Origin of the sequence: Streptomyces olivochromogenes (assembly GCF_021538895.1) — a bacterium.
GTDB classification, from domain to species: Bacteria; Actinomycetota; Actinomycetes; order Streptomycetales; family Streptomycetaceae; genus Streptomyces; species Streptomyces olivochromogenes_A.
Window position 1 is genome coordinate 1 of sequence record NZ_JADDRL010000043.1, and the last position, 54,919, is coordinate 54,919.

55 protein-coding genes and 1 pseudogene (1 of these 56 cut by a window edge) are annotated in these 54,919 nt (G+C 72.6%); 24 read left to right on the top strand and 32 right to left on the bottom strand.

Translation table 11 applies throughout. The features are described 5' to 3' along the window. The 8 genes and pseudogenes from IPZ69_RS22170 to IPZ69_RS22205 form a co-directional block, all read right to left on the bottom strand. Positions 1-423: pseudogene (locus IPZ69_RS22170) on the bottom strand (hypothetical protein); the annotation flags it as partial. Positions 424-812: 389 nt separating this feature from the next. Continuing rightward, complete coding sequence (locus tag IPZ69_RS22175; protein ID WP_235455991.1) at positions 813-3,758, bottom strand: DEAD/DEAH box helicase; 2,946 nt, start codon at positions 3,756-3,758, stop codon at positions 813-815. Positions 3,759-3,861: 103 nt separating this feature from the next. Further along, the gene (locus IPZ69_RS22180; RefSeq protein WP_235455993.1) at positions 3,862-4,443 is read right to left on the bottom strand and encodes a sugar kinase; all 582 of its coding nucleotides are present in this window, start codon (positions 4,441-4,443) and stop codon (positions 3,862-3,864) included. Next, complete coding sequence (locus tag IPZ69_RS22185; RefSeq protein WP_235455995.1) at positions 4,440-5,585, bottom strand: ROK family glucokinase; 1,146 nt, start codon at positions 5,583-5,585, stop codon at positions 4,440-4,442. The genes IPZ69_RS22180 and IPZ69_RS22185 overlap by 4 nt, the downstream gene beginning before the upstream one ends. A gap of 249 nt (positions 5,586-5,834) precedes the next feature. Further along, the gene (locus IPZ69_RS22190; protein WP_235455996.1) at positions 5,835-6,626 is read right to left on the bottom strand and encodes an ATP-binding cassette domain-containing protein; all 792 of its coding nucleotides are present in this window, start codon (positions 6,624-6,626) and stop codon (positions 5,835-5,837) included. Further along, complete coding sequence (locus IPZ69_RS22195; RefSeq protein WP_235455997.1) at positions 6,623-7,600, bottom strand: ABC transporter permease; 978 nt, start codon at positions 7,598-7,600, stop codon at positions 6,623-6,625. The genes IPZ69_RS22190 and IPZ69_RS22195 overlap by 4 nt, the downstream gene beginning before the upstream one ends. 104 nt (positions 7,601-7,704) lie before the next feature. Continuing rightward, on the bottom strand, positions 7,705-8,709 hold the full coding sequence (locus tag IPZ69_RS22200; RefSeq protein WP_235455998.1) for a sugar ABC transporter substrate-binding protein: 1,005 nt from the start codon (positions 8,707-8,709) through the stop codon (positions 7,705-7,707). Positions 8,710-8,908: 199 nt separating this feature from the next. Continuing rightward, positions 8,909-9,646 (bottom strand): GntR family transcriptional regulator, encoded by a 738-nt coding sequence (locus IPZ69_RS22205; protein ID WP_235456068.1) that lies wholly within the window; start codon positions 9,644-9,646, stop codon positions 8,909-8,911. A 129-nt stretch (positions 9,647-9,775) separates the two neighbouring features. On the opposite strand from IPZ69_RS22205, the gene IPZ69_RS22210 reads away from it, so the two are divergent. Next, positions 9,776-10,798 (top strand): Gfo/Idh/MocA family protein, encoded by a 1,023-nt coding sequence (locus IPZ69_RS22210; RefSeq protein WP_235455999.1) that lies wholly within the window; start codon positions 9,776-9,778, stop codon positions 10,796-10,798. 13 nt (positions 10,799-10,811) lie between these two features. Here the strand turns inward: IPZ69_RS22210 and IPZ69_RS22215 are convergent, their stop codons facing one another. The 3 genes from IPZ69_RS22215 to IPZ69_RS22225 all read right to left on the bottom strand — a co-directional run bounded on the left by IPZ69_RS22215 (position 10,812) and on the right by IPZ69_RS22225 (position 14,081). Further along, a complete protein-coding gene (locus IPZ69_RS22215) occupies positions 10,812-11,996 on the bottom strand; it encodes a cytochrome P450 family protein (RefSeq protein ID WP_235456000.1) in 1,185 nt (394 codons plus the stop codon). 97 nt (positions 11,997-12,093) lie between these two features. Beyond that, positions 12,094-12,813: a response regulator transcription factor gene (locus tag IPZ69_RS22220; RefSeq protein WP_235456001.1), complete on the bottom strand. Its 720-nt coding sequence runs from the start codon at positions 12,811-12,813 to the stop codon at positions 12,094-12,096. A 41-nt stretch (positions 12,814-12,854) separates the two neighbouring features. Beyond that, positions 12,855-14,081, bottom strand: a complete 1,227-nt coding sequence (locus tag IPZ69_RS22225) for a sensor histidine kinase (protein WP_235456069.1) — start codon at positions 14,079-14,081, stop codon at positions 12,855-12,857. A 212-nt stretch (positions 14,082-14,293) separates the two neighbouring features. Here IPZ69_RS22225 and IPZ69_RS22230 point away from each other — a divergent pair, with 212 nt between their 5' ends. Further along, complete coding sequence (locus IPZ69_RS22230) at positions 14,294-14,494, top strand: hypothetical protein (RefSeq protein ID WP_235456002.1); 201 nt, start codon at positions 14,294-14,296, stop codon at positions 14,492-14,494. 54 nt (positions 14,495-14,548) lie between these two features. On the opposite strand, the gene IPZ69_RS22235 is transcribed toward IPZ69_RS22230, so the two are convergent. The 3 genes from IPZ69_RS22235 to IPZ69_RS22245 all read right to left on the bottom strand — a co-directional run bounded on the left by IPZ69_RS22235 (position 14,549) and on the right by IPZ69_RS22245 (position 16,648). Continuing rightward, entirely contained in the window at positions 14,549-14,944 is a 396-nt protein-coding gene (locus tag IPZ69_RS22235; protein WP_235456003.1) for a ribonuclease domain-containing protein, read from the bottom strand. A 134-nt stretch (positions 14,945-15,078) separates the two neighbouring features. Then, entirely contained in the window at positions 15,079-15,714 is a 636-nt protein-coding gene (locus IPZ69_RS22240; protein ID WP_235456004.1) for a dihydrofolate reductase family protein, read from the bottom strand. Positions 15,715-15,835: 121 nt separating this feature from the next. Further along, the gene (locus IPZ69_RS22245; protein ID WP_235456005.1) at positions 15,836-16,648 is read right to left on the bottom strand and encodes an AIM24 family protein; all 813 of its coding nucleotides are present in this window, start codon (positions 16,646-16,648) and stop codon (positions 15,836-15,838) included. 99 nt (positions 16,649-16,747) lie between these two features. Between IPZ69_RS22245 and IPZ69_RS22250 the strand changes: the two genes are divergently transcribed. Further along, positions 16,748-17,497: an SDR family oxidoreductase gene (locus IPZ69_RS22250; RefSeq protein WP_235456006.1), complete on the top strand. Its 750-nt coding sequence runs from the start codon at positions 16,748-16,750 to the stop codon at positions 17,495-17,497. Positions 17,498-17,609: 112 nt separating this feature from the next. On the opposite strand, the gene alc is transcribed toward IPZ69_RS22250, so the two are convergent. Both alc and allB read right to left on the bottom strand, forming a co-directional pair. Next, entirely contained in the window at positions 17,610-18,734 is a 1,125-nt protein-coding gene (gene alc / locus IPZ69_RS22255) for an allantoicase (RefSeq protein ID WP_235456007.1), read from the bottom strand. 51 nt (positions 18,735-18,785) lie between these two features. Continuing rightward, positions 18,786-20,123, bottom strand: coding sequence for an allantoinase AllB (gene allB, locus IPZ69_RS22260; protein ID WP_235456008.1), 1,338 nt, complete (start codon positions 20,121-20,123; stop codon positions 18,786-18,788). A 273-nt stretch (positions 20,124-20,396) separates the two neighbouring features. Here allB and IPZ69_RS22265 point away from each other — a divergent pair, with 273 nt between their 5' ends. After that, complete coding sequence (locus IPZ69_RS22265) at positions 20,397-21,188, top strand: IclR family transcriptional regulator (RefSeq protein ID WP_235456009.1); 792 nt, start codon at positions 20,397-20,399, stop codon at positions 21,186-21,188. A gap of 530 nt (positions 21,189-21,718) precedes the next feature. Here IPZ69_RS22265 and IPZ69_RS22270 read toward each other — a convergent pair. Beyond that, positions 21,719-22,006, bottom strand: a complete 288-nt coding sequence (locus tag IPZ69_RS22270) for a DUF5955 family protein (RefSeq protein ID WP_235456010.1) — start codon at positions 22,004-22,006, stop codon at positions 21,719-21,721. A gap of 215 nt (positions 22,007-22,221) precedes the next feature. Here IPZ69_RS22270 and IPZ69_RS22275 point away from each other — a divergent pair, with 215 nt between their 5' ends. Both IPZ69_RS22275 and aceB read left to right on the top strand, forming a co-directional pair. After that, positions 22,222-22,818 carry a nucleotidyltransferase family protein gene (locus IPZ69_RS22275; protein WP_235456012.1) on the top strand — a complete coding sequence of 199 codons (597 nt, stop codon included), beginning with the start codon at positions 22,222-22,224 and terminating at the stop codon, positions 22,816-22,818. Positions 22,819-23,002: 184 nt separating this feature from the next. After that, positions 23,003-24,628 carry a malate synthase A gene (gene aceB, locus IPZ69_RS22280; RefSeq protein WP_235456014.1) on the top strand — a complete coding sequence of 542 codons (1,626 nt, stop codon included), beginning with the start codon at positions 23,003-23,005 and terminating at the stop codon, positions 24,626-24,628. Positions 24,629-24,640: 12 nt separating this feature from the next. Here aceB and IPZ69_RS22285 read toward each other — a convergent pair whose 3' ends face one another. Both IPZ69_RS22285 and IPZ69_RS22290 read right to left on the bottom strand, forming a co-directional pair. Further along, the gene (locus IPZ69_RS22285; RefSeq protein WP_235456015.1) at positions 24,641-24,928 is read right to left on the bottom strand and encodes a SelT/SelW/SelH family protein; all 288 of its coding nucleotides are present in this window, start codon (positions 24,926-24,928) and stop codon (positions 24,641-24,643) included. Then, positions 24,925-25,839 (bottom strand): HipA family kinase, encoded by a 915-nt coding sequence (locus tag IPZ69_RS22290; RefSeq protein ID WP_235456016.1) that lies wholly within the window; start codon positions 25,837-25,839, stop codon positions 24,925-24,927. Before IPZ69_RS22290 ends, IPZ69_RS22285 begins: the two co-directional genes overlap by 4 nt. Before the next feature lie 186 nt (positions 25,840-26,025). Here IPZ69_RS22290 and IPZ69_RS22295 point away from each other — a divergent pair, with 186 nt between their 5' ends. Continuing rightward, positions 26,026-26,832, top strand: coding sequence for a thioesterase II family protein (locus IPZ69_RS22295; RefSeq protein WP_235456017.1), 807 nt, complete (start codon positions 26,026-26,028; stop codon positions 26,830-26,832). A gap of 11 nt (positions 26,833-26,843) precedes the next feature. On the opposite strand, the gene IPZ69_RS22300 is transcribed toward IPZ69_RS22295, so the two are convergent. Beyond that, entirely contained in the window at positions 26,844-28,325 is a 1,482-nt protein-coding gene (locus IPZ69_RS22300) for an IucA/IucC family protein (RefSeq protein WP_235456070.1), read from the bottom strand. Between the two features lie 127 nt (positions 28,326-28,452). Here IPZ69_RS22300 and IPZ69_RS22305 point away from each other — a divergent pair, with 127 nt between their 5' ends. From IPZ69_RS22305 to IPZ69_RS22315, 3 genes are read left to right on the top strand one after another with little or no spacing between them, the layout of a single operon-like run. Further along, positions 28,453-29,973 (top strand): IucA/IucC family protein, encoded by a 1,521-nt coding sequence (locus tag IPZ69_RS22305; RefSeq protein ID WP_235456018.1) that lies wholly within the window; start codon positions 28,453-28,455, stop codon positions 29,971-29,973. Between the two features lie 9 nt (positions 29,974-29,982). Further along, positions 29,983-31,245 carry a VWA domain-containing protein gene (locus IPZ69_RS22310; protein WP_235456019.1) on the top strand — a complete coding sequence of 421 codons (1,263 nt, stop codon included), beginning with the start codon at positions 29,983-29,985 and terminating at the stop codon, positions 31,243-31,245. Then, positions 31,245-32,063 (top strand): hypothetical protein, encoded by an 819-nt coding sequence (locus IPZ69_RS22315; RefSeq protein WP_235456020.1) that lies wholly within the window; start codon positions 31,245-31,247, stop codon positions 32,061-32,063. The genes IPZ69_RS22310 and IPZ69_RS22315 overlap by 1 nt, the downstream gene beginning before the upstream one ends. Positions 32,064-32,197: 134 nt before the next feature. Here the strand turns inward: IPZ69_RS22315 and IPZ69_RS22320 are convergent, their stop codons facing one another. After that, entirely contained in the window at positions 32,198-32,824 is a 627-nt protein-coding gene (locus tag IPZ69_RS22320) for a winged helix-turn-helix transcriptional regulator (protein WP_235456021.1), read from the bottom strand. An 87-nt stretch (positions 32,825-32,911) separates the two neighbouring features. Between IPZ69_RS22320 and IPZ69_RS22325 the strand changes: the two genes are divergently transcribed. The 4 genes from IPZ69_RS22325 to IPZ69_RS22340 all read left to right on the top strand — a co-directional run bounded on the left by IPZ69_RS22325 (position 32,912) and on the right by IPZ69_RS22340 (position 35,973). Further along, complete coding sequence (locus IPZ69_RS22325; protein WP_235456022.1) at positions 32,912-34,120, top strand: pyridoxal phosphate-dependent aminotransferase; 1,209 nt, start codon at positions 32,912-32,914, stop codon at positions 34,118-34,120. Between the two features lie 21 nt (positions 34,121-34,141). Beyond that, on the top strand, positions 34,142-34,741 hold the full coding sequence (locus IPZ69_RS22330) for a histidine phosphatase family protein (protein WP_235456024.1): 600 nt from the start codon (positions 34,142-34,144) through the stop codon (positions 34,739-34,741). Positions 34,742-34,839: 98 nt separating this feature from the next. Beyond that, positions 34,840-35,496 (top strand): hypothetical protein, encoded by a 657-nt coding sequence (locus IPZ69_RS22335; RefSeq protein ID WP_235456026.1) that lies wholly within the window; start codon positions 34,840-34,842, stop codon positions 35,494-35,496. 54 nt (positions 35,497-35,550) lie between these two features. Next, entirely contained in the window at positions 35,551-35,973 is a 423-nt protein-coding gene (locus IPZ69_RS22340; protein ID WP_235456027.1) for an acyl-CoA thioesterase, read from the top strand. 82 nt (positions 35,974-36,055) lie between these two features. Here IPZ69_RS22340 and IPZ69_RS22345 read toward each other — a convergent pair whose 3' ends face one another. Beyond that, a complete protein-coding gene (locus tag IPZ69_RS22345) occupies positions 36,056-36,910 on the bottom strand; it encodes an SDR family oxidoreductase (protein ID WP_268834889.1) in 855 nt (284 codons plus the stop codon). A 96-nt stretch (positions 36,911-37,006) separates the two neighbouring features. Here IPZ69_RS22345 and IPZ69_RS22350 point away from each other — a divergent pair, with 96 nt between their 5' ends. Beyond that, entirely contained in the window at positions 37,007-37,804 is a 798-nt protein-coding gene (locus tag IPZ69_RS22350; RefSeq protein WP_235456029.1) for an AraC family transcriptional regulator, read from the top strand. 32 nt (positions 37,805-37,836) lie between these two features. Then, on the top strand, positions 37,837-38,475 hold the full coding sequence (locus tag IPZ69_RS22355) for a 3'-5' exonuclease (RefSeq protein WP_235456030.1): 639 nt from the start codon (positions 37,837-37,839) through the stop codon (positions 38,473-38,475). On the opposite strand, the gene IPZ69_RS22360 is transcribed toward IPZ69_RS22355, so the two are convergent. From IPZ69_RS22360 to IPZ69_RS22395, 8 genes are all read right to left on the bottom strand, one after another. Beyond that, positions 38,429-39,052 carry a TMEM175 family protein gene (locus IPZ69_RS22360; protein ID WP_235456031.1) on the bottom strand — a complete coding sequence of 208 codons (624 nt, stop codon included), beginning with the start codon at positions 39,050-39,052 and terminating at the stop codon, positions 38,429-38,431. The two genes, IPZ69_RS22355 and IPZ69_RS22360, sit on opposite strands and share 47 nt — an antisense overlap. Continuing rightward, on the bottom strand, positions 39,049-40,392 hold the full coding sequence (locus tag IPZ69_RS22365; protein WP_235456071.1) for a nucleobase:cation symporter-2 family protein: 1,344 nt from the start codon (positions 40,390-40,392) through the stop codon (positions 39,049-39,051). The genes IPZ69_RS22360 and IPZ69_RS22365 overlap by 4 nt, the downstream gene beginning before the upstream one ends. 322 nt (positions 40,393-40,714) lie before the next feature. Further along, positions 40,715-42,094 (bottom strand): 8-oxoguanine deaminase, encoded by a 1,380-nt coding sequence (locus tag IPZ69_RS22370; protein WP_235456032.1) that lies wholly within the window; start codon positions 42,092-42,094, stop codon positions 40,715-40,717. A 127-nt stretch (positions 42,095-42,221) separates the two neighbouring features. Further along, positions 42,222-43,178 carry a factor-independent urate hydroxylase gene (gene pucL / locus IPZ69_RS22375; protein ID WP_235456033.1) on the bottom strand — a complete coding sequence of 319 codons (957 nt, stop codon included), beginning with the start codon at positions 43,176-43,178 and terminating at the stop codon, positions 42,222-42,224. Between the two features lie 7 nt (positions 43,179-43,185). Continuing rightward, the gene (gene uraH / locus IPZ69_RS22380; protein ID WP_235456035.1) at positions 43,186-43,587 is read right to left on the bottom strand and encodes a hydroxyisourate hydrolase; all 402 of its coding nucleotides are present in this window, start codon (positions 43,585-43,587) and stop codon (positions 43,186-43,188) included. Positions 43,588-43,591: 4 nt separating this feature from the next. Next, entirely contained in the window at positions 43,592-44,104 is a 513-nt protein-coding gene (gene uraD, locus IPZ69_RS22385; protein WP_235456037.1) for a 2-oxo-4-hydroxy-4-carboxy-5-ureidoimidazoline decarboxylase, read from the bottom strand. 176 nt (positions 44,105-44,280) lie between these two features. After that, positions 44,281-44,649, bottom strand: coding sequence for a helix-turn-helix domain-containing protein (locus IPZ69_RS22390; protein WP_235456038.1), 369 nt, complete (start codon positions 44,647-44,649; stop codon positions 44,281-44,283). Then, the gene (locus IPZ69_RS22395; RefSeq protein WP_235456040.1) at positions 44,646-44,894 is read right to left on the bottom strand and encodes a thiamine-binding protein; all 249 of its coding nucleotides are present in this window, start codon (positions 44,892-44,894) and stop codon (positions 44,646-44,648) included. The genes IPZ69_RS22390 and IPZ69_RS22395 overlap by 4 nt, the downstream gene beginning before the upstream one ends. Before the next feature lie 436 nt (positions 44,895-45,330). Here IPZ69_RS22395 and IPZ69_RS47045 point away from each other — a divergent pair, with 436 nt between their 5' ends. The 6 genes from IPZ69_RS47045 to IPZ69_RS22420 all read left to right on the top strand — a co-directional run bounded on the left by IPZ69_RS47045 (position 45,331) and on the right by IPZ69_RS22420 (position 51,564). Then, entirely contained in the window at positions 45,331-45,462 is a 132-nt protein-coding gene (locus IPZ69_RS47045; RefSeq protein ID WP_268834890.1) for a hypothetical protein, read from the top strand. Between the two features lie 97 nt (positions 45,463-45,559). After that, positions 45,560-46,426, top strand: a complete 867-nt coding sequence (locus IPZ69_RS22400; RefSeq protein WP_235456041.1) for a cupin domain-containing protein — start codon at positions 45,560-45,562, stop codon at positions 46,424-46,426. Positions 46,427-46,431: 5 nt separating this feature from the next. Beyond that, on the top strand, positions 46,432-47,277 hold the full coding sequence (locus tag IPZ69_RS22405) for a cupin domain-containing protein (protein ID WP_235456042.1): 846 nt from the start codon (positions 46,432-46,434) through the stop codon (positions 47,275-47,277). Positions 47,278-47,432: 155 nt separating this feature from the next. Continuing rightward, on the top strand, positions 47,433-49,484 hold the full coding sequence (locus IPZ69_RS22410; RefSeq protein ID WP_235456043.1) for a prolyl oligopeptidase family serine peptidase: 2,052 nt from the start codon (positions 47,433-47,435) through the stop codon (positions 49,482-49,484). Next, the gene (locus IPZ69_RS22415; protein ID WP_235456044.1) at positions 49,481-50,758 is read left to right on the top strand and encodes a YcaO-like family protein; all 1,278 of its coding nucleotides are present in this window, start codon (positions 49,481-49,483) and stop codon (positions 50,756-50,758) included. Before IPZ69_RS22410 ends, IPZ69_RS22415 begins: the two co-directional genes overlap by 4 nt. Continuing rightward, complete coding sequence (locus tag IPZ69_RS22420; RefSeq protein WP_235456045.1) at positions 50,755-51,564, top strand: TfuA-like protein; 810 nt, start codon at positions 50,755-50,757, stop codon at positions 51,562-51,564. Before IPZ69_RS22415 ends, IPZ69_RS22420 begins: the two co-directional genes overlap by 4 nt. On the opposite strand, the gene IPZ69_RS22425 is transcribed toward IPZ69_RS22420, so the two are convergent. Together IPZ69_RS22425 and IPZ69_RS22430 are read right to left on the bottom strand one after the other, a co-directional pair. Next, positions 51,551-52,081: a GNAT family N-acetyltransferase gene (locus IPZ69_RS22425; RefSeq protein ID WP_235456046.1), complete on the bottom strand. Its 531-nt coding sequence runs from the start codon at positions 52,079-52,081 to the stop codon at positions 51,551-51,553. The two genes, IPZ69_RS22420 and IPZ69_RS22425, sit on opposite strands and share 14 nt — an antisense overlap. 57 nt (positions 52,082-52,138) lie before the next feature. Beyond that, positions 52,139-53,131, bottom strand: coding sequence for an aldo/keto reductase family protein (locus IPZ69_RS22430; protein ID WP_235456047.1), 993 nt, complete (start codon positions 53,129-53,131; stop codon positions 52,139-52,141). A gap of 165 nt (positions 53,132-53,296) precedes the next feature. Between IPZ69_RS22430 and IPZ69_RS22435 the strand changes: the two genes are divergently transcribed. Then, a complete protein-coding gene (locus tag IPZ69_RS22435; RefSeq protein ID WP_235456048.1) occupies positions 53,297-54,589 on the top strand; it encodes an MFS transporter in 1,293 nt (430 codons plus the stop codon). Between the two features lie 17 nt (positions 54,590-54,606). Further along, positions 54,607-54,919, top strand: the beginning of a protein-coding gene (locus tag IPZ69_RS22440) for a thiamine pyrophosphate-dependent enzyme (protein ID WP_235456049.1). It continues 398 nt past the right edge of the window; the window shows 313 of its 711 coding nt (coding positions 1-313); its start codon is at positions 54,607-54,609; the stop codon falls past the right edge of the window.

Below are 54,919 nucleotides of genomic sequence, written 5' to 3' on the forward strand. Positions count from 1 at the left end.
TGTGCTTGAGGGGGAAGGGGTTCCTTCGTGCGCCGGGGTGTTGGCGTCGGGCTGCTCGTCCGGGGCGTCGGCTGCGGACGTCGCCGCCGGAGCGTCGGCCTGGGGACTCCGCTCCGAACCGTCGGCGTCAGGTGCCCCTTCCGGGCCGTGGGCCGTGGTGGGCATCCGGAACCCGTTCGCGAGCAACTCCCTTACGTCACGGGCCACCCGCGCGCGGTCCACCTGTCCGGTTCTGCCATCGCCGGGGGTCCGGGAGTCGGCGGGACCAGCGGGCCCGTGCCGACGCGAGGGGCCGGTCACCGACGTCCCGGACGCCTGTGCCTCCTCCCGCGCCTGCGCCGCCTTCTGCCGAGCGGCACGGAGCGCGTCGCGGGCGACGTCACCGGGACGCCCGTCGGCCTCTACCGCCGTACCCTCCGCCACCCCGTCAGGAACGCCGCCGTTCCCGCCGTCGGCCTCGCCCCGCTGAGTACGCTCCTCGCCCCGACGAGCGGACACGGCAGAGCGAAGCGCCGCCCGCGCGACATCACCGGGCCTCGGCGCGACGTCACCGGACGCCGCGGCTCCCCCTTCGCCCGCCCCTACGGGCACCGCGACTCCGGAGTCATCCGCGTCTCCCGGCACCCCGGCCTCGCCCACAGGCACCGTGGCATCACGCTCGTCGGCCGTTCCGGGCCCCGACTGCCGAGCCCCGAGCGCCTCAGGCGTCTCCCCCGCGCCCGGCGCCCCGCCAGGAGGCACCTTCGGATCGTCCGTCGTCCGTTCCCGGGCCGCTCGTAGGGCGCGGCGGGCGGCGTCGGCGGGGCGGTCGGTCATGACGGCCTCCGGAGGGACACCAGATCGGACAGCTCCCGGTCGGTCAGTTCCGTCAGGGCCGCCTCGCCGGAGCCGAGGATGGCGTCGGCGAGCGCGCGCTTGGACTCCAGCATCTCGGCGATGCGGTCCTCGATCGTGCCCTCGGTGACCAGGCGGTGGACCTGGACGGGCTGGGTCTGGCCGATGCGGTAGGCGCGATCGGTGGCCTGCTCCTCGACGGCCGGGTTCCACCAGCGGTCGAAGTGGACGACATGGCCGGCCCGGGTGAGGTTCAGGCCGGTGCCCGCGGCCTTCAGGGACAGGATGAGGACGGGGGTCTGCCCGCTCTGGAAGCGGTCCACCATGCGCTCCCGCTCCGGCACCGGCGTGCCGCCGTGCAGGAGGTCCACCGGGATCGCGCGGGCGGCCAGGTGGGCGGTGATGAGGCGGGCCATCCCGACGTACTGCGTGAAGACGAGCGCCGAGCCGTCCTCGGCGAGCAGGGTGTCCAACAGCTCGTCGAGCAGGGCGAGTTTGCCGGAGCGGGCGGCGAGCCGGTCGCCGCGGGGCTCCTCCTTCAGATAGAGCGCGGGGTGGTCGCAGATCTGCTTGAGGGCACCCAGGAGCTTCAGGACCAGGCCCCGCCGCGCGATCCCGTCGGCGGTCTCGATGGCCAGCAGGGACTCCCGTACCACCGCCTCGTACAGCGCGGCCTGTTCGCGGGTGAGCGGGACCGGGTGGTCGGTCTCCGTCTTGGGCGGGAGCTCCGGGACGATGCCGGGGTCGGACTTCTTGCGGCGCAGGAGGAAGGGGCGTACGAGGCGGGCCAGGCGGGTCACCGCCTCGCTGTTCTCGTCGGCCCCACCGTTCTCCACCGCACGTGCGTGGCGCGCGCGGAAAGCCTTGAGCGGGCCGAGGAGTCCGGGGGTCGTCCAGTCGAGCAGGGCCCAGAGTTCGGAGAGGTTGTTCTCCACCGGGGTGCCGGTCAGGGCCACGCGCGCGGGGGACCCGATGGTGCGCAGGGCCTTCGCGGTCGCCGAGTACGGGTTCTTGACGTGCTGCGCCTCGTCGGCGACGACCATGCCCCACCGCTGCTCGGCCAGCCGCGCGGCCGTGGACCGCATGGTGCCGTACGTGGTGAGGACGAAGCCGCCGGCCAGGTCGTCGAGGCTGCGGTCGGGGCCGTGGAAACGGCGGACGGGCACGCCGGGGGCGAACCGGGCGATCTCCCGCTGCCAGTTGCCCAGCAGGGACGCCGGGCAGACCACCAGGGTGGGCTCGTCGCGCGCCCGCCTCAGGTGCAGGGCGATCACCGTGATGGTCTTGCCGAGCCCCATGTCGTCGGCGAGGCAGCCGCCCAGGCCGAGTGAGGTCATCAGGTCGAGCCAGGCCAGGCCGCGCAGTTGGTAGTCGCGCAGGGTGGCGTGCAGCCCCGGGGGCGGCTCGGCGGGCCGGATGCCGGCCGTCAGCCGGTCACGCAGGACGGCGAGCGCGCCGACCGGCACGGCCTCGACGGTCTCGCCGTCGACCTCCGCGCTGCCGGTGAGCGCGACGGACAGCGCGTCGACCGGGTCGAGCAGGCCCAGTTCGCGCTTGCGTGCCTTGCGGACGAGGGCGGGGTCGACCAGCACCCAGCGGTCCCGCAGCCGTATGACCGGACGGTGGGCCTCGGCCAGCGCGTCCATCTCGCCGTCGGTGAGCGGGTCGCCGCCGAGCGCCAACTGCCAGCGGAACTGGAGCAGTTCCTCGCTCTCGAAGAATCCGGTGCCGTCGGTCGCCGAGCCCGGCGCGGGCCGTACCACCGCGGCGGCCGTCAGGTCCTGCGCCAGGTCCCGGGGCCAGTGCACCGCGACCCCGGCCGCGGCCAGCCGGCCGGCCGCCACGCCGAGCAGGTCCCCGAGCTCCTCCTCGGACAGGGCGAGGACATCGGGCACGTCCTGCTCGGACAGCCGGTCCAGCGGCGGCCACACGCGGGCCGCCCGGCGCACGGCCAGGGCGGCGTCCACGCGCGCGCGGACGCCGAACGCCGCGTCGGCGTCCCCCGCCCACAGGGCGGCGGCGTCGGCCACGAGGGTGGGGTCGGCGAGGCTGTGCACCTGGACGATCGCGGCACCCGCGCGGGCGGCGCCTTCCACGCCGTCGAACAGGTCGTACGCCGACAGGTCCAGGCGCAGCGAGATCCGCACGCCCGCGTCCATGCCGGCGGCGACCTCCGCGGCCCACTCGTGCGCGTCGGGCAGGGACTGCGGCTCGCGGGCGGCGAAGGGCTTCCCGCTGGTGTGGGGCGCGGCCGGGGTGCGGGGCAGGGTGTCCGCGACCGCGTCCAGGAAGGAGCGCACCAGCGCTTCCGGCTCGGGCAGCCGCAGCGGGCCGGGACCGGGCAGCGGCACGGCGTGGCCCTCGACGGGCAGGGCCGCCGCCACGGCGCGCAGATGGGCGATGTCGTCGGGTTCCAGCGGGCCGGCACGCCAGGCGTCGTGGCCGCCGGGGGTGAGGCCGGGCAGCAGCCGGCCGCGGGCGGTGAGCCGGAGCGCGTGCAGGGCGGCGGCGCCCCAGCAGGCCGTGGCCGGGTGGGCGGCCGGGTCGCGGCGGGCCCGCACGAGCAGCGGGAGGGCCGCGCCGAGCGGCAGGGACAGCGCGGGCACCTTGGCGCGCCGCACACCCGGGCCGTGCCGCCGTACGACGGTCAGCTCCTCCCGGCGCACGACCGCCGGGCCGTCCGGTCCCGCGGCCTCCGCGTCAGCCTCCGCACCGGCTGCGGCATCGGCGTCGGCATCTGCGTCGGGGAGAGAAGGCAGGGGACCGCCGTCGGGGTCCCAGAAGGCGATGCGGCCGTCGCGCGGCAGGGGCGCCGGAAGGTAGAGGGCCGCGAGCCGCACCGGGACCGCCTCCCCCGTCTCCCCGGTGTCCCCCGCGTCCCCGGAGCCCCTCGTGCGCCCGGCCACCGCGACCGTGCCGCTCATACGTCCTGCCACCTCCCGCCCGCATCTCGGATCAGACGTCTTCGACTGTACGGGCGGGGTCTGACAATCGGCCCCGGCGACCTTCGCCGCGGGCCCGCGGCGGTCAGGGAATGGTGCGTGAGACGACGTACACCATCGGGAAGTCGGGGTCGGCCAGGTTCACCACGAGGTCCTGGGTCGGCGCCGGGTTCTTCTGTTTGTGGGTCAGTCCGTGCCAGGGACCGGGACCGGTGAAGCGCCAGCCGGTGATCTTCTGGTCGCGGGTGCTGATGGTGATGTCGTCCTTCTTCAGCCGGTCCTTGTCGACGCCCATGCCGTCGAGGAAGCTGTCCAGGCCGGCGCTGTTGGTGCGGAACTGGACGTACAGACGGCTGGTGCGCCAGTTGTTCGTCTCGTAGTAGGCGATCTCGTCGGCCGGGTGCGGGACCGGCACCTGGTAGAGGCGGCGCTGCACCTTGGACGGCCAGCCCGCGGTGAGGCCGGTCGCCGAGTACTTCTGCTCCTTGTCCTTGCCGCTGTTGCGGCTCTGGTTGGCGGAGATCACCAGATAGCCCGCGGGGACGCCGATCAGCAGCACGATGATCAGGAGTGTGAGAGCCCGGCGGCGGGCCTTGTGGCGGGGGTCCTCGGCCGGACGCCGCGGCTCGTCCGGGGGCACGGCCTGGCGCGGCAGCGACGCGGTCATACCGTGTCCCGGCTGCGGCGGGCCTCGGCGAACCGCTCGTAGCGCTCGTACCGCTCCACCCGGCGCCGCTTGGCGCGCCGGAAGCGGCGGGCGACCAGGCGGGCGAGGTCGGCGGCGCCGACCATGCCGGCCTCGGGGCCGAGCTGGGCGCGGGTGATCCGGGCCTCGGGGCGGTAGCCGCGCCCGGTGAGGTGGCGCTTGAAGGCGTCCCGCGCGGGGCCGATGAGCAGGTCGTCGGCGGCCGAGACGCCGCCGCCGATCACGAAGCAGGAGGGGTCGAGCGCGGCCGCCAGGTTGGCGATGCCGACGCCCAGCCACTGGCCGATGTCCTGGAGCAGCTCGATGCACATCGCGTCGCCCTCGCGGGCCAGCTCGGTGATCATCGGGCCGGTGATCTCGGCGACGTTGCCCTTGACGTGCTCGATGATCCCGTAGGCCACGGGCGAGTCGGCGGCGGCCAGCTCCTTGGCCTCGCGGACCAGTGCGTTGCCCGAGCTGTACTGCTCCCAGCAGCCTCGGTTGCCGCACGGGCAGCGGTGGCCGCCGGGCACGACCTGCATATGGCCGAACTCGCCGGCGACGCCGTACTTGCCGCGCTTGACCTGGCCGTCCTCCAGGATCGCGCCGCCGATACCGGTGCCCAGCGTGATCATGACCAGGTGGTCCTCGCCGCGGCCGGCGCCGAAGCGCCACTCGGCCCAGGCGGCGGTGTTGGCGTCGTTGTCCACCAGGACGGGCACGGACAGACGGCCGGAGAGGCGGTCCCGCAGCGGTTCGTTGCGCCAGGACAGGTGGGGTGCGAACAGCACGCGGTTACGGTCCGCGTCGACCCAGCCGGCCGCGCCGATGCCGACCGCGTGCACGTCGTGGCGGTCGGAGAGGTCCAGGACCAGTTCGACGATGGTGTCCTCGACGACCTTGGGGCTCTTCGACTTGTCCGGGGTCTCCGCGCGGAGCTTCTCCAGGATGTTGCCGTCGGCGTCCACGACGCCCGCCATCACCTTCGTGCCGCCGATGTCGATCCCGACGGTGGGCACGCGGGGCGCCGTCAGGTGGGATCGGCGCTCTCGGGTGCCCACCGTGCGCAGCACGGGGGCTCGGCGGGAGCCGATGGGGGCGGTGAGGTCGCGATAGGTGCTCATCGGGGCCGATTCTGCCTCACCGAGGGGTCGGTTGCCGTACGGGGGAGCAAAGGGGTACGCGCGACCTGCGCCGGTCCCGGGGAGCCCGACGGCCGGCCGCGCGCCTCCTCTCGCCTCTAGGTCCTGTCGTCAAACTCACGTCGTCCGCCCGCAGGGCGGGCCTTGCGGCGAGTGGGGGTCCCCCCTGCTCGAAGAGCTTGGGGGAGCGTGCATGGCGTCGCGAGGCAGGCGGGAGTTTGACGACAGGGCCTAGGCGCGCCGCAGTTCGTGGCGCAGGTCGTCCAGGTCGTTCCCGCCCGCCATCTGGCGCGTCAGCTCTTCCAGCGTGATCTCGTCACGTGTGTGGTTGCCCACCATGCCGCCGCGCCTGAGCAGGACGAACCTGTCTCCGACCAGGTACGCGTGGTGCGGGTTGTGGGTGATCAGGACCACACCCAGGCCCGCGTCCCGCGCCGCGGCCACGTACTTCAGGACCACGCCCGACTGCTTGACGCCCAGCGCCGCCGTCGGTTCGTCGAGGACGAGGACCTTGGCGCCGAAGTACACCGCCCGCGCGATCGCCACGCACTGGCGTTCGCCGCCCGACAGGGTGCCGATGGGCTGGTCCACGTCGCGCAGGTCGATGCCCATGCGCAGCAGCTCGGCGTGCGTGGTGCGGCGCATGAGGTCGACGTCCATGCGCTTGAAGGGGCCCACGCCCTTGCGGGGTTCGGAGCCGAGGAAGAAGTTGCGCCACACCGGCATGAGCGGGACGACGGCCAGGTCCTGGTAGACCGTGGCGATGCCGCGGTCCAGGGCCTCGCGCGGGGAGGCGAGGCGGGTCTCCTCGCCCTCGATGCGCAGCGAGCCGCCGTCGTGTCCGTGCAGACCGGCGATGATCTTGATCAGGGTCGACTTGCCGGCGCCGTTGTCGCCCAGGACGCAGGTGATCTCGCCCGGGTGGACCTCCAGGGAGACGCCCTCCAGGGCGCGGACGGTGCCGTAGTGCTTGGTGACGTCGGACAACTCCACGAGTGCCGTACGCGCCTGGGTCTGACTCACTTGCCGGCCTCCGCCCGCTTACGGACCCAGGCGTTGAGCAGGGTCGCGAGGAGCAGCATCGCTCCGAGGAAGAACTTGAACCAGTCGGGGTTCCACTCGGCGAAGACGATGCCCTTGCTGGTCATGCCGAAGATGAACGCGCCGACCGCGGAGCCGACCGCGCTGCCGTACCCGCCGGTGATCAGACAGCCGCCGATGACGGCCGCGATGATGTAGATCAGCTCGTTGCCGACGCCCTCGCCGGACTGGACGACGTCGTACGAGAAGAGCAGGTGCTGGCCGGAGATCCAGGCGCCGAACGCCACGCCCATGTACAGGCCGATCCTGGTCCGGTGCACCGGGACGCCGACCGCGCGGGCCGCGTCCTGGTTGCCGCCGACCGCGAAGATCCAGTTGCCGGCGCGGGTGCGCAGCAGGATCCAGGAGGCGACGGCGACCAGGGCGATCCACCAGACGATGGTGATCTTGAAGTCGACCCCGCCGACGGTCACGGTCGAGGCGAAGACGGCGTGGGCGGCCGGGAAGCCCTCCATGTCGGCGATGGTCTTCGTGGAGACCGTGCTGTCGATCAGCTTGGTGAAACCGAGGTTCATGCCGGTCAGCATCAGGAAGGTGCCCAGCGTGACGATGAAGCTGGGCAGTTTGGTGCGCGTGAGCACGAAGCCGTTGAAGGCGCCGATCGCCAGGGTGGCCAGGAGCGAGACGCCCACGCCCACCCAGACGTTCGCCGTCATCTGGTAGCTGAACATCGACGAGATCAGCGCGGACGAGGTGACCATGACGCCCGCGGACAGGTCGAACTCGCCGCCGATCATCAGCAGCGCCACCGGTACGGCCATGATGCCGATCGTCGAGGAGGCGTACAGGACCGTGCTGAGGCTGGCCGCGCGCAGGAAGCTGTCGGCGGCCAGGGCGAAGAACAGGAAGACGGCGATCGCGCCGACCACCGAGCCCAGCTCGGGGCGGGCGAGCATCCTCCGCAGCGGGGAGCCGTGCAGAATCCTTTCTTCAGAGGCGGTCGCTCCAGAAGCCCTCGTCGTCTCCTCCGAGGGGGCTCGCGTCACATCGGGAGCCGCGCTCATCGGGTGCCCCGCTTCGTGTACTCCTCCAGCGCGGCCGCCTGGTCCTTCGTGACGATCTGCGGGCCGGTCAGCACCGGCTTGCCGCCGCCGAGGACGTCGCCGTTGTACTTGTAGGCCCACAGCAGGTCGACCGCCTCGTACCCCTGGAGGTACGGCTGCTGGTCGACGGCGAAGCCGAGGGTGCCGTCCGTCAGCTCGGCGGCGACCTTGGCGTTGAGGTCGAAGGTGTCCACCTCCGCCTTGCTCACCGCGCCGGCCCTGGCCTGCACCGCGGTGTCGGCGTACGGGGCGCCGAGGGTGACGACGGTGTCGACGGAGCGGTCGGCCTGGAGCTTGGCCTCGATCGCGGACTGCACGTCGGGCATGTTGGTGCCGTTGACGTAGAGGTTCTCCACCGTGCCGGTGAAGGTCTTGGCGACGCCGGCGCAGCGCTGCTCGTGGCCGACGTTGCCCTGCTCGTGCAGGACGCAGACGGCCTTCTTGCGGCCGCGCTCGTTCAGCTCCTCGCCGACCGCCTCGCCGGCGATGGTCTCGTCCTGGCCGATGTGGGCGAGCGCGCCGAAGGCCTTGGACTCGTCGGAACCGGAGTTCACGGTGATCACCGGGATGCCGGCCTTCTCGGCCCGGGCCACGGCCGCCTTCAGGGCGTCGTGCTTGGCGAGGGTGACGATGATGCCGTCGACCTTCTTGTCGACCGCCGCGTCCACGAGCTGCGCCTGCTGCTGGGCCTCGTCGTCGTGCGAGTACAGGAAGTTGATGTTGTCCTTGACCGCGGCCTGCTTGGCGCCGCTCTGCACGATGTCCCAGAAGGTGTCACCGTCCCCCGAGTGGGTGATCATCGCGAAGGTCCAGCGGGGTGTGTTCACCGCCGCCCTCCCCTGGGCCGCGGCGGCCCTGCGGGCGTCCTCGGCCCGCTTTCCCCCAGTACTGCTGCAGGCCGCCAGGGACACGGAGAGTGCCCCTGCCAGCGCGATGCCTACCCAGGTCCGAAACCGTGCCACGAGGCCGTGCCCTTCTTGCTGTGCTCTGACGTACGCAAGGGGCTGGTGATCAGCTCAGCAGCCCCAAACGTCCCATTGTCGGACACAGGTGTCGGGCGTCGCGTGACCGGGGCGGGCCCGGCGGTCGCATTGTCCGGACATTGCGACTAATCAGGCCGCGTGCCGGGGGTTTCGCCGGGGCCGTACGAGTGGTCCGGACTCAGGACCGTACGAGCAGCTGGAACTCGAAGGAGTAGCGCGAGGGGCGATAGGTGTGGTCGCCGAACTCGACCGCGCGGCCCGTGTCGTCGAAGGTCGTGCGTTGCATGGTGAGCAGCGGGGCGCCCTGCTCCTCCATGAGCCGCTCGGCCTCGGCCGCCGTGGCGCCGCGGGCGCCGATGGACTGCCGGGCGCTGTGCAGGGTGATCCCGGCGGCGCGCATGAGGCGGTAGAGGCCGGTGGCCTCCAGCTGCGCGGTGTCCAGGTCGAGCAGGCCGGGCGGCAGATGGTTGATCAGGTACGCCATCGGCTCGCCGTGCGCCAGCCGCAGCCGCTCGACGCGGTGCACGTCGCTGCCCTCGGCGACGCCGAGCGCGGCCGCGACCTCGGGGGAGGCCGGGACGACGGTGTTGACCAGGACCCTGGTGGCGGGGCGCTGGCCGGCCGCCTCCAGGTCGTCGTAGAGGCTACTGAGCTCCAGGGGGCGCTTGACCTGGCTGTGCACGACCTGCGTACCGACGCCGCGCCGGCGGACGAGGAGGCCCTTGTCGACCAGGGACTGGATGGCCTGGCGGACGGTGGGCCGGGACAGGCCGAGCCGCGCGGCGAGCTCGATCTCGTTGCCCAGCAGGCTGCCGGGGGTGAGGGTGCCGCGCTCGATGGCGGCCTCCAGCTGCTGGGAGAGCTGGAAGTACAGGGGAACGGGCGAGCTCCGGTCCACACTCAGGTCGAGCTGCACGGTCGGGTCCACTTCTGGTTTCGGCACGGGCCGAGCGTAGCTCCGCGGCCGGTTGACGGGAAGTTGTGTAGTTCGATTGTCCGGACATACGCATTGACAGGGCCCGCACTCGACCCTCACTTTGTCTTCATGCGCATCGGGGTCATCGGTACGGGCCGCATCGGCACCATTCACGCGAGAACACTCAGTCGCCATCGCGAGGTCGGTTCCCTGATCCTCACGGACGCCGATCCGGCGCGGGCCCAGGCACTTGCGCACCGGCTCGGCGAGACGGCCGCGCCGGGGGTGGACGAGATCTTCAAGTGGGGTGTCGACGCCGTGGTGATCACGACGGCGACCTCGGCCCACGCCGAACTGATCGGCCGGGCGGCCCGCTCCGGGCTCCCCGTCTTCTGCGAGAAGCCCATAGCGCTCGATCTGCCGGGCACGCTGGACGCGCTGGCCGAGGTCGAGACGGCCGGAACGATCCTTCAGATGGGGTTCCAGCGGCGCTTCGACGCGGGCTACACCGGGGCCCGTGAGGCGGTGCGCTCGGGGCGGCTCGGGCGGCTGCACACCGTGCGCGCGATGACCTGCGACCAGTCCCCTCCCCCGGCCGCGTGGCTGCCGCTGTCCGGCGGGCTCTTCCGGGACACGCTGATCCACGACTTCGACGTCCTGCGCTGGGTGACCGGGCGCGAGGTCGTCGACGTGTACGCGACCGGGTCGGACGCCGGGCCCGCGATGTTCCGCGAAGCGGGGGACGTCGACACGGGCGCGGCGCTGCTCACCCTCGACGACGGCACGCTGGCCACGGCGACGGCCACCCGGCAGAACGGGGCGGGCTACGACGTCCGGATGGAACTCGCCGGGGAGCGGGACACGGTCGTGGTGGGCCTGGACGACCGGACGCCGGTGGCGTCGACCGAGCCGAGCGGGCCGCCGGCCGCGGACAAGCCGTGGGCCGGTTTCCTGGAGCGCTTCGGGCCCGCGTACGAGGCCGAGCTGGGCGCCTTCGTGGAGGTCCTGCTCGGCCATCGGGCCAATCCGTGCGACGGCCGCGAGGCCCTCCAGGCGCTGCGCATCGCCGAGGCCTGCGAACGCTCCCGCCGCGAACGCAGACCGGTACGCCTGGCGGAACTCCCGGGGGGCCCGGGGCCGACGCTCGACTGAGTCCCCTCGCCCCCTACCAGCGCACCGGCAGTCTCCGTACCCCCCTCATCAGCATCCCCGGCAGCCAGTCGTCTGCCGGGCCGTCCAGCGCGAGGGCGGGGGCGCGGTCCAGGAGGGAGCGGAGCGCCGTGCGGGCCTCCAGCCGGGCCAGGGGCGCGCCCAGGCAGTAGTGGAGGCCGTGGCCGAAGGCGAGGTGGCCCCGGGTGTCGCGCCGGATGTCGAAGCGGTCGGGGTCGTCGTGGCGGCCCGGGTCGCGCTGGGCCGCGCCGAGGCCGACCAGCACGGCCTCGCCCTCGGCTATGGGGGTGCCGCCGATCTCCAACGGCTCGCTGGCGAACCGGTACGTCGCGTTCTCCACCGGCCCCTCGTACCTCAGCATCTCCTCGACCGCGCCGTCCAGAAGGGTCATGTCGGCGCGCAGGGCGGCGAGTTGGCCGGGGTGATCGAGCAGGGCGCGGACGCCGTTGGTGATCAGGTTGACGGTGGTCTCGTGGCCGGCGACCAACAGGATGAAGGCCATGCCCCGCAGTTCCTGCGCGGAGAGCCGGTCGCCGTCCTCGGCGGTGGTGCGGATCAGGTCGCTCAGCAGGTCACCGCTCGGCCCCGCGCACCGCTTGTCCTCGATCAGCTCGCCGAGGTATTCGGCGAGCCGCACGACGGCGTCGTACTCGCGCTCCGCGCTGGTGGGCGCGACCGCCTCCGACGAGAGCTTGCGGAACTCGGTGCGGTCCATCTCGGGGACGCCGAGCAGCTCGCAGATCACGGTGATCGGCAGGGGGTAGGCGAGGGCCTCCACCAGGTCGGCGCGGCCCTGCGGGAGCATCGCGTCGAGCAGTTCGTCGGTGATCTGCTGGATCCTCGGCCGCAGTTCCTCGACCCGGCGCATGGTGAAGGCGCGGGTGACGAGCCCGCGCAGGCGGGTGTGCTGCGGCGGGTCGGCGGCCAGCAGATGTCTGCCGATCAGCTCCTCTTCGAGGAACTGCATCCCGATCTTGCTGCCGTCCTTGGCCAGCCGAGGGTCGGCGAGCGCCGCGCGCGCCTCCTCGTACCCCACCACGAGCCAGGTCTCGTGGTGCTGCTCGGGTGCCGGCAGCCGCACGCGGTGCACGGGGCCGAGTTCCCGCAGCCGCGCGTACACCGGGTACGGGTCCCTGCGGAACGCGTCCCCGAACTCGCCTAAGTCGATCACCTGCGCCATGTCTCCCCCAACTCGGACACCTCTCGAAGACCACGGACCTGCCCCGGCACACGCACGCCAGGGATCTGTCCCCGCACCCGGACAACGCCCGGCGGCCTCAACTAGTGCCCGACTGGCGCCCGTCCTTCTCGGTGGGCCCGTTCCCGTCCGCGGGCCCGTCCTCCAGCAGGCCCGCGTCGTAGGCCAACAGGGCCACCTGTACGCGGTTGTTGAGGTCCAGCTTGGTCAGGATGCGGGAGACGTGGGTCTTGACGGTCGCGACGCTCATGAAGAGCCCGGTGGCGATCTGGGCGTTGGCGAGCCCGCGGCCCACCGCGACGGCGACCTCGCGTTCGCGGTCGTTGAGCGCGGCGAGCCGCTCCCGCGCGCGGGAGCGGCGGGTGTCGGCCGGACTGCCGGCCACCTGCGCCATCAACTGGCGGGTGACGGTGGGCGACAGGACCGGGTCGCCGGCCGCGACCCTGCGGACCGCCGCGACGATCTCGGCGGGCGGCGTGTCCTTGAGGACGAACCCGGCGGCGCCCGCGCGCAGGGCGCGCAGCACCTGCTCGTCGGCGTGGAAGGTGGTCAGGACGACGACCTGGGGCGCGTCCTCGCGGCGGCGCAGCCGCTGCGTGGCGGTCAGCCCGTCCACGGTCGGCATGCGGATGTCCATCAGGACCACGTCCGGGCGGGTGCGGTCCACGAGGGCCTCGACCTCGGTGCCGTCGGCGGCCTCCCCGACGATCTCGATGTCGTCGGCCCCGCCCATCATGAAGGACAGTCCCGCCCGCACCAGCGGATCGTCGTCGACGAGCAGCAGTCTGATCGCAGTCATGGCCCCTACGTACTCCCTGTCGGTGGCGTCGCGCGACACCCTCACCCCTCGCCCCAGGGCAGCCAGGCCCGGACCTCGAAGCCCCCGTCCACGGTGGCCCCGTGCTCCAGTCGGCCCCCGGCCAGTGTCGCCCGCTCCGTCAGGCCGATCAGGCCCTGGCCCGAACCCGGCACGGGCGGGACGTCGGCGTCCGGCGCGGGGTTGCGCACCGTCACGGCGAGGCCGTCGCCGGGGGCGCCCGTGACGGTCAGGGTGACCTCGGTGCCGGGGGCGTGCTTGCGGGCGTTGGTCAGTGCCTCCTGGGCGATGCGGTAGGCGGTGCGGCCGAGGGAGGCGGGGACGGCGGTGGGGTCGGTGACGCGGGTGTCGAGGGCGACCTTCATGCCCGCCTCGCGGGACTCGGCGACCAGGGCGTCCAACGCGGCGAGCGTCGGCTGGGGCCGGCCCGCGTCGTCGCGCTCGCCCGCCCGGAGCACGCCGATGATCTCGCGGAGGTCCTGGAGGGCCTCGTGCGCGCTCTCCCGGATGACACCGGCGGCCCGCGCGATCTCCTCCTGGGGCGCGTCCGGCCGGAATTCCAGGGCTCCCGCGTGCACGCTGAGCAGGGTGAGCCGGTGGGCGAGGACGTCGTGCATCTCGCGGGCGATGGCCTCCCGGGCCAGGCGCTGCGCCTGCTCGGCGCGCAGCCGTGCCTCCGTCTCGGCGCGGCGGGCGCGGTCGCGCAGGCTGAGCATCAGCTGCCGCTTGGAGCGGACGAACATGCCCCAGCCGATGATGGTCGTGGTGAGCAGGGTGGCGAACAGGACGAGGGCCGCGTACGGCCCGGTGGGGTCGGGGCGCAGCCAGAAGAAGAGCGGGAGCAGTGCCAGGTTGGCGCCGCCGATCCAGGCCACGTACCGGAAGGGCCGGTGCACGGCGACGGTGAACAGGGCGACCATGCACGCGCCGCCCGCGGTGTTGGACAGGAAACCGACCGGGATCGTCGCGACGGCGAGCCCGAGCGGCCACCGGCGGCGCAGCCAGACGGCCGCGCAGGCGAGGGCGCCCAGGAGTTGGTCGAGGAAGGCGAGGACGGGCGGCAGGTGCGACTCGTCGGCCAGGGACTTGGCGCCCAGGAGGCCGACGACGGCGGCCAGCAGGAAGCAGCAGAAGTCGACGACCCAGTCGCGCGCGGTGCGCCGCGGCCGCCGCCGTCCCGAGGTCGCGGCGTCGGGGTCGAGCTCATGGATCACCGCGGACGGGAACAGCCACCGGCGGCCCGTGAACATCTGCGGCGCCAGCGCCGTCTCGTCACCACTCACGGTCGGCAAATCTACGCAGGGTGCGCCGGTGCGGTCTCCCCCGCCGGGGGCATCGCCGACCAAAGTCGTACCGCCGTGTTCTTTGGATGGTCCCGCCCGGCCGGAGCGCAGCCTTCGGTCGCGCGGGACTCGCCCCGCGGCCGATGTGTGGGGGGAAACCGCGGGGCGAGAGTCGTGCCGTGAAAAAGCTGCTGGAGGTACTCGGATTCCTCGCGCTCGTACAGGGCGTGCTGGGCCTGGTGCACGAGTTCACCCACTGGCACGTGGGCCTCGTGCAACGGCTCGGCTTCCTCGACGACTACGGCGTCTATGCGAGCGTCGCCCTGCTGGTGCTGGCGTGCGCGCTGCTCGCCGCCGCGGAGAGCCGGAAGCCCGGTTGAGTGCGCACCGGGCCTCCGGCTGGTCGCGCCGTTCCCTCGGACCCGGACCTCGGTTCAGCAGCCGAAGTCGATCAGGTCGAACGTGGCGTAGTGGTCCCCGGTGTAGTAGTCCTCCTGGTACTCCTCACCGGTGACGATGCGCCGCGCGCCGCGGGTGGAGGAGCCGGGGGTCTTCACCGTGTACTCGTGGTAGTAGCCGGTGGGCTGGCCGGGCAGGACGTGCTCCCGGTTCTGGAAGACGACCCCGTCCTGCGAGTACGGGAACGGACCGCCCTGGTCGATCAGCTTCAGGGTGGTGTACGCCTGCGAGGGCAGGTCGCCGTAGCAGATGCTGCCGACGGACGTGGCCGCCGCGTCCGCCGAGGTGGCGGTGACGGTGCCGCCGACGAGGAGGGCGGACAGGAGGGCGCCCGCGGCGCCGATGCGAGTGATTCGTGGGGGGAATCTCATGGCCTCATGATGACGCGCGTAGACAGTGGCATGTCAATGTCAATCCGGAGGATTTTCCCCTCAAGTCCGATGAGTTTTCGGGGAGTTAACCTCCGGCCCGCAGTCCCCACAAGGTCCCTACAAGCACCGGCGGGCTAGGCGGTCGGGTCGGGCTCGGGGAGGGCGTACGAGCCGTACTCCGGGCGGCCCGCCGTGTCGTACGACTGGATGGAGACGCCGGCTCCGGTGACGCGCCCTCCGGTGTGCCGGAACCTGGTCGGGACGGCGCCCTCCGCGAAGAGGCGGCGGCCGGCGCCCAGCACGACCGGGAAGGTCAGCAGGTGGAGCGTGTCGAGGAGGCCGAGGTCCAGCAGGGAGCGGACGAGGGCGCCGCTGCCGTGGATCTGGAGTTCCCCGTCCGTGCGCTCCTTGAGGGCGGCGACCTCCTTGGCGAGATCGCCCGCGATCACGGTGCTGCCGGACCACGCGGGGTCGGTCAGGGTCGAGGAGGCGACGTACTTCGGGAGGGCGTTGAGTTTGGCCGCGATCGGGTCGGCGGGGTCGGTCACCTTCGGCCAGTGCGAGGCGAAGATCTCGTACGTACGGCGGCCGAGGAGGAAGGCGCCGGCGCGGTCGAAGGCCTCGGTCACGAACGCGCCGAAGTCCTCGTCGCCGAACGGAAAACTCCAGCCGCCCTGGTCGAAGCCGCCGGCGCGGTCCTCCTGGGGGCCGCCCGGGGCCTGGTAGACGCCGTCGAGGGTGACGAACACGGTGGAGACGAGCTTGCCCATGGCGGGTGCCTTCTTCCTGGGGTGGGGTCCGTGGTCATCACCTCAGACCCCACCGGCACCCGCAACTCATCGGTCCGCCGGCACCCGCGTCCCGTCGGTGCGCGCTGTGCGGTCCGCCGTCTCAGCCCGCGTGGGTCGAGAACAGTCCGCCGGTCGGGCCCTGCTTGTCGCCGCCCTGCGCCTTCCTCAGGGCGTTGGCGAGGCTCTCGATGGTGAGCGACTGCAGGATGACCCGGCCGTTGCCCTCCAGGGTCGCCAGCGACAGGCCCTCGCCGCCGAAGACCGCGTTCATGATCCCCTGGCGGTTGAGGCCGCCGACGCGCTGGACGCCGTACTGGATGCCCTCCTCGAAGGCGACGACACAGCCGGTGTCGACCTCGATGCGGCCGCCGAAGTCGGCGGGGTTGAGGTCGATGAAGTTGCCGGCTCCGGCGATGATCACCGTGCCGTGGCCCGTGAACTTCTCCAGGACGAAGCCCTCGCCGCCGCTCATGCCGGTGCGGCCGCCCTGGAAGGCTATGCCGAAGTCGACGGTGGACTCGGCCGCCACGAACGCGTCCTTCTCGGCGAACCACGCGCGCGTGCCGTCGAGTTCCAGGGCGCGCATCTCGCCGGGCAGGACGCCCGCGAAGCCGACGGTGCCCTGGCCGCCCTGGGCGGTGAAGTACTGGAACGCCAGCGACTCACCGGCGAGCATGCGCTGGCCGACCTGCATCGCCGTACCCATGGCCTGGCGCAGCATGCCGCCCATGCCACCGCCGCCGCCCTGCGGCTGACCGTTGCCGTTCGACGGCCCGGACAGGCGCGTCTCCATGGTCACGTTCGTCGTCTTGAACAGGAACTTCCCCGCCTCGCAGTACACGGTCCGGCCGGGGGTGAGATTGACGATCGCCATCTGCATGGCGTTGCCGACGATTTCTTGCTGAAGAGTCACGGGGGGAGAACGCGGATACGGAAGGAAGAGTTCCGGTTGGCCGAGATCGTTGTCCGTTCACCGCCAGCACCGCGTCGGCCGGGCCGCTGGGATGGACGCATGACAGCTCAGGGAACTCTGAACGGCAAGGTGGCACTGGTCACCGGCGGCAGCCGCGGCATCGGCGCGGCGACGGCACTGCGGCTCGCGCGCGAGGGCGCGGACGTGGCCGTCACCTATGTGAACGGCAAGGAGGCGGCCGAGGACGTCGTACGGGCCGTCGAGGCGCTCGGGCGCCGGGCGGTGGCCCTGCGCGCGGACGCGGCGGACGCCGCCGAGGCGGCGGGCGCGGTGGAGCGCGCGGCGCAGGCGCTGGGCGGGCTCGACGTGCTGGTGAACAACGCGGGCGTCGGCGTGCTCGGCCCGCTGGAGACGCTCGGCCCGGAGGAGGTGGACCTGGTCCTCGCCGTGAACGTGCGCGCCGTCTTCCTGGCCTCCCGGGCGGCGGCCGCGCGGATGGGAGCCGGCGGCCGGATCGTCACGATCGGTACCTGCATGACGCAGCGGGTGCCGGGGCCCGGCGGCACGCTCTACACGATGAGCAAGTCGGCGTTGATCGGGCTGACCAAGGCGCTGGCCCGGGAGCTCGGCGGGCGCGGGATCACGGCGAACCTCGTGCATCCGGGACCGACGGACACCGACATGAACCCGGCGGACGGACCGTACGCCGACGGGCAGGTGGCCCTGACCGCGCTGGGCCGGTTCGGTACGGCGGACGAGGTGGCGTCGGCGGTGGCGTACCTCGCCGGTCCGGACGCGGCGTACGTCACCGGGGCGGAGCTCTCGGTGGACGGGGGCCACGCGGCGTAGGCCTGTGGTGGTCGGGCGGTCCTTGTCCACCCGCCCGCCCGACTCGGTGGGTCGAGAAGCCGCGTGACGCGACTTCTCGAGGCACCGGGACGGGCCGGCGGGTGGTGCCGGCTCAGCCGCCCAGTTCCTGGTGGCGCGCCGCCAGGCGGGTCGCGCCCTCCTCCGTCAGGGAGCCGAACAGGCGCAGGCGGGAGATGCCGCCGTCGGGGTAGATGTCCACGCGCGCGTGAGTGCCGACGGCGGGGGCCGGCAGGACGAAGCGGTGATTGGTGTCGGGCTGGAGGCGGGTGCGCGGGAGGATCTCGCGCCACTCAGTGTCCTCGCGGTTCTCGCCGTCCCGTACGGACACCGACGCCCAGCCGGCGCTGTTGCCCTTGAGATAGGCCGTGTCGATCTCGATCGCGCGGATCAGGGACTGGGCCGCCAGCCGGTAGCGGATCCAGTCGTTGCCCCGATCGCGGCGCCGGCGGGTCTCCCAGCCGTCGTCCATCTTGCGGGAGCGGCCCGGCTGGATGGTGTTGGTCGCCGGGGAGTAGAACAGGTTGGACGCGTCCTCGACCCGGCCGCCGTTCTCCAGGGCGACCACGTCGAAGGTGCCGAGGACCTTCAGCCACTCGGGGTCCGGGACGACCTCGCCGTACACGCGCAGGCGCGCGATGCCGCCGTCGGGGTGCTGGTTGACGCGCAGGTGCGTGAAGCGCTGTTCGACCGAGACGGCGAAGCCGTTCGCCGCGTGGCCACCGACCGGGGTGCGCGGGACGAGCGTCGTCCACTTCACGTCGCCGCCGAGCAGTTCCTCGGGGGACGGGGAGCCGGCCACGGTCGCGCCCTCGACCGACACCGCCTGCGGGTAGTTGCCGCGGAAGTGGGCGGTGTCGACGACGATGCCCCGTACGACACCGGGCGCGCCCAGGCGCACCAGCGCCCAGTCGTGGTCCTCGGCCGTGGGCCAGGGGTGCTCGGCACAGGCGCCGCGCCGGCGGCGGGTCTCCCAGCCGTCCATGATCTTGCCCTTGTGCCCGAAGTGCTCGGGGTCGAACTCGGCCCGCTCGGGCACCAGCAGGTTCTCGCGCTGGGCGAAGAACTCGTCGTTGGCGGCGACGACACCGGCGCCGAGCTGCCGGTCGGCGAGGTTGGCGTACTGGGTGAAGGGGAAGTCGGCGGTGCGGTAGTCCGCGTACGGGTCACCGCCTCCGTAGGGGTTCGCGTCGCCGGTGAAACGGGGTGTCGCCGTCACGGTGATCAGGGGTTCCTTTCGGGAGTCGGCCGCTGCGGTCGCGGGAGTGGTTCAGGGGGTGCGGGCCAGCAGCCGGCCCTTCGGCTCGGTGAACTCGCCGTCGGCGACGATGCGTTCGCCGCGCAGCCAGGTGGACTTCACGACGCCGTACAGGGTGCGGCCCGCGTACGCCGTGACGCGGTTGCGGTGCTGGAGGGCGGCCGGGTCCACGGTGAACGTCTCGTCGGGGGCGAGGACGGCGAAGTCGGCGTCGCGGCCGGGCGCGATGGCGCCCTTGTCCGCCAGGCCCACCAGGGCCGCCGTACGCGTCGACATCCAGCGGACCACGTCCTCCAGGCCGTGGCCGCGCCGGCGCGCCTCGGTCCAGACGGCCGCCAGGCTGAGCTGAAGGCCGGAGATGCCTCCCCAGGCGGTGGCGAAGTCGTCCGTCTTCAGGTCGGCCGTGGAGGGCGAGTGGTCGGTGACCACGCAGTCGATGGTGCCGTCCGCCAGCGCCTGCCAGAGCAGGTCCTGGTTGGCGGCCTCGCGGATGGGCGGGCAGCACTTGAACTCGCTGGCGCCGTCCGGGACTTCCTCGGCGGTCAGGGTCAGGTAGTGCGGGCAGGTCTCGACGGTGATGCGGACGCCGTCGGCCTTGGCGGCGGCGATCAGCGGCAGCGCGTCGCTGGAGGACAGGTGCAGGACGTGCACGCGCGCGTGGAGGCGTTTCGCCTGGGCGACGAGGTTCGCGATGGCGGTGTCCTCGGCGTCGCGCGGGCGGGAGGCGAGGAAGTCGGCGTACTTGGGGCCGCCGTGGTGCGGGGCCGCGTCCAGGTGGTGCGGGTCCTCGGCGTGCACGATCAGCAGTCCGTCGAAGTCGGCGATCTCGGCGAGCGACCGGGCGAGTCCGTCCTGGTCGAGGTGTGGGAACTCGTCCACGCCCGAGGGCGACAGGAAGGCCTTGAAGCCGAAGACCCCGGCGTCGTGCAGCGGGCGCAGGTCCTTGACGTTGCCGGGCAGGGCGCCGCCCCAGAAGCCGACGTCGATGTGCGCCTTGTCGGCGGCGACCTGCCGCTTGACGCGGAGGTGGTCGACCGTCGTCGTCGGCGGGAGCGAGTTGAGCGGCATGTCCACGAGGGTGGTGATGCCGCCGGCGGCCGCGGCGCGCGTGGCGGTCCAGAAGCCCTCCCACTCGGTGCGGCCCGGGTCGTTGACGTGCACGTGGGTGTCGACCAGGCCGGGCAGCAGGACGTCGTCGCCGAAGTCCTCCAGGCGGGCGCCGCGCGGTACCTCGGCGTCGTACGGCAGCACCGCCGTGATCCGGCCGGCGAGGACCGCGACCGAAGCGGGACCCGTCCCCTCCGGGGTGATGACGCGCGTCGAGCGCAGCACCAGTTCAGCGTCGGACACCCGGACCCCTCTCTGCCGCCGTTCTGCTTCCAGGAAAGCGGGATGTACAGACACGCAATGGAATTCAACGTTCTGTTGAAGGAGTCTTCACTCCCACTCCCGCGCCGTCAAGGGCACACTTCTTCTCGACGGACCCCGGACGCACACTCTGGACGTTTCCACGAAGCGGAATTACAATTCCAGCAAGCAGAACGTAGCTACGTACCAGCGGGGAGTCAACCGACTGCCGGGTAGGCTTCTGCCCTTCCCGCCAGTCCCGAAAGGAACGCGCCCGTGCCGACGTCCAACGCCAGCACCACCGACTCCGCCAAGTCCAGCAGCGGCGGCGTCCAGTCCCTGGAGCGCGCCTTCGACCTCTTGGAGCGGATGGCGGACGCGGGCGGCGAGGTCGGTCTCAGCGAGCTCTCGGCGAGCAGCGGGCTGCCGCTGCCCACCATCCACCGCCTGATGCGCACCCTGGTGGCCTGCGGATACGTACGCCAGCAGCCCAACCGGCGCTACGCACTGGGCCCGCGTCTGATCCGCCTCGGCGAGTCGGCCTCGCGCCTGCTCGGCACCTGGGCCCGCCCCTACCTCGCCCGCCTCGTCGAGGAGACCGGCGAGACGGCGAACATGGCGCTGCTGGACGGGGACGAGATCGTCTACGTGGCGCAGGTGCCGTCCAAGCACTCGATGCGCATGTTCACCGAGGTCGGCCGGCGCGTGCTGCCGCACTCCACGGGCGTGGGCAAGGCCCTGCTCGCCGGCGTCCCGGAGCACGAGGTACGCGCGCTCCTCTCCCGCACCGGCATGCCCGCCGCGACGGACAAGACGATCACCACCCCCGAGGGTTTCCTGGCCGCACTGGAGGACGTCCGCCGGCTCGGCTACGCGGTCGACGACAACGAACAGGAGATCGGCGTCCGCTGCCTCGCGGTACCGGTACCCGACTCCCCCACCGCCGCGGCCATCTCGATCTCCGGCCCGGCGGGCCGGGTCACCGAGGCAGCAACGGACCGAATCGTCCCGGTACTCCAACAGGTAGCCGAGGAACTCTCCGAGGCACTGGCGAGCTCGGGGGCCTGACGCGGGGCTCGGTGAGTCCGCGCCGGAGTCAGTGAGTCCGAGGCGGAGTCGGTGAGCTGGCCGGGGCCCGGTGAGCCTGAGCCGGAGTCGGCGGCGTGAGCCGGGTTCGGTGGCGTGAGCCGGGTTCGGTGAGCATGAGCCGAGGCCGTTGAGCCCGAGCCGGACTCGATCAGCCTGGGCCGGACTCGGTGAGCCTGACCGGGCTCGGTGACTCCGAGCCAGGGTCGTTGCGCCGCCGGGGTCGGCCAGCCCAAGCCGGAATCAGTGAGTCCGAGCCGCGGCCGGTGAACCCGAGCCAGGCCCGTTGAGCCCGAGCCGGACTCGATCAGCCCGAGCCGGACCCGACGGAACCGGGCCAGTCTCGGGACGCCGAGCCGGGGCCGGTGAACCCAAGCCGGGGGTCGGTCAGCCTGAGCCTGGATCGGTCAGCCTGAGCCGGAGTCCGTCAGCCCCAATCGGACCCAGTGGAACCGAACTGGACCCGATGGAGCCGAGCCGGCCTCGGGGGACCGAGCCGCGCCCCCGATCCCTCAGCGGCGTGGTGGTTCACCGAACAGGTCCACCGCCGCGCGGACGTCCGACAGGCCCCGGGCCAGTGCGCTGACCGAACCGATCGCGCTCGCGATCAGTAGCAGGGAGCGGCGCAGGCGGGGGATCTCGGGCATGCCGCTGACGGCCATCGCGGCGAGGGTGGCGAGTTCGTCCTCGGCGATGCCCCGGTCGGGGAACTCGACCGGGTGCGTGGCGAGTTCGCGGCGCAGCCGGGACACCGCGGTCCGCAGTTCCGCCACCCTCGGGTCCTCGTCGCTGCCGGTCACTGGCCTCTGCCCCAAGCTCCGCAACGCAGCCCTCCCCCAGGCATGTCGTTGTGTGCGCACGCTTCGCCGTCCCGCCCAGAGCCCCCGTGGCGGCGGTCGGGCACCGGGGGACGCGGGTCAGTAAACGCCACCCGGTGCGGGGCGCGCCACACCGCGGACGGAATTTCAGGCCAAGGAGAGGCCGTGCCCCGCCCGGCGTCAGGTATGCAGGACGCATGACCGACAAGCACCACATCACCGGCCTGCTGCTGGCCGCGGGCGGCGGGCGGCGGCTCGGCGGACGGCCCAAGGCACTGCTCGAACATCGCGGACGCCCGCTCGTCGAACACGCGGTCGGCGTACTGCGCGCGGCCGGATGCGACCGGATCCACGTGGTGCTCGGGGCGGCCGCGGACGCCGTGCGCGAGCGCGCGGAGCTGCCCGGCTGCGTCCTCGTGGACAACCCCGACTGGGCACAGGGCATGGGCTCCTCGCTGCGCGCCGGACTGGCCTCCCTCACCGGGACCGGCGCGCGGGCCGCGCTGGTCTCGCTCGTCGACCAGCCCGGCATCGGACCGGTGGCCGTGGCCCGGGTGCTGGCCGCGTACCGGGACGAGTCCTCGCTGGTCTCGGCCGCGTACGAGGGGGTGCGCGGGCATCCCGTGCTGTTCGGCGCCGCCCACTGGACCGGGATCGCCGCGAGCGCGACCGGCGACCGGGGAGCACGCTCGTACCTGAAGGCGCACGAGGACGCGATCACGCTCGTGGAGTGCGCGGACGTGGCCCGGGCGTACGACATCGACACCGAGGCCGACCTGGTCCACCTTGAGTGAGGAGGGTGGCACGCAGAGCCACGTTGCCTCGAACTGGAGAATCTCGATGTCAACAAATCATTGAACTTCCACGATGAGGAAACTAGTATCCACTGCTCAGAAGCGCCCTGCTGCTCCGCAGGCGCACATCGCCGTACCCGGGCCGACTGGCACCCGGTGCCATCGCTGAAGGAAGTGACAGCTCATGTCCGCACCAGCGCCGTCTCCGCTGGCCATCGTCGACGCCGAGCCCCTGCCCCGGCAGGATGAGGTCCTCACCGACGCGGCGCTCGCCTTCGTGGCCGAGCTGCACCGGCGGTTCACGCCGCGCCGCGACGAACTGCTCGCCCGCCGCGCGGACCGCCGCGCCGAGATCGCCCGCACCTCCACGCTCGACTTCCTCCCGGAGACCGCCGCCGTCCGCGCGGACGACTCCTGGAAGGTGGCCCCGGCCCCCGCGGCCCTGAACGACCGCCGCGTCGAGATCACCGGCCCCACCGACCGCAAGATGACCATCAACGCGCTCAACTCGGGCGCCCGGGTGTGGCTCGCGGACTTCGAGGACGCCTCCGCGCCCACCTGGGAGAACGTGGTCCTCGGCCAGCTCAACCTGAGCGACGCCTACACGCGGCGCATCGACTTCACCGACGCGGCCTCCGGCAAGTCGTACGCCCTGCGCCCGAACGAGGAGCTGGCCACCGTCGTCATGCGCCCGCGCGGCTGGCACCTCGACGAGCGCCACCTCGTCGACGCCGACGGCAGGGCCGTCCCGGGCGCGTTCGTCGACTTCGGCCTGTACTTCTTCCACAACGCCCAGCGGCTGCTGGACCTCGGCAAGGGCCCGTACTTCTACCTGCCGAAGACGGAGTCTCACCTGGAGGCCCGCCTGTGGAACGACGTGTTCGTCTTCGCGCAGGACTACGTTGGCATCCCGCAGGGCACCGTCCGGGCCACCGTGCTGATCGAGACGATCACGGCGGCGTACGAGATGGAGGAGATCCTCTACGAACTGCGCGACCACGCCGCCGGGTTGAACGCGGGCCGCTGGGACTACCTCTTCTCGATCGTCAAGAACTTCCGTGACGGCGGCCCCAAGTTCGTCCTGCCGGACCGCAACGCGGTCACCATGACGGCCCCGTTCATGCGCGCGTACACCGAACTCCTCGTCCGTACCTGCCACAAGCGCGGCGCGCACGCCATCGGCGGCATGGCGGCGTTCATCCCGTCCCGCCGCGACGAGGAGGTCAACAAGGTCGCCTTCGAGAAGGTCAAGGCGGACAAGGACCGCGAGGCGAACGACGGTTTCGACGGCTCGTGGGTCGCCCACCCGGACCTGGTGCCGATCGCCATGGCGTCCTTCGACCGGGTGCTCGGTGACCGGCCCCACCAGAAGGACCGGCTGCGCGAGGACGTCGACGTCAAGGCGGCCGACCTGATCGCCGTCGACTCCCTGCACGCCAAGCCGACGTACCCGGGCCTGGTCAACGCCGTGCAGGTCGGCATCCGTTACATCGAGGCCTGGCTGCGCGGCCTCGGCGCCGTCGCCATCTTCAACCTGATGGAGGACGCGGCCACCGCCGAGATCTCCCGCTCGCAGATCTGGCAGTGGATCAACGCGGGCGTCGAGTTCGAGAACGGCGAGAAGGCCACCCCGGAGCTGGCCCGCAAGGTCGCCGCCGAGGAACTGGCCGCCATCCGGGCGGAGATCGGCGAGGAGGCCTTCGCGGCCGGCCACTGGCAGCAGGCCCACGACCTGCTGCTCCAGGTCGCCCTCGACGAGGACTACACGGACTTCCTGACGCTGCCCGCGTACCGGCAGCTCACCGGCTGAGCCTCGCCGGCCTCACCTGTCCGAGTGGCCCAGGGACCTTCCCGGGGCCACTCGGTCGCGTACGGCCCGCTTGACGGCCGTCGGCTCCGGGAAGCCCTGCTCACGGCGGTCCCAGACCACCTCGTCATTGACCCGGACCACGAAGACACCGCCCGTGCCGGGCTTGAGCGCGAGTTCCGTGAGCTCGGCCTCGAAGGTCGTCAGCAGCTCCTGGGCCAGCCAGGCGGCGCGCGGCAGCCAGCGGCACTGGGTGCAGTACTCGATCTCGACCCGCTGCGCGTCCGAAGGGCTGTCCGTCATCCGAGGTGCACCGACCAATCCTGTTCCGCCGCCGGTTTGCCGTGCAGGTCGGGGACCCGCTTGAGCCACTTCGGGCGGCCCTGCTGCGTTCTGGCCGCGCGGGCGGCCTCCTCGGCCGCGAGTTCCTCGCGGCTCGGGAAATCGGTGGGCAGCCACTGCTGCGAGGCCCGCACGCGCGCGGCGAGGTAGCCGACGTAGGCGGTACGGACCTCGTCGGGCGTGCCGAAGCCCGGTTCCTCGGCCAGCCAGGCGTCGGGCACCTCGGCCAGGATGCCCCGCAGGAGTTCCTCGGTGACCCGGGGGGCGAGTTCGGCGTCGGCGGCCCGGACGTCGGGGGTGTAGTGGCCGAGGGCGTGGTGCCGGAAGTCGTACGCCTTCTCGGGCGCCGAGGTGTCCCAGCGGTGGTGGAAGACGAGGGCGGCGCCGTGGTCGATGAGCCACAGGTGCGGGGGCGCGGTGCCGAAGGTCGGCCAGATCATCAGGTTGGAGCTGTGGATCGTACGGTCGACGTTGACGGTGAGCGCGTCGAGCCAGACGATCCTGCCCGCCTCCAGCGGGTCCACCGGGAAGGTCCGGGCGACCTCGGGCGTGAAGTCCTTCGCGCCCGGCAGGTAGTCCATCCCCAGGTTCATGCCCTCGGAGGCGTGGAGCAGCTCCCGTACCTCCTGGTGCGGCTCGTGCGCGGCGATCTCCGGGTCGAAGTGCACCAGGACCAGCTCGGGGAACCGCAGCCCGAGGGCGCGCGCCAGCTCCCCCACGATCACCTCGGCGACCAGCGCCTTGCGTCCCTGCGCGGAGCCGGTGAACTTCACGACGTACGTCCCCAGGTCGTCGGCCTCGACGACGCCGGGCACGGATCCACCCTCGTGCAGGGGCGCCACGTATCGGGTGGCGGTGACTTCACTCAGCATCCTCTCAGGCTATGCACCGCCTTCTCGGGCCGCCCGGCAGGGGGCAAGTTCACTTTCAGGACATCGCCGGACGGTGTTGCGTTCGCCGCCGGAATCGATCATGGTCGGTACGTGAGTCTCGTCGCCGCCCCGGCCGAGGCCCGAGCCGGGTCCACCCCTTCCACCCACCCGAGGCCTGCCCGAACCATGACGACCAGCGTTCCGTCCGCCACCGCGCCCGGCACGAACCCGTGGCTGCGGCCCCTGACCCACAGCCCCCGGCCGCGCATGCGGCTCCTCTGCTTCCACCCGGCGGGCGCGGGCCCGAACTTCTACCGCGCCTGGGCCGCCCGGCTGCCCCAGGACGTGGAGGTCCTCGCCGTCCATCTGCCGGGCCGTGAAGGGCGCTTCGCCGAGCCACGCCTGACGGACTATCACGCGGCCGTCGCGGCGCTGTACGCCGGTGTCCGGCCCGCGCTCGGACCGCTCCCCTACGCGTTCTTCGGCCACAGCATGGGCGCGCTGCTCGCCTACGGCGTCGCCCTGACCGCCGCCCGGCACGGCGACCCGACGCCGGAGCAGCTCCTGCTCAGCGGCTGCGCCGGGCCCGGCGGTCCGCATCCCAAGTCCGGCCGCGCGCAGTGGAGCGACGCCGACATCGTCGAGGATCTGCGCGCGATGGGCGGAACGACCGACGAGGTGCTCGCCAGCCCCGAGCTCATGGACATCCTGCTGCCGGTCCTGCGGGCCGACTACACGCTCTGCGCCGGCTTCCACGCCGCTCCGCCCACCGGGCGGCTCGACTGCCCGCTCACCGTCCTCGGCGGGGCGGACGACCGCCACACCCCGGACGACCTGGCCCGCTGGGCCGCCGTCAGCACCGGCGCCTTCGCCCATCACACCTTCCCGGGCGGGCACTTCTTCCTCACCCGCGAGTCGACCGACCCCGTGCTCTCCACCGTCACCGCCGTCCTGAGCGGGCAGCCCCCTCGACCGGAACACCGGCCGGCCTGAGACCCCTGTCGCTAGGCGCCGAGCAGCGGGTTCGGCAGGGGCAGGTAGCGGGCGGCGGCACCGTCCGCGCCGGTCCAGCGCAGCAGCAGGTTCGTCTTGCCGGGCAGGGTGAGCGAGGCGAGCAGGCCGGTGATCTCGGGCAAGTCGTGGCGGGCGAGTTCGCGGCGGGTGGCCGGCCAGGGGTCGAGGCCCGGGTGGTGCTCCACGAGGGCGGCGGCGATCTCGGTGAGGTGGTTGACGACCAGGCAGTACACCAGCCGCTCCCATCCGGCCGCCCGGGACACGTCCGGCAGCAGCTTGACGCCCTCCGCGTCCCTGAACAGCGCCTGCACGGGGAGGCCGGCGGCGTCCACCGCGACCAGGGTGTTCTGCAGGTGGGCCTCGACGACGACGCCGTGGTCCGCGAAGGCGGCGAGGGCCGGCGGGACGACCTGCCGCAGGTACGCCTCCCACCAGGCCGCCGGATCGGCGGTGGCGGCGAGCGGGCTGCCCTCGAAGCCCTCCGCGAGGCCCGCGGCGAGCAGCGGGGTCGCGCCGGGCAGCAGGTGGCCGCGCAGTCCGTCGCGGACCAGGACCGCGAGTTCCTCGAAGGCGAACCGGGCCGTGCGGTAGCCGCGGTCGCTCAGCCAGGCGGCGGGGCCGTCGATACCGGCGAAGGCGCGGGTCGCGGCCGCGTCCGTGCGGCGCAGTTTCAGCAGGTCGTGGCGCCACAGCCGGCGGATGTCGTTGGTGATGCGCACATCGAGGCTGAACTTGAGGAAGAGGTCGCGCCCGGGCGCGTACAGGGTGCGGACCGCCGCCGTCGGCCAGGCCTCGTCGGCGGTCGCGCCCAGCCGGATCAGGCGGCCGTCCGCGAAGGCGGGCGCCAGGTCCCGGCCGACGAGGTCCAGCTGCCAGGGGTGGGCGGGCAGCAGCCGGTAGCCGGGCGGGGCCGTGCCGAGGGCGTCCAGCGCGGTGGGGTCGCCGTCCTCGACCACCTCGCCCTCGCGCACGCCGAGCAGCACCAGCGGGAAACGGGCGTGCGCCTCCGGGGCGTACGGCAGCCAGCCGGCGACCGGTCCGCCGCCGCGTGCCTTGGGGGCCGGGTGGTAGGGATGGCCGGTGATGAGGGACTGCTCGGACCGCAGGTACGGGTCCTCGGGTGCCGTCGTCCGGGCGCGGGCGGCGAGCAGCGCGGCGACCGCGTCCCGGCTGTCGATCATCTCGGTGGGCAGGTCGTCGTTGGACAGTCCGGTGTGCCGGCGCAGTTCGTCGGCGACCAGTTTGACCAGCTCGGTGTGGCCGAGGGGCTGCCAGCCCCCGTCGGTGTGCAGTTCGGGCGCCACGGGCCGGCGCCCGCCGCGCACGCGCAGCAGCCGGCTGCCGCCCGGCAGCCGGTACACGCGGCGGGGTCCCGGGTCTGGGAGCGGCTCGGCGATCTCCCGCAGCAGGCAGTTGAGCAGCGGCGCGGCCGCGTACGCGTCGGCGCGCCCGGCGTCGTCGCCCGGGGGCATGAGGTCCACGCGTTCCCTTCGTTCTGCGTGTTCACACGGTCCGGTCACCACACGGCCCGTTCTCGATCAAGTATGTCGGCCTTCACCGACAATCGTGACGTCACACCCGTACCCGAGGAGTCCGCCCGTGCACCGTCCCCCCACCGTCGAGGCGCAGGTCGCCGCCGAGCTGGCTGAAACCCGGCCCGGGCTGCTGGCCGGGTACGCGGCCGAGCTGCCGGGTGCCCGGGCGGCCGTGCTGACCCGGCTGTGGCGGGCGCTCGCGCACGAGCCGCTGCCCTGGGTCACCCGGCGGGCGCGCGGGGTGAGCGGCCTCGGCCTGCGGCTGGCCGACGGCCGCACGCTGCACGGGCCGCACGCGGATCCGTACGCCACCGACGCGTACGTCACCCTCGTCCACCTCGACGGTGTGCCGTACGACGATCCCGCACGTCTGATGACGGACCTCGCGGTACCGCACGCGGCGGACTTCGCGGCCGAACTCGGGCACAGCGCGGCGTCGTTGGCACTGTCCCGGGCCGGCCGGCCGGAACACCCGAAGGAGTGGCCGGAACAGGACTGGGAGTGGGAGCAGCGTGTGGTGGACGGGCATCCGTTCCACCCCAACTGCCGTTCCCGCCCCGGTTTCTCGGTGGCCGAGCAGCTCGCGTACGGCCCGGAGCACGGGCCGGTCGTGGAGTTGGCGACGGTCCCGGTGCCGCGGGAGGAGTGCCTGGTGACGGGGGCGTGGCCGGCGGACGGGGGGCGGCTGCTGATCCCGGTGCACCCCTGGCAGGCGGCGCACGTCCTCAAGGTCCGCGGTGCGGGTGTCCGGGCCGCGCACCCGCTGATGTCCCTGCGGACCCTCGCCCTGCCCGACGGACCGCATGTGAAGACCGCGCTCAGCACGCGGCTGACCTCCTCGGTGCGGGACATCTCGGAGTACTCGATCGGGGCGTCCGCGATCCTCTCGTCCTTCGCGGAGGACCTGGCGGCCCGCACCGACGGGCTGCTGCACGTGACGCGCACGCTGGGCGCGGTGACGGCCCATTCCCCGGACCTGGCGGCCGTACTGCGCGAATCACCGGCGCAGTACGCGGCGCCCGGCGAGCACGTCCTGCCGGTGGCCGCCCTGGCCACCACGGACCTGCCGGACTCCCCCGCCTGGCTGGCCGGCTTCACCCGCCTCGCCCTCACGGTGGGCCTGCGCCTGCTCGAACTGGGCGTGGCCCTGGAGGCACACGGCCAGAACCTCCTGGTGGTGCTGTCCGCGACCGGCGACCCGCTGCGCCTGGTCTACCGCGACCTCGCCGACATCCGCATCAGCCCCGCCCGCCTCACCCGCCACGGCATCACCCCGCCGGACCTGACCGGCCGTCTGGTCACGGACGACGAAAACACCCTGCGCCGCAAGCTGTTCGGATCCCTGGTGGCGGGCGCGCTGGCGGGCACGGCGGGCTCGGGCATCGCGCTCCGCGGCGCTCTGGAGGCCGCCGTAGGGGACCTGCCGCGCACCCCCGATCTGACGGCGCTGTGCACGGATCCGCTGCCCGCGAAGGCGCTGACGCTGATGCGGCTGTCCCCCGGGACGCCCGGTGACCAATGGTTCGCCCTGCCTCATCCCCTGCGTTGGGACCCCGTTTTGGAGCACGACACGTCTGATCAATAGGATCCGCCGATGATCAGAACACAACGGCTCGCGGCGGGCGTCTGCGCCCTGCTCGCCGCCCTGGCGGCCGGGATCGCGTCTCCCGCCCCGGCGGCCGCCGACGAGACGGACCAGGCCGCTCCCAAAGTGGAACTCGTGCTCGACGTCAGCGGTTCCATGCGGGCGCGGGACATAGACGGCGGGTCGCGGATGGCCGCGGCGAAGCAGGCGTTCAACGAGGTGCTCGACGCGACGCCCGAGGAGGTCCAGCTCGGCATCCGGACCCTGGGTGCCAACTACCGTGGCAACGACCGGAAGACGGGCTGCAAGGACACCGCGCAGCTGTACCCGGTCGGTCCGCTGGACCGGACCGAGGCCAAGACGGCGGTGGCGACGCTCGCGCCGACCGGCTGGACGCCGATCGGCCCCGCGCTGCAGGCGGCGGCCGGCGATCTCAACGGCGGTGACGGCAGCCGCCGTATCGTCCTGATCAGCGACGGCGAGGACACCTGCCAGCCGCTGGACCCGTGCGAGGTGGCCCGGGAGATCGCCGCCAAGGGGATCGGGCTGACCATCGACACGCTCGGCCTGGTGCCGGACGCCAAGACCCGTGACCAGCTCAGCTGCATCGCGGACGCGACCGGCGGCACCTACACGGACGTGCGGCACAAGGAGGAACTCAGCGACCGGGTGGGGCAGTTGGTCGACCGGGCCGCCGATCCGGTGGTGACGCCGGTGGCGACCGAGGGCGCGACCGAGTGCGCCAAGGCGCCCGCGCTGAAGTCCGGGCTGTACACGGACCGCGAGGAGTTCGGGCAGCAGCGCTGGTACAAGGTGGACGTCGAGCCCGGCCAGGAGCTGCGCGCCTCGGTGAGCGTCGCGGACGACCGGACGGTCAACCCCGACCACGGCGTGCTGCTGCGGGCGGTCACGGAGCGCGGCCGGGAGATCGTGCGCGGCGAGGCCGCGGGCACGGGCCGTACGGACATGATCTCGACCGGTCTGCGCTACCCGAAGCCGGAGAGCGACGACGACACGGCGACCGCCGAGTCGGTGTGCCTCCAGGTGACCAACTCCTTCTCGCCGGCCGCCGGTGTGAAGACCACGCCGGGTCTGCCGCTGGAGCTGACCGTGGACGTGGTGGACGGGCCGAGCAAGGCGAGCGACGTGGCCGCCTTCGGCCTCGGGCGCGGCTGGTGGCTGCTCGGCGCGCTCGTGCTGACCGGCTTCGTCGCGGGTCTGTTGTGGGGCTGGCTGTCGCGCTGGCGGTTCGCGGTCTGGAGGACCAACTGATGCGCATCACACGTGTACTGAGCGCCGCGCTGCTGACGCTCGGCCTGGCCGCGGGGCCGGCCGTCGCGGACTCCACCCCCACGGCGTCCTCGTCGAGCTCCTCGGACGACAGCAAGGCGCCCACCCAGGCGGGCACGTCGTTCCGTACGGCGACGGAGCTCGACCAGGGGCAGCGGGCCACCGCCAACGGCTCCACCGGTGACTACCTGTACTGGTCGTTCCCGGCCGACGCCGGGCAGCGCCCGAACGTCAGGGCGACGGTGAAGCTGCCCGGCACGCACACCGCCGAGACGTGGCAGATCGACGTGTACGACGGTCTGCGCCGCCGCCAGTCCTGCCAGTACGGCAGCCAGACCCGCACCGCCGCCGAGGGCGCGGCCTCCGTCGAGCTGGCCTGCGTCCTGCGCACGGTGCGCGCCTGGTCGGAGCCGTGGGCCAACGACCCGCTGCCGGGCACGTACTACATCCGCCTGACGGTGGCGAACCTCGGCTCCGCCGACCTCGGCAAGCCGGTCAATGCCGAAGTGCGCGTCGACTCCAAGGACATGGGCGGCGCCGCCGCGGTGGACGGCTCCCTGGCCAAGCCGCTGGTCCCCGGGATCGCGGTCACGTCCGCGTCCTCCGACGAGGACAAGGACTCGGCGAAGTCGGCCGTGCTGTCCAGCATCGAGCCGGACGACGGCTGGTCCTCCGGCTGGTGGACCGACCGCTGGGTGTGGACGGCGGTGGGCGGCCTGCTCGCCGCGCTCGCCGGCATCGGCGGGTACGCGCTGACGCGCGGCACGGGACGGCCGTCCCGGGTGCCGCCGGGCGTCTGAGCCCCCGTTCCCCGAAGGCCCGCCGTGCCCGCACGGCGGGCCTTCACCTTTCATGGCGGGCCCTTCGCCCTCCCCGGCAGGCCCTCCGCCTCGCACAACTCGGCTTCGGGCGCCCCTCCCTCAGGGGCTCGGCCTCACGTCTCCCGAAGGGCCTTGGCCAGGGTGCCGTCGCCGGTCACGGTGATCCGCCCGTCCCGCACCGCGTCCGGCAGGGCCAGCTCGCCGCGGCTGATGGCGGTACCCGTGGCGGTGTCCAGGACGAGTCGCGCGTCGGGCTCGGCGGGGGCGGGCCCGTCCCCGAACACCGGCCCGTCCTCGGCGCCGACGAACAGATGGAAGTCCCCTTCGTCCAGCCGGACTTCGACCACCCCGTCCCCGGTGAGCGCCCGCAGCAGCGGCAGCGCGAACCAGTGTGCCCGGACGGCGTCGGTGGGCCGCCGCTCGCCCAGTTCGGCCTGCCCCCACTCCCCCAGCGCCTGCAGCACGGGCAGCAACTCCCGCCCGCGCCCGGTGAGTTCGTACACGAAGGCCGCACCCGGCGGAGGGAGCCGCCGTCGCGTCGCGAGCCCGTCCCGCTCCATGTCCTTCAGCCGCGAGGCGAGTACGTCCGTGCTGACCCCCGGCAGGTCCGCGTGCAGGTCCGTGTAGCGGCGGGGCCCCGCGAGCAGTTCCCGGACGATCAGCAGGGTCCAGCGGTCACCGACGAGGTCGAGGGCGCGGGCGGCGGAGCAGTACTGGTCGTAGCTTCGGCGAGGTGGCATGCGACGCAGTCTAGACGTGTCGTTGGACTTTCCAAGCGCACACTTGGTAAAACCAAGTAACACCAGATACCGGAGGGGAAGCGGCGCATGGAGTTCCGGCAGTCGAACAAGCTCAGCGAGGTCTGCTACGAGATCCGCGGCCCGGTGATCGAGCACGCCAACGCGCTGGAGGAGGCGGGCCACAGCGTGCTGCGCCTGAACACCGGCAACCCCGCTCTCTTCGGCTTCGAGGCGCCGGAGGAGATCCTCCAGGACATGATCCGGATGCTGCCGCAGGCGCACGGGTACACCGACTCGCGCGGCATCCTCTCCGCCCGCCGGGCGGTCGCCCAGCGCTACCAGAGCCTGGGCCTGGAGGTCGGCGTCGACGACGTGTTCCTCGGCAACGGCGTCTCGGAGCTGGTGTCGATGGCCGTCCAGGCGCTGGTGGAGGACGGCGACGAAATCCTCATCCCCGCGCCGGACTTCCCGCTCTGGACGGCGGTGACCACCCTCGCGGGCGGCAAGGCGGTCCACTACCTGTGCGACGAACAGGCCGACTGGTACCCGGACCTGGAGGACATGGCCTCGAAGATCACGGACCGCACGAAGGCCGTGGTCATCATCAACCCCAACAACCCCACGGGCGCGGTCTACCCGAAGGAGATCGTCGAGGGCATCCTCGACCTGGCCAGGCGCCACGGTCTGATGGTCTTCGCCGACGAGATCTACGACCAGATCCTGTACGACGACGCCGTCCACCACTCGGCCGCCGCCCTCGCCCCCGACCTGGTCGTCCTCACCTTCTGCGGTCTCTCGAAGACCTACCGGGTGGCGGGCTTCCGCTCCGGCTGGCTGGTGGTCACCGGCCCGAAGCAGCACGCGAAGGACTACCTGGAGGGCCTGACCATGCTGGCCTCCATGCGCCTGTGCGCCAACGCGCCCGCCCAGTACGCCATCCAGGCGGCGCTCGGCGGCCGCCAGTCCATCCGCGACCTCACCACGCCGGGCGGCCGCCTCCACGAACAGCGCAACGTGGCCTGGGAGAAGCTCAACGAGATCCCGGGCGTGTCGTGTGTGCAGCCGAAGGGCGCGCTGTACGCGTTCCCGCGCATCGACCCCAAGGTGCACCCGATCCACGACGACGAGAAGTTCGTCCTCGACCTGCTGCTGCGCGAGAAGATCCAGGTGGTCCAGGGCACGGGCTTCAACTGGCCGACGCCGGACCACTTCCGCATCCTCACCCTCCCCCACGCGGACGATCTGGAGGCGGCCATCGGACGGATCGGACGCTTCCTGAGCGGGTACCGGCAGTAGCGGCCTCCTAGTCTGTGGCTCATGAGTGATCTCCTGCTCGTCCGGCACGGCGAGACCGAGTGGTCGAAGTCCGGGCGGCACACCGGCTGGACGGACCTTCCCCTCACCGAGCGCGGGCGGGAGGAGGCGCGCCGGCTCGAACCGCTGATCCGGTCCGAGCGGATCGGGGCCGCGTTCGTCAGCCCGTTGCATCGGGCGCGGGAGACTGCCGAGCTCATCGGGGTGCGCGACGCGCGCGTCGACGGCGACCTGCGGGAGTGGGACTACGGCGGCTACGAGGGCGTGACGACCCCCGAGATCCAGCGCACCCGGCCCGGCTGGTTCCTGTTCACGGACGGGGTCGCGCCGGGGCCCGCAGAGCATCCCGGCGAGACACCGGAGCAGGTCGGCGAGCGCGCCGACCGGGTGCTGGCCGAGGTGGACGCCGCGATGGCCGACGCCGACGGCGACGTCCTGCTGGTCGCGCACGGGCATTTCCTGCGGGTCCTCACGGCGCGCCGGCTCGGACTGCCCCCGTCGCACGGGGCCCTGTTCCAGCTGGCCACGGGAACCCTGTGCCGCCTCGGCACGGAACACGAGCGGCCGGTGATCGTGGAGTGGAACACCCGGCCCACCGGATAGGAGGGTTTCCGGCGGTCGGACCCGGGGCGTTGTCAGAGTCGGGTCGTACTCTTCGAATGGGCCCGCCGACAGGGCCGATCACCGGGGAGGAGCACGCCGTGACACGACCGCCGACCGCCGCGCAGCGGCGTGTCATCGACGCCGCCGACCCGGTCACCGGGCGGCTGCGGGGTACGGAGACGCAGCTCGCGGCGCTGGTCGAGCGGGGTCTCGCCTTCCGGCATCCGCGACCGCCGCACGACCACTTCCTGACGCCGGCCGGGCATCGAATACGGGACCACCTGCGGGAGGCGGTGCCGGAGCCCACCGGGGCGGCCGAGCGCGCGGAGCCGGTCGGGACGCGGGCGGCCGACGGGGTCTTCGCGGCGCGCGTCGGCGGCGAGGAGGACGCGTCCGGTTCCGGGCCGTCCCGGGTGCGCGAGGTGCACAGTGCCTGGCAGGGGCTGCTGGAGCTGCGCCGGATGACGAACCCGGACGGTGCCACGGACCGGCCGTGCGGCTGGGAGCGTACGCATCTGGTGCGGGCCGCCGCCCTCGCCCTGGAGGCGGCGGGGCACCGGCCGGCGGACGCCGACGCCGACGGGTACCGGGTGCGCGCGACCCCGCAGCCGGAGGCGGTCGCCGTGTACGCGCCGGAGGGCGAGGTGCTGCGAGCCTGTGCGGCCACGCTGGAGGCGGCGGGCTGGCAGGCCGGCGAGTACACGGAGCCGCGGACGAGGGCGCGTTATCTGCTGGCCTCCCCGCGTCGCGTGTGAGCGGCGCGTGCCAGGATCGGGGGATCAGTGCGCCGTACACGAGAAGGGGAAGTAGTGAGCGAACCGTATTCCGTCCGCGTGACCGTCCGGGGTTACGAGACCGACGTGCAGGGTCATCTCAACCAGGCGGTCTACCTCAACTACGCGGAGCACGCCCGCTGGTCGCTGCTCCAGGCCGCCGGGGTGACCCAGGCCCAGCTCAGGGGCCGGGGCGTGGGTCCGGTGGCACTGGAGACGACGATCCGCTACCAGCGTGAACTACTCGCGGGCGACGAGGTCGACGTGACCTGCGCGTTCGAGTGGGGCACGGGCAAGACGTTCCGGATCGTGCAGACGATCCGCAAGACCGACGGCACGGTGGCGGCCGAGATCACCGGGGTCGGCGGCGTCATGGACCTCAAGAAGCGGAAGCTGGTCGCCGACCCGCGGGAGGCCTTCAAGGAGGTGGCGAGCGACCTCACCTTCTTCGGCCTGTGACGGTGGCCGGCGGCCCGCGACCGGGTGCCTGACCGGAGGCGGGGCGGCCGGTACCCCCGTTTCCGCCGCCCCACCCGGTCCGTCAGGTCCGGTCGAACGCCGCCCTGTGGTCCCGCGCCCACTCCCGGTACGTCCGGGCGGGCCTGCCCAGCAGGTCCGGTACGTCGTCGGTGACGACCGCGTTGCCGCCCCGGCGGACGAAGGCGGTGCCGGCCAGGATGCCCGCCGCCTGCGCGTCGTCGAAGCCCCAGGCCGTGCGCAGGTGTTCCCGTGTCTCGTCCGGGGTGAGGTCCCGCGTGGCCACCGGGCGGCCGAGCACCGCGGCGAGCGCGGCGGCCTGCTCGGGGACGCTGATCGCCGCCGGCCCGGTCAGGGTGTACGTCCGCCCCGCGTGCCCGCTCTCGACGAGGACCCGCGCCGCGACCTCCGACAGGTCACGGGGGTCGATCACGCCTGATGCCCCGTCACCGGTCATGTTCGGCACCGGCTCACCGGCCTGGACGTCCGGCGCCCAGCTCAGCGTGTTGGAGGCGAAGGACGAGGGCCGCAGGATCGTCCACTCGGTGCCGCTGTCCCGCACGGCCCGCTCGCCGGCCACGTGCCAGGTGCCGGAGGAGCCGACGTCGGGGTCGCCGGTGCCGATCGCGGAGAGCTTCACCAGCCGCTCGACGCCCGCCCGACGCGCCGCCGCGACCAGCACCTCGTCGTGCCGCGCGCCCGGACCGGGGGCGCCGAGCAGGAACGCGGCCGTCACTCCGGCCGTCGCGTCCCGCACGGAATCCGGTTCGAGGTAGTCGCCGCGCACCACCTCCACTCCGGCGGGCATCCGGGCCTTCGCCGGGTCACGGGTCAGGGCGCGCACCTTCTCGCCGCGCGCCGCGAGCTGTCGCAGAAGTTCACTGCCGATGGTGCCGGTGGCACCGGTTACGAGGATCATGCTCTCCACGGTGGGCCGGGCCGGGCCCCCGCCTCTTGGAAATTCCGGCACGGTTGGCCGGCCCCGCGGACCGTGCGGCTCGCTTACGGTGGAGAGGTGACCAACGCCCGTGCCGAGCAGGCCCTGCTGATACCCGAGGCCCTGCGTCCCTGGATCACCGGGATCACGTCCGTGTCCGTCACCGGGCCGCCCGCGCAGGCGTTCGTCCATCTCCCCGACCCGGTCACGAAGATCGTCGTACGGGTGGGGGCGAGGGGCCACCGCGACGTCGTCGCCGTCGGTCCCCGGGTGCGGGCCTCCTATCACGACGGCGCGTTCCCCGCCTCCTGCCTGGAGCTGCAGCTCACGCCGGGCACGGCCCGGCCCCTGCTGGGCGTCCCGGCGGCCGAACTGGTCGGCAGGGTCGTACCGCTCGGCGACCTGCCGAGCGGCACGGCACGCCGACTGGACCGCGAGCTGCGCCGGCTGGCTCCGGAGGAGACGGCGGCACACCTCGCGGACGTACTGCCCGAACGGCTGACCGCCGCGGCGGACCGCGGCCGCACCGAGCTGGTACGGGCCGGGGCCGACGCGATGTCGGTGCGGCCCGGTCGCGTACCGGGGCCGGTCGGTGAGGTCGCCCGTGAACTCGCGGTCAGCGAGCGGCAGTTACGGAACCTCTTCACGGAGGGCGTGGGCCTGTCCCCCAAGCACTACGCCCGCATCAACCGCGTACGCACGGTGCTCACGCACGCCACCAGCGCTCCCTGGGCCGAACTAGCCGCCGCCACCGGCTACTACGACCAGTCACACATGACGTCGGACTTCCGGGCCCTGATGGGCGTCCCGCCCCGCTCGTACTTCACCGGCCGGCTGCCCACGTCCACCCCCTGCCAGTCGGGCCCCCGCCCCTGAAATCGCGGATGCGGTGGACGGCCCCGCCTGCGATGCTGCGGTGCATGCCGGTACCACCGTCCGCACGTCGCGTGAAACCCAGCCGCTACATCTCCGTCGACATCGAGGCGGACGGCCCGATCCCGGGGCCGTACTCGATGCTGAGCCTGGGCGCGGCCGTCGCCGGGACGCAGGACGCCGACGGATTCACCGCCGCCGATCCGGAACGGCTGACGTTCTACCGCGAACTACGGCCGATCAGTGCGGAGTTCGTCCCGGAGGCGCTCGCCGTGAGCGGTCTCGACCGGGACCGGCTGCGGGCGGAGGGGGCCGAACCGGGCGTGGCGCTGGCCGAGTTCACCGACTGGGTCCGCGAGGTGAGCGCGGGCGCCCAGCCGGTGATGTGCGGCTATCCGGCGTCGTACGACTGGACGTTCCTGTACTGGTACCTGATCCGCTTCACCGGGTCGAGTCCGTTCGGGCACTCGGGGTGCCTGGACATGAAGACGCTCTACGCGACCAAGGCCGGGCTGCCGTTGCGGGCCGTGGCCAAGGGGACGATGCCCCGGCACCTGCTCTCGAAGCGCCGGCACACCCACCACGCGCTGGACGACGCGATCGAGCAGGCCGAGTTGTTCGCGAACCTCATGAGGTGGCCGGGTCGTCCCGCACCGGGACCGGTACCTGATTGAAGCCGTAGTAGAGGGCTATGAGGCCGTGGGCGGCCAGGGTGAGGGGGGCCGAGACGAAGGCCAGGCCCACCGTCAGCGGGTAGGCCAGGGAACCCAGCGCGAAGCGGACGCGGGTCGCCCTGGCCGCCGGGACGTCGACGCGGGCGTCGAAGAGGTGACCGGTGCGGGTGAGGTGCCACCACAGGGCCTGGAAGGTGAAGGCCATCGCGACCATCACCAGGCTGTACACGGCCGCCGCCACGTGCGAGGCCGCTCCCTCGCGCAGATACTCCGCGAGCATCGCCGTGGGCCAGGGCACCGCGGCCACCACCATCAGGACCAGCAGGTTCAGGAACATCAGCGTACGGTCGACGCGGGCGACGTAACTGAACACCTGATGGTGGTTGACCCACATGATGCCGATGACCAGGAAGCTCACCACGTAGGCGGCGTACGACGGCCATTGGGCGCCCAACGCGTGCCAGAGGCCTTGGTGTTCACCCACTTCGGGGACCTTGATCTCCAGGATGAGCAGGGTGATGGCGATGGCGAAGACACCGTCGCTGAAGGCCTCGACACGGCTGGACTCACTCGTCATGGCACACAGGGTGCACCATCGGCCACGATTTCCTCACCCGCCTCCATGGGATGGGTCACGTCCCGGGCCTCGCGGCTGTCGGCGCCGAGGTGGTTGAAGACCAGGTTCAGCAGGACCGCCGCCACGCACCCGGTCGAGATGCCGGAGTCGAGGACGATCTTCGCCGTCTCCGGGAAGGCGTGGTAGAACTCCGGCGCCGTGATGGGGATCAGGCCGACGGCCAGTGACACCGCGACGATCAGCACGTTGTTGTCCTTCTCCAGGCCGGCCCGGACGAGCGTCTGGATGCCGCTCGCGGCCACCGAGCCGAAGAGGACCACCCCGGCGCCGCCGAGCACCGGGCGGGGCACCACCGCGATCAGCGACGCCGCCGTCGGGCACAGACCCATCAGGACCAGGAAGCCGCCGCCGGTGGCCACGACGTACCGGCTGCGGATCCGCGTCATCGCGACCAGGCCGATGTTCTGCGCGAAGGCGCTGCACATGAAGCCGTTGAAGAGCGGGCTGAGGGCCGAGCCGAGGGTGTCGGCGCGCAGGCCCGCCGCGATCGTCCGCTCGTCGGCCGGGCGCTTGACGATCTCGCCGAGGGCCAGCATGTCGGCCGTCGACTCGGTCATCGAGACCACCATCACCACGCACATCGACAGGATCGCCGCGAGCTGGAACTGCGGTGCGCCGAAGTGGAACGGTGTCGGGAAGCCGATCACGTCCGCGTCCGCCACCGGGCCGAAGTCCGTGACGCCGAACGGGATCGCCACCAGGGTGCCGACGACCAGGCCGAGCAGGACCGCGATCTGCTTGACGAAGCCCCGGGTGAAGCGGCGCAGGGCCAGGACGATGAGCAGGGTGATCCCGGCGAGGGTGAGGTAGGTCGTCGAACCGTAGTCGTCCGCGGCGGGGTTGGGACCCTGGGCCCAGCCGAAGGCCACCGGGAGCAGCGAGACGCCGATCAGGGTGATGACCGTGCCGGTGACGACCGGCGGGAAGAAGCGGACCGCCTTGCTGAAGAAGGGGGCCGCCAGGAAGCCGAGCAGGCCGGCGACGATGACCGCGCCGAAGATGACCGGCAGCGCGTCGGACTTGTCCTTCGCGGAGGCGACGATGGCCGTCATGGGGGCCACGCCGGCGAAGGTGACGCCGTTCACGAAGGGCAGCCGGGCGCCGATCTTCCAGATGCCGAGGGTCTGCAGGAAGGTGGCGAGGCCCGCGGTGAACAGGCAGGCGCCGGTGAGGAAGGTGAGTTCGGTGCCGGACAGGCCCACGGCCGCGCCGACGATCAGGGGTGGGGCGACGACGCCTGCGTACATGGCGGCCACGTGCTGCAGGCCGGTCGTGGCCATTTTGAGGGCGGGGAGTTTCTCGTCGACGGGGTGTATCCCGTCGGTTGTCTCGTCGACTCTCTCGTCAACTGGCTGAGCGGACACGGCGGCTCCTCCGGTCGGGTGACACGTCGGCTCTGACGTGGGTTTCAGGGAGGTGGTGCGCGACGGTCGTGCGGGACCGGCAGGACCCATGGGGTCGGTGGACGGTGACCGTTCCGGGGCGCGCGCGTTCACGCGCGCCCCGGAGACGGCCGCCGTGAACCCCGCTCGGGTCCACGGCCGCCGACCGGGAGCCGTCCCTCCCGGCCGGAGTCCTGTGCGACAGAGTGCTGTCGGCTGCTCAGCCCTGGGCGGCGATCCGGGCCAGACGCTGGGCCTCGTCCCGCGTGGAGCGGGCGATGGCGTCCTCGTCGACGGTCAGCAGGCGCCCGTTCTCGACGATCTGACGGCCGTTCACGAAGGAGGCGGTGACCGGTGCCGCCGCACCGAAGACCAGCGCGGTCACGGGGTCGGCGATGGAGGCGTGGGCGAGGGTGTCCAGCTTCCACAGCACCAGGTCGGCGAGCTTGCCCGGCTCCAGGGAGCCGGTCTCGGCGGCGCGGCCCAGGACCTGGGCACCGCCGTGGGTGCCGAGGCGCAGCGCCTCGCGCGCGCCCAGGGCGGCCTCGCGGTGGGCGCCGAGGCGGTTGATGAGCAGGGCGTTGCGCAGCTCGGTGTGCAGCTCGCCGGACTCGTTGGAGGCGGTGCCGTCGACGCCGAGGCCGACCGGGACGCCGGCCGCCAGCATGTCGGGGACGCGGGCGATGCCGGCCGCCAGACGGGCGTTGGAGGAGGGGCAGTGGGCGACGCCCGTCCTCGTACGGCCGAAGGCGACGATGTCGGAGTCGTTCATGTGGACGCAGTGGGCCATCCACACGTCCTCACCGAGCCAGCCGGTGGACTCGAAGTAGTCGGTGGGGCCCATGCCGAACAGCTCGTGGCAGAACTTCTCCTCCTCGACCGTCTCCGAGCCGTGGGTGTGCAGCCGCACGCCGAGCCGGCGGGCCAGCTCCGCGCCCTGCCTGAGCAGTTCGGTGGACACGGAGAACGGCGAGCAGGGGGCGACGGCGACCTGGGTCATCGCGTCGAAGGAGGCGTCGTGGTGTTCCTTGACGGTCTGCTCGGTCGCGGTGAGCGCGCCCTGAAGCGTCTCGACGGCGAAGTCCGGCGGCAGGCCGCCGTCCTTCTCGCTGCGGTCCATGGAACCGCGGGCGAGCGTGAAGCGGACGCCGGTCTCACGGGCGGCGCGGATGATCGCGCCGGACAGGTCGCCGGAGCCCTGGGGGTAGACGTAGTGGTGGTCCATGGCGGTGGTGACGCCGCCGCGGGCCATCATCGCGAGCGAGCCCTGGGCCGCCGCGTAGACCATCGGCTCGTCGATGCGGGCCCAGGTGGGGTAGAGCGCGACGAGCCAGTTGAAGAGGTTGTGGTCGGTGGCCAGGCCCCGGGTGATCCACTGGTAGAAGTGGTGGTGGGTGTTGATCAGGCCCGGGGTGACCAGGTGCCCGGTGGCGTCGATGCGGCGTACGACGTTCTCCAGGCCCTCGGGGGCCTTGCCCGCGCCGAGCGCCTCGATGCGGTTGCCGGCGATGACGAGGTGTCCGCTCGCGTACTCGGTGTCGTTCGCGTCGACCGTCGCGATCGAACAGTTCTCGATGACGATGCGCTGGGCTGCTGCCATGATTCGTCCTTTTCGCTCAGTGGACTCTGGGGAGTGGGCACGGCAGGACCCTAGGAAGTTTGAGTGCCGTGGCCGGGGACCTTGAGCAGGCGCGTCGCCCGGCCACGGGTGCCGAAAGTGGGCGAGATCAGAGGTTGGTGAGGTCCACCGGGATCCTCGGCTCGCAGCCGTCCCGGATGACGGTCGCCTCGATCAGGCCGTAGGGGCGGTCGGCGGCGAAGTACACCGCACCGTCTTCGGTGGCGTTCTTCAACCCGAAGGGCGTCAGGTCGACCAGGAAGTGGTGCTTGTTCGGCAGCGAGAAGCGGACCTCGTCGATCTCGCCGCGGTTGTTGATGATGCGCGCGCCCATCTGGTACAGCGTCTGCTGCAGCGAGAGGGAGTACGTCTCGGCGAAGGCCTGGAGCAAGTGCTTCTTGGTCTGCTCGTAGGACTTCTCCCAGTGGGGCATCTTCTGCTCGTCGTCGGTCCAGTTGAACCGCCAGCGGCCGGAGACCTGGGTGGCCAGGATGCGGTCGTGCGCCTCCTGGAGGGTCGTGTACTTGTCCTTGACGTAGCCCCAGAACTCGGAGTTCGTCGAGTTCATCACGACCAGGTCCTTCAGGCCTGAGATGACCTCCCACGTCTCGCCGTCGTAGGTGATCTGGGTGAGGCGGGTCTCCTGGCCCTGGCGGACGAAGGAGTGCTTGACCTCGTCCGCGCCGATGAACTTGGAGTTGGCGTCGGAGGCCTCGATCCGCTCCCAGGCGTACTCCTCGATACGGATCCGGGCCGTCTTGATCGGCTCCTGCGAGGTGACGAAGTGCCGGGCGAGGTGGATGCCGAACTGCTCGGCGGACTCGATGCCGTACTCCTTGGCGAACGCGTACACCGTGTTCTTGGTGGTGTCGGTCGGCAGGACGTGGGCGTTGGAGCCGGAGTAGTGGACGTCGTCCATGTCGCCGCTCAGCGCCACGGAGACGTTGAGGTCCTTGATGTGGTGGGTGGCGCCGTCCCGCGTGATCTTTACGACTCGGTTCTCGGCCTTGCCGTACTGGTTCTGACCCAGGATCACAGGGCGGGCGGGCCGGGAATTGTCAGTCATGTTTCTGCTAGCTCCCTCGGTAAACGGAGTAGCCGAACGGGTTGAGCAGCAGCGGTACGTGATAGTGCTCCCCGGGGTTCACGGCGAAGGTGATCGCCACCTCGGGGAAGAACACGGCACCGCTGTCCCGATTCGCGGGGGCGTCCTGCTGCGCATCGGCTTGCTTGTTCTCGGACTGCAAGAAGTACGCCTCGACGGCGAAGTCGAGCCGTACGTGTGTCGTCCCCTCCGGCAGGTCCGGAAGGTCCTTGCACCGGCCGTCGGCGTCGGTCGCGGAGCCGCCGAGCGCCTGCCAGTCCGCTTCGCGCCCCGGGCGGGCGGAGAGTTGGACGGCGACGCCGTGGGCGGGGCGGCCGATCGAGGTGTCCAGGATGTGTGTGGACACGGAGGCGGTGGTGCTGCTGCTCATGGTCTCAGGCGTCCTCTTCGACGAGTCGGGCCAGTCGGATGCGATTGATCCTGCCCAGCTCGGTGCGGACGATCTCCCGCTCCTGCTCCGGCGCGTTGCCGATCCGCTCCTTGAGCGCGTCGCGCATCTGCTCGCCGGTTCTGCCGGTGGCGCAGATGAGGAAGACATGGCCGAACCTGTCCTGGTAGGCGAGGTTCAGTTCCAGCATCTGGGCCTTGAGCTCCTCGGAGGCGCCGGCCATGCCGCGCTGTTCGCGGGCCGAGGCGGGGTCGCCAGGCTTGGGGCGACCGATCGGCGGGTGGCCGGACATCGCCTCCTGAAGGTCCGCGGCGGTCAGGTCGGCCGTGGCGGAGTCACTGGCGGCGTAGAGCTCGTCGGCGGTGGCGTAGGGGCGGGCGGCCAGCAGCCGGCCGGCCCACGCCGTGGAGGCACACGCCTCGTGGAGGGCCGCCAGGGCCGCGGGCTCCTCCAGAACGTTGAACCGGGCCAGGCCCGGGGGCGTGGATGTCGAAGTCACGGGAGCCTCCGTGGCCGCGAACGGCCTTCGTGCTGAACGGGCTGCGGCTAGCTAACGCCCTCCGAAACACCACGTCAACACTTTGTTGAAAATTCGCGGTAACAAGAAGGAGCAGCAAGAAACCGCCGTCCGGCACCCGGAAGACGGCTTCTGCGCACCCGTGGCCGGGGCCCCGATCAGGCCTGCTTGTCGCGGTTGAGGTAGTTGTAGACGGTGAAGCGGCTGACGCCGAGCGCGCCGGCCACGGTCTCCACGCCGTGCCGCACGGAGAAGGCGCCCCGCGCCTCCAGTATCCGCACGACCTCCTGCTTGGACTTGCGGTCCAGCTCGGCCAGCGGCTTGCCCCGCTTGCGCTCCATGGCGGCCAGGATGTGATCGAGGGAGTCCGCGAGCTGCGGCAGGCGGACGGCGACCACGTCGGCGCCCTCCCAGGAGAGCACGACGTCGTCGGGGCCGGCCTCGTCCGGCGGGAGGATCTCCCCGCCCATGGCGTCGACCAGCGGTTTCACCGCCGCGATGAAGGGTTCGTCCCCGGTTCCGGTCACTCGCCCTCCTCGATCACGTTGACCTGCAGCGAGATCCGGGTGGCCCCGGCCCGCAGCGTCTTGCGCAGCAGGGCGTCCACGGCGGTGAGCACGCTGTCGGCGCCACCCTCCGCCGTGTTGCCGAAGGGGCCGACGTCCACCGCGTCCAGCTCGGCCGCCTCGATGACCTCCCGGGCCACCAGCGCGTGCGCCGGAGCCTCGTCGAGATCGAAGGGTTCCGTCGTGAACTCCACTCGCAATCGCACTGTGCCCCCATGGCATAGCTCGCCCCGGTCACTCGGGCACGACCTTAACGGACTCGCTGGTGATCACCCTTGGGGATGGGGGCCGGCGGGGGCTGGTGGAGCGGCGGCGCCAGGGGCTGGCGGGGCGGCAACGCGGCGGGCCGGCCTGCCAGGACCGGCGAACCGGTGGCGGCAGGGGGTCATGGAGCGTCGGCGCCAGGCCGGGGGACCGCGGCATGGCGACGTCCCTTTCGGGACCGGGGGCGGCTATGAGGCTCGAATTCCGCTCGTATGGGACTTGAGCGCGTCGGCGTGCGGCATTTCCTGAGGCGTACCATATCCGCGCTGGAGCGCGGCCTGAGTGTTGTAATCCTCCGTTGACCTTGCCGCAGTGCGCCCTTAGCGTTTTCGTCGCCACCCCGGCATTCAACGGCTTTCAGTTCAAAGGAGAACGCGCATGTCTCTCGACGACGACAAGCTTGAGCCCACCGAGGAAGAGAGCATCATCGCGGCCGCCGACGCGGAGATCGACGAGCTGTCGGAGACCAACGCCCGGCCGACTCTCATCTCGGAAATCAACATGGCGTGACGTTGCGTCCGGGGACGTTCCGGGGACGGCACCGCCGCCCCCGGAATTCCTCCGTTCCGCACCAATTTATGCAGCATCGATCCCAGAAGGAACGGCCGTGGGAACTGACCATCCACTTGCCCGCCTCATCGACGAGGCGGACCTGCCGGGCACGTATTGGAACAAGAAACACGGACTGTTCAAAAAGGCCTCCCCGGTCGAGGGCCTGATCGACGAGGCCGCCATTCTGGATCTGCTCGACAAGGGCCTTCTCCGCTGGCCCTATTTCATGCTTCTGAAAGAAGGACAGCAGCCGGAGATCTCGGCGTTCACGACGACACGGCAGGTGGCCGGCAGGCCCGTGCCGGGATTCGCCGACCCGGCGAAGATCCGCGCCCTCCTCACGTCCGGCGCGACGATGAAGATGAGCCAGCTGGAGGACTGGCACGCCCCGCTGCGCGGCGTGCTGCGGCAGATCGAGGCGCGGCTGCCGGCCGAAGTGAAGGCATACGTCTTCTACACTCCGCGCGACAGCACGGGCATGCTCCCGCACCGCGACGGATCCCACGTACTCGCCGTGCAGATCGCCGGCGCCAAGGAGTGGCGGATCTACCCCGAGGAGGGCCAGATCGACGCCCGCTCCGGCCTCGACGTGGACGTCGACAGCCACTCCCACTCCTTCGTCATGGAACCCGGTGACGTGCTGTACCTGCCGCACGGCATGCCGCACGTGGCCACCGCGCGCGGCGGCACCTCGCTGCACGTGACGTTCACGATCACCGAACCGGCCCCGCGGGACCTGCTGGACTCCTTGCTGACGGGCCTCGCCGAGGACCTCGCGCGCGAGCCGCTGAGCAGTCCCGGTGCCGGGCTGGAGGAGGAGGCGGAGGCGCTGACCAAGGCCCTGCTGGACCAGGTGGGCTCGGCCGACGCCGGGCTCCTCGTCGAGCGGGCCGTGACCCGGATGCGGACCAGGAAGGCGTGACCCCCATGACCAGCACGCTCGACCCCGCGCCGGTGGGCCTGGCCACGATCCTCGGCGACCCGGACGCCTTCCTCGCCGAGACCTGGGGCGTACGGCCCCGGTCCTACCGCCCCACCGCGCTGCCCGGCACGCCTTCGCCCGCCGAACTGTGGGAGCAGTTCGACTGCGGCCTGTTCGTCTCCCCGTACTTCGCGGTGCTGCGCGACGGCAGGCCCGTACCGCTGGGCACGGTCACCGAGACCCGCGTCGTGCAGCAGCAGCCGCGGGTCGGCTACGCCGACGGGGCCGCCGTACGGGCGCACTTCGCCACCGGACACACCGTGCGGCTGAACCAGCCCGAGGACTGGCACCCGGGGATCGGGGAGCTGGTCGCGACGGTGCGTGAGGACCTGCGGGCAACCGTGCGCGCCGCGCTGTTCCTCACCCCGGCCGACACCGTCGGCGTCCCGGCCCGCTCCCGCCGCGACCACGTGCTCGTGGTGCAGCTGCAGGGCCGTACCGGATGGGAGACCGGCGACGGGGACGAGCGGGCCGACTTCGTCCTCGACCCCGGTGACGCCCTCTACGTACCGGCCGACGTCGTGTACGCCGGGAGCGTGCGGGGCGGCGACTCGCTGCACCTGGCCCTGTCGGTGAGCCGCCCGGGGCCGGGTGAGTTCGCCGCGGCCGCCGTCACCGGGTTCCTGGAGAGCGCCGCCGCGGACGCCGTCGCGGGCACCCACCACTACCTGTCGCCGGCCGAGAAGGTCGCCTGGCTGCGCACCGAGTTGACCGCGTACCTGACCGCCCTGGACACCGGCGAGCTGGTGCGCCGGGCGGTCCGCGCCCATCAGGGCGCCGAGGGGGCATGAGCACGACGATGGCTAGGGTCTTTCGTTTGGATCAGGCCGGATCAGGGAGCGGGGTCTGGTGCCGTGCATCGCAAGGCGGAGGAGGGCGTCATGGCGGAGCCATGGCAACCGACGACAACGCGGCGAGGAACGGTGCCAGACCCCGCGAGCCCGGCATGATCCAAACGAGAGGCCCTAGGGGGGACGAGGGGCCCGGCGCCGCCCTGCTGGCGGCGCTGCGGTGTGCGCCACGGGTGCGGGTCGCGCACCGGCACGGATCCGGCGTGCTGGTGGAGGCCGACCTGTACCGCGCCCACCGGCCCACCCCGGTCCCCTTCGTCCTGCGCTACGAGGCACGGGCCGACGACGGCCCGGCGCTGCGGCACGCCCACGCGGCCGCCTCGGTGGTCACGGTCACCGCCGACGGCGGCTACCTCTTCCTGTCGGACCTGCGGCCCGAGGACCGTCCCGGGTACGGCGGCCGCTCCCTGTGGCACCACCGGGCCGGGGCACCGGCCGCGCCACGCCTGGTGCTGGGCGGGGTTCACGGGGTCACCTCGTACGCGGCGGGCGGTACGACGGCGGTCGCGGCCGTGTGGGCGGACGAACCGGCCCGCACGCCCACGGACGTGCACACGGACCCGGGCACGGCCGGCCACGCCACGGCCACCCTGGTCGAGGGCGACCTGTGGCCCGCGTCCGCCTACCACCGGCCCGGCGAGACCCTGCGCCTGCTGCGGGTCGGCTTCGACTTCGGATTCGGCGCCGGAGATCGGGACCACGGCCCCGAGGCGCTGCCCCTGCCGCTCGAACCGGACGAACGGCTGACCGGCGAACTGGCCCTGACCCCCGACGGACTGCGCTGCGCCGCCGGAGTCGCCCGCTTCCTGCGCGGCGGGCACCGCCGGCACGGCCTGCTCCTGTTCCCGGTGCGGCGGCCGGAGGACGCGCGGACCGTCTGGTTCGAGGACGACCTGTCCGCGCCGGTGCCCTCCCCCGACGGCGCCTGGTTCGCCTGCACGGCGGAGCGGGTGGCCCGGCCGGGGCGGGGACCGCGCCAGGAGGCGGTGCTGGTGGCGGCGGACGGCTCGGCGGTGGTCCGTGCCGCGCCCCGGCACCCCGACTGGTTGCGCCCGCAGGCGTGGGCGGGCCCGGACGCGCTGCTGTGCGTGGGCGAGCGCGACGGCCGCCGGCTGCTGTGGCGTGTCGCCCCGCACGAGGGCCGGGTGACGGCGCTGCCCCTCACGGGCTCGGCACAGCACGTGACGGCCGCGGACGGCGAGGCCCTGGTCGTACGGTCCGCGGTGGACCTGCCGCCGGAGGTGGTCGCACTGCCGCTCGCCGGGCGGGAGTCCGCGGCCGCGGACCCGCCGCGCGGCCGCACCGTCGCGCCGCCCGCGCTGCTCTCCCCCGCCGTGTCCCTCGCCCCCGCCGGACGGCTGGAGCGGCTGACCCACCGTGAGGCCGACGGGTCGTCCTGGCGCAGTCTGCTGTGTCTGCCCCGCGAGCCGTCCGACCGGCCGCTGCCGGTGCTCGTGTGGTGCCACGGCGGGCCGCTGCTGAGCTGGACCGACTGGTCCTGGCGGTGGAACCCGTGGCCGTTCGTGGCCGAGGGGTACGCCGTGCTCATGCCCGACCCACCGCTCTCGCTCGGCTACGGGCAGGCGGCGGTGGAGCGCGGCTGGGGCCGCTGGACGTCCGGCGTGGCCGCCGTCGCGGCCGGGCAGGTCCGCTCGGCGCTGGCCGACCCGCGCCTGGACGGCGGGCGGGTGGCCGTCATGGGCGCCAGCTTCGGCGGCTATCTCGCCCTGGCCCTCGCCCTGCTGTTGTCCGAGGTCCGGCTGGTCGTCAGCCACGCCGGTTGGGCCGACTTCGCCGCCGTGGCGCGCGGCTGCGACCTGCACTGGCACTGGCTGCGCGAGTACGGCCCGGTGGACACCGCGCCCGGCTACCGCGCCGAGAGCCTGGACCTGACCGCGCTCGGTCCGGACGTACGCGTACTGCTCTCGCACGGCTGCGAGGACCCCCACGTGCCCGCCGCCGAATCCCGGGCGATGTACCGCTCGCTGGACGGCCACGGCGTCCCCGTCGAGCTGATGCTGCTGCCCGGCGAGGCGCACACCATCCGCCGGCCGGACAACCTGACCGCCTGGCTCCGCTGGATCCTGCGGGCCTGCCGCAGCGTGCTGGGCACCCCGTACCCGCCCGAGGAGGCGCTCACCCGATGACCACCGCCGCCCAGGCCGCCGTCACCAGTTTGCCGCGCGGCCACTGGTTCCCGGCCGCCACCGCCGCCCCGCCCACGGCCTGCGGCACCTCGCTGCGCACCCGGACCCTGGAGGAGACCGAGGCGCTGGCCCGTGCCTCCATGGAGCGCTGCGGCATCACCCGGATCGCCGACGTCACCGACCTCGACGTGCTCGGCATCCCCGTCTTCCACACCATGCGGCCCGCCGCCGCGCCCGGCCTGAACACGGTGACCAGCGGCAAGGGGGCCACCGCGCAGGCAGCCCGGGTCTCGGCGCTGATGGAGGCGATCGAGCGGACCTGGTGCGAGCCGCCCGCCCACGCGCCGGCCCGGCACACCTCGTACGCGCAGCTGCGCCGGGAGGGCGTGCGGGTGCTCGACCCGCGCCGGCTCGTGCCGCGGCGCGGCCACGGCTGGACCGAGGAGGCGGAGCTCGGCTGGTGGCCGGTGCGCGAGCTGTACACCGACACCGAGGTCATGGTGCCGGCGCTGTCGGTGTTCGTGCCCTGGCCGCACGAGTGCGGCCTGTTCAACTCGAACACGATCGGACTCGCCGTCGGCAACAGCCCCCAGGAGGCGCTGCTGCACGGGCTGTTGGAGGCCATCGAGCAGGACTGCACGGCCTTCGGCGAGACTCTGCGGCGCGGCAGCCGGATCCGGCTCGACTCGTTGCCCGAGCTGCCCGCCGACCTCGTCGACCGGTTCCAGCGCAACGGCGTGCGCGTGCAGGTCTTCGCCTACGCCAACGCGGTGGGCGTGCCCACGGTGTTCGCGACCACCGACGACACGTACGCCGCGGACGGCATGCTGATCAACGGCGGCGCCGGCTGTCATCCCGATCCGCTCGTGGCCGTCACCCGCGCGCTGACCGAGGCGGCGCAGTCGCGGCTCGCGGTGATCAACGGCGCCCGGGAGGACCTCAACGGCCAGGCCTACCGCAGGCACGCCTCGTACCTGGCGATGCGAGAGATGCTGCACGCCTGGAGCGCGGACCGCGACGAGATCGACTTCTCGGGGCTGGCGAACACCAGCACCGGCAGCACGGCGGGCGACCTCGACCAGGTGCTGCACAACCTGCGCGAGGCCGGTCTGCCGCTGGTCTTCGCGACCGAACTCGCCCCGGACGACCTGCCGTTCTCGGTGACCAAGGTGATCGTCCCGGGCCTTGAGGTGTACCACCACGACCGGGCTCGACTGGGAGTACGTCTGCACCGGGAGATGGTGCGGGCCAAAATGGCGAAGGGCCTGGTATGAGCGGCTTCACGAGCACGACGGACAGCACGGGTAGGACGGGCGGCGCGGGCGTCGCCGCAGGCGCGGGCGGCACGGGCGCCGCGCGCGAGGAGGACACCGGCGCCGAGCACGTCGTCGTCTTCGTGGGGCCGTCCCTGCGCCCCGCCGATCTGCGGGAGTTGGCCGAACTCGCCGCGCGGCAGGGCCGGACGCTCGACCTGCGCCCGCCGGTGCGGCGGCTCGACCTGCTGGGGCTGCTCGACTCCCCCGGGCGGCGCACGGTGGTGATGCTGGACGGGGAGTTCGGGCAGAGTCTGGCGGTCAGCATCACCGAGGTCCGCGCCGTCCTGGCGGCCGGACAGCCGCTGGCCGGGGCGTCGTCGATGGGCGCGCTGCGCGCGGTGGAGTGCCGCACGCTGGGCATGACGGGCAGCGGCTGGGTGTACGAGCAGTACCTGTCGGGGGCGATCGAGTCCGACGGCGACGTGGCCCTGCTCTACGACCCCGAGGGCTACGAACCGGTGACGATCCCGCTGGTCAACATCCGCTGGCTGCTGGCGAACCGGACCCGCGAAGGGCTGCTGACACCGGCCGGGGCGGAGGCCGCGCTGCGGGTGGCGCACGCCCTGCACTTCCGTGACCGGCGTCCCTCCCTGCTGCTGAAGCGGTGGCGGGCGGAACTCGCGGCCGCGTCGGTCGAGGTGCTGGAGCCGGAGCTGGCGGACGGGCGGCGGGACGTCTGGGACCGCAAGCGGCTGGACGGCCTCGCGGCCGTCCGGACGGCGCTGGGGGCGGGCGCCGACGCGCGGGAGCTCATTCCTCGGTGAGGTGGCGTTCCCAGAAGATCTCGTCGTGCCAGACGCCGCCGAGCCGAATGTGCCGGTGCGCGATGCCCCAGGACGTGAACCCGTTGGCCCGCAGCACGGCGTGCGAGGCCAGGTTGTCGGTGCGGGTGTGCGCCTCGGCCCGGTGCAGGCCCAGTTCCCCGGCCATGACCCGCAGCGTGAGCGCCACCGCGCGGCGGGCGTGGCCGTGGCCGTGGTGCGTGCCGGCGATCCAGTAGCTGAGGAACCCCTTCTGCAGCGGGCCGCGCAGGATGGTGGCGACCGTGACCTGTCCGATCACCTCGGTGCCGGCCAGCACCACGCCCGGCCAGCCGGTGCCGTCGCGATGGCCCGCCAGCAGCGCCCCGATCCGTGTCGCCTGATGCGCCTCGGTCGCGAAGCCGTCCGGGCGGGCGGGCTGCCAGCGGGCCAACTCCTCGGCGTCACGGTCCAGATGGGCGGCGAGCGCGGACGCGTCGGCCGGTTCGACCAGTCGTACGGAGGTGGGTGCGGACGTCACGGGACGGTGCTCCTTGCCGGGGGGTGGACCGATGCGCTGTGCGCGCCGACGGGCACCCTACTTGCGGTAGTCGGTGGGATGCGCCGGGGTCCGGGCCGGGTCGCGTTCGACGATCGGTTCGAGGATCTCGTCGATGCGCGCCGCCGCCTCGTCGTCCAGGACGGTCTCCGAGGCCGCGGCGGTCTCGACGATCTGGCGGGGCTCGGTGGCGCCGACGATCGCGGTGGAGACGGCGGGGTTGCGCAGCACCCAGGCGACCGCCAGCTGCGGCACGGTAACGCCCAGGTCGTCGGCGACGGCGCCGAGCCGGGCGATCCGGGCGAGCACGTCCTCGGTCAGCGCCCCGACGGAGAACTGCGAGCGGGCCGGGCCGTGGGCGCGCGAGCCGGCCGGCGGCGCCGCGCCGGGCCGGTACTTGCCGGTCAGCAGCCCCTGGGCGAGCGGCGACCAGACGAGCTGGCCGATGCCCTCGCGGGCGCACAGCGGGACGATCTCGGCCTCGATGACCCGCCACAGCATGTTGTACTGCGGCTGGTTGGCGACGATCCGGTCGAGCCCCATCTCCCCGGCGAGCTTCAGGGCGCGGGAGATCTGGTCCGCGGTCCACTCCGAGACGCCGACGTAGAGGACCTTGCCCTGGCGTACGAGGTCGTCGAAGGCCCGCAGGGTCTCCTCCAGCGGGGTGTCCTCGTCGTAGCGGTGGGCCTGGTAGAGGTCGATGTAGTCGGTGCCGAGCCGGCGCAGGGAGCCGTGGGCCGCCTCCATGACGTGCTTGCGGGACAGGCCGCGGTCGTTGGGGCCGGGCCCGACCGGCGCGCACACCTTGGTGCTGATGACCACGGACTCGCGGCGCGCCGCGGCGAGGACGCGGCCCAGGATCGTCTCGGCGAGCGTCCCGGCGTAGACGTCGGCGGTGTCGAAGGTGGTGATGCCCGCTTCGAGCGCCGTGCGCGCGACCTCCTCGGCCGAACCCTCCGTGACGTTGATCCAGTTGCCGAAGGTGATCTCGCTGACCCGCAGCCCGGTCCTGCCCAGTCTCCGATGCCTCATGGCCGGCAAGGGTAGGAGCGTTTCCCGCGCGGTCGGCGGCGGGTCCGGCGGGCCTCGACGGCGCACCCGTCCGCGCCTCCAGCGGCTCTCAAGTCCCTTTCCGCCACGGCTGTTTCCGGTCCTCGTACGGTCTCCAGCGAATCGGAGCCGAAGGAGCGTGGTGAGATGCCCGCACTGCAGCACGCCAAGGACGCGCTGATCCCACGGCCGGGTCCGCAGCGGCTGCTGTCCGCCGTCAACCTCGCGTACGCGGTGGGGCGCGGCGTCTTCCTCAGCGGCAGCGTCGTGTACTTCACCACGGTGACCGGGCTGTCGGCCGGGCAGGTGGCGCTGGGGAGTTCGGCGGCGGCGCTGTCGGGTTTCGTGGCCTCCCTGCTGCTGGGCATGCTGGCCGACCGGGTGGGCGCCCGGCGCATGCTCGCGGTGGTCTTCGTGCTGCAGGCGGTCGGCTTCGCGCTGTATCCCACGGTGCACTCGACGACGGCGTTCTACGCGCTCATCGTCTCCATCGGCTTCGTGGAGTACGGCGTCGGGCCGAGCTTCGGCGCCTTCGTCTCGGCGGTGGTCGAACCGGAGGAACGGGTCCAGGTGCGCGCGATCCTGCGCACCATGTTCAACATCGGGTTCAGCGTGGGCAGCGGCGTGGCGGCGCTCGCCCTGTTCGGCGGCGGCTTCTTCGTCCGCGCCCTGCCGTGGGCGAGCAGCGTGCTGTGGCTGGGCGCCGCCCTGCTCGTGGCCCGGCTGCCCCGCGGGCGGCGGTCGGCGGGGGCCGGCCGGACCCGGCGCTTCGGCGCCCTGCGGGACCTGCGGTTCGTCGGGGTCACGGCGCTGTCCGCGCCGCTCGCGCTGCACGCGTCGATCATCCTGGTGGTCCTGCCGCTGTGGACGGTGGAGCGCACGGACGCGCCGCACGGGCTGATCCCGCTGCTGATGATCGCCAACACGGTCTTCGTCATCGCCTTCCAGGTGGCGGCGAGCCGGGGCGCGGACACGGTGGCCGGGGCCGCGCGGCTGGCCCGGCGCTCCGGCCTGTGGCTGGCCGCGGCCTGCGCCGTCGCGGCCGCCGCGACGGTCGGCGGCGCCGTCACCGCGTCGGTGGCGCTGGGCGTCGCCATGCTGCTGCTGACCGTCGCCGAGTTGCAACAGGCCGCCTCCGGCTGGGGGTTGGCGCACGGTCTGGCCCCCGAGGACGCCCAGGGCGAGTACCTCGGGACCTTCCATCTGCACATGATTCTCCAGAGCGTGCTGGGGCCGGGCGTGGTGGCGGCCGCCACGCTGTCCTGGGGCGGCTGGGGCTGGGCCGCGGTGGCGGGCGCGGTGCTGGTGTGCGCCGCGGCGGTCGTGCCGCTCGCCCGGGACGCCGAACAGCACCGGCCGCGGCCCGTCGAGTCCGGGCCCGGATCCGGGTCCGGGTCCGAGTCCGCCGCACCGTCCACCGCGCTCGCCGAAGCCGCCTGACCGCCGGGAGCCCCGTCATGACGACCGCCACGCGCCCCGTGCGCGCCCCGTACCGCTTCGCGGACCTGCCCGCCCTGATGGCGCGCATGACCGGGGACGAGAAGCACGCCCTGGCCGCGAGTTCGACGCTCGACGTGCTGTGGGTGCTCTACGACCGGGTGCTGCGGGTGACACCCGAGCCGGCCGAGGACCGCGACCGGTTCTACCTCTCCAAGGGCCACGGCCCGATGGCGTACTACGCGGTACTCGCCGCCAAGGGCTTCCTCGACCCCGACGAGCTGGACACCTTCGGCTCCTTCCGCTCGCGCCTGGGCCACCACCCCGACCGGA

Bases quoted from the DNA above. Each gene is read 5' to 3' on its own strand.
- IPZ69_RS22175 (WP_235455991.1), bottom strand. From the start codon at position 3,758: ATGAGCGGCACGGTCGCGGTGGCCGGGCGCACGAGGGGCTCCGGGGAC.
- IPZ69_RS22180 (WP_235455993.1), bottom strand. From the start codon at position 4,443: ATGACCGCGTCGCTGCCGCGCCAGGCCGTGCCCCCGGACGAGCCGCGG.
- IPZ69_RS22185 (WP_235455995.1), bottom strand. From the start codon at position 5,585: ATGAGCACCTATCGCGACCTCACCGCCCCCATCGGCTCCCGCCGAGCC.
- IPZ69_RS22195 (WP_235455997.1), bottom strand. From the start codon at position 7,600: ATGCTCGCCCGCCCCGAGCTGGGCTCGGTGGTCGGCGCGATCGCCGTC.
- IPZ69_RS22210 (WP_235455999.1), top strand. From the start codon at position 9,776: ATGCGCATCGGGGTCATCGGTACGGGCCGCATCGGCACCATTCACGCG.
- IPZ69_RS22215 (WP_235456000.1), bottom strand. From the start codon at position 11,996: ATGGCGCAGGTGATCGACTTAGGCGAGTTCGGGGACGCGTTCCGCAGG.
- IPZ69_RS22220 (WP_235456001.1), bottom strand. From the start codon at position 12,813: ATGACTGCGATCAGACTGCTGCTCGTCGACGACGATCCGCTGGTGCGG.
- IPZ69_RS22225 (WP_235456069.1), bottom strand. From the start codon at position 14,081: ATGTTCACGGGCCGCCGGTGGCTGTTCCCGTCCGCGGTGATCCATGAG.
- IPZ69_RS22235 (WP_235456003.1), bottom strand. From the start codon at position 14,944: ATGAGATTCCCCCCACGAATCACTCGCATCGGCGCCGCGGGCGCCCTC.
- IPZ69_RS22240 (WP_235456004.1), bottom strand. From the start codon at position 15,714: ATGGGCAAGCTCGTCTCCACCGTGTTCGTCACCCTCGACGGCGTCTAC.
- IPZ69_RS22250 (WP_235456006.1), top strand. From the start codon at position 16,748: ATGACAGCTCAGGGAACTCTGAACGGCAAGGTGGCACTGGTCACCGGC.
- IPZ69_RS22275 (WP_235456012.1), top strand. From the start codon at position 22,222: ATGACCGACAAGCACCACATCACCGGCCTGCTGCTGGCCGCGGGCGGC.
- aceB (WP_235456014.1), top strand. From the start codon at position 23,003: ATGTCCGCACCAGCGCCGTCTCCGCTGGCCATCGTCGACGCCGAGCCC.
- IPZ69_RS22285 (WP_235456015.1), bottom strand. From the start codon at position 24,928: ATGACGGACAGCCCTTCGGACGCGCAGCGGGTCGAGATCGAGTACTGC.
- IPZ69_RS22290 (WP_235456016.1), bottom strand. From the start codon at position 25,839: ATGCTGAGTGAAGTCACCGCCACCCGATACGTGGCGCCCCTGCACGAG.
- IPZ69_RS22295 (WP_235456017.1), top strand. From the start codon at position 26,026: ATGACGACCAGCGTTCCGTCCGCCACCGCGCCCGGCACGAACCCGTGG.
- IPZ69_RS22300 (WP_235456070.1), bottom strand. From the start codon at position 28,325: ATGCCCCCGGGCGACGACGCCGGGCGCGCCGACGCGTACGCGGCCGCG.
- IPZ69_RS22310 (WP_235456019.1), top strand. From the start codon at position 29,983: ATGATCAGAACACAACGGCTCGCGGCGGGCGTCTGCGCCCTGCTCGCC.
- IPZ69_RS22315 (WP_235456020.1), top strand. From the start codon at position 31,245: ATGCGCATCACACGTGTACTGAGCGCCGCGCTGCTGACGCTCGGCCTG.
- IPZ69_RS22320 (WP_235456021.1), bottom strand. From the start codon at position 32,824: ATGCCACCTCGCCGAAGCTACGACCAGTACTGCTCCGCCGCCCGCGCC.
- IPZ69_RS22325 (WP_235456022.1), top strand. From the start codon at position 32,912: ATGGAGTTCCGGCAGTCGAACAAGCTCAGCGAGGTCTGCTACGAGATC.
- IPZ69_RS22330 (WP_235456024.1), top strand. From the start codon at position 34,142: ATGAGTGATCTCCTGCTCGTCCGGCACGGCGAGACCGAGTGGTCGAAG.
- IPZ69_RS22345 (WP_268834889.1), bottom strand. From the start codon at position 36,910: ATGATCCTCGTAACCGGTGCCACCGGCACCATCGGCAGTGAACTTCTG.
- IPZ69_RS22355 (WP_235456030.1), top strand. From the start codon at position 37,837: ATGCTGCGGTGCATGCCGGTACCACCGTCCGCACGTCGCGTGAAACCC.
- IPZ69_RS22360 (WP_235456031.1), bottom strand. From the start codon at position 39,052: ATGACGAGTGAGTCCAGCCGTGTCGAGGCCTTCAGCGACGGTGTCTTC.
- IPZ69_RS22365 (WP_235456071.1), bottom strand. From the start codon at position 40,392: ATGGCCACGACCGGCCTGCAGCACGTGGCCGCCATGTACGCAGGCGTC.
- IPZ69_RS22370 (WP_235456032.1), bottom strand. From the start codon at position 42,094: ATGGCAGCAGCCCAGCGCATCGTCATCGAGAACTGTTCGATCGCGACG.
- pucL (WP_235456033.1), bottom strand. From the start codon at position 43,178: ATGACTGACAATTCCCGGCCCGCCCGCCCTGTGATCCTGGGTCAGAAC.
- uraH (WP_235456035.1), bottom strand. From the start codon at position 43,587: ATGAGCAGCAGCACCACCGCCTCCGTGTCCACACACATCCTGGACACC.
- IPZ69_RS47045 (WP_268834890.1), top strand. From the start codon at position 45,331: ATGTCTCTCGACGACGACAAGCTTGAGCCCACCGAGGAAGAGAGCATC.
- IPZ69_RS22405 (WP_235456042.1), top strand. From the start codon at position 46,432: ATGACCAGCACGCTCGACCCCGCGCCGGTGGGCCTGGCCACGATCCTC.
- IPZ69_RS22410 (WP_235456043.1), top strand. From the start codon at position 47,433: ATGATCCAAACGAGAGGCCCTAGGGGGGACGAGGGGCCCGGCGCCGCC.
- IPZ69_RS22415 (WP_235456044.1), top strand. From the start codon at position 49,481: ATGACCACCGCCGCCCAGGCCGCCGTCACCAGTTTGCCGCGCGGCCAC.
- IPZ69_RS22420 (WP_235456045.1), top strand. From the start codon at position 50,755: ATGAGCGGCTTCACGAGCACGACGGACAGCACGGGTAGGACGGGCGGC.
- IPZ69_RS22430 (WP_235456047.1), bottom strand. From the start codon at position 53,131: ATGAGGCATCGGAGACTGGGCAGGACCGGGCTGCGGGTCAGCGAGATC.
- IPZ69_RS22435 (WP_235456048.1), top strand. From the start codon at position 53,297: ATGCCCGCACTGCAGCACGCCAAGGACGCGCTGATCCCACGGCCGGGT.